Source organism: Streptomyces sp. NBC_01261, from assembly GCF_036226385.1.
In the GTDB taxonomy this organism is placed as follows: domain Bacteria; phylum Actinomycetota; class Actinomycetes; order Streptomycetales; family Streptomycetaceae; genus Streptomyces.
Window position 1 is genome coordinate 10385520 of record NZ_CP108463.1, and the last position, 57671, is coordinate 10443190.

A 57671-nucleotide genomic window follows, 5' to 3' on the forward strand; every position below is an offset into this window, starting at 1 on the left:
GCCAGGCGACACTGTCCCGGCCGTCGCGGTAGTAGCAGAGCCCGGAGGTGGTGAAGGGTTCGCCCAACTCCCGTGCGTAGTACGTCGAGAGCGCGTCCCGGGCCTCGGCCAGCACCGGATGGGGGAGCGTGTCGGCCGCGCCGTAGTAGGCGAGCAGCCGCGGTACGGCGACGGCCTGGTCGTACATCTGGCGCCGCTCGGCGCGCCACGGCACCTCGGTGGCCAGCTCCTCGAACAGGGCGTCGGCGCCGCCGAGCCACCCGGGCAGCACGTCGATCCAGGCGCCGAGCCCCAGTGTCGTACGGCGTGTCCCGTCGAGGGGGCCGAGGCGGAGCTGGTCGGTCTGGTCGAAGAGGGAGCCCTGGAGGTGGTGCGCGGTCATGGGACCAGCGTACCTCTTATTCGAATATCTGTTCCTATTTGAACTCCGCTCTTTCGATACATCGGTGTATCGGATACATTCGCGTATCGAATGGAGGTCCGGGCATGGTGACTGAGGTGACGCCCAAGCGTGTGACCAGGCGCCGTGTCCGCACCCGGGCGAACCTCCTGGCCGCCGCGTTCGCGGTGTTCGCCGCCAAGGGATACGGCCGGGTGTCCATCGAGGAGGTCTGCGAAGCCGCCGGCTACAGCAGAGGCGCCTTCTACTCGAACTTCGACAGCCTGGACGAGCTGTTCTTCGCCCTCTACCAGGAGCGGGCCGAGCTGATCGCGGACCAGGTCTCCGAGGCCTTCGCCCTCGACGGACCGGACCTCGACGTACCGGCCGCTGTGGACCGCGTCACCGACGTGCTCCTCCTCGACCTGGACTGGCTCCTGGTCAAGACGGACTTCCTGGTGCACGCGGCCCGGGACCCGGCCGTCGCGCAGAGCCTGCTCGACCACCGGGCGCGACTGCGCGCGGTGATCGCCGATCGGCTCGCCCTGGCGGCCGGCCGGTTCGAACTGCCCACTGTGCTCAACCATGTGGACAGCGCCGCCCACGCGGTGATCGCCGCGTACGACGGAGTTACCACTCAACTGCTGCTCGACAAGGACGTGGAGCACGCCCGTGTCTGGCTCAAGCAACTGCTCACCGCGCTGCTGACGGACGGCAGCAACACCGTTGAATGACAACCCACTTGTGAATGACCCCACTTGAGAAGGGCAACCTCGCCATGGATGCGGACGTCATCGTCGTCGGAGCCGGGCTGGCCGGTCTGGTCGCGGCCCATGAACTGACCAGCCGGGGACGCCGGGTGGCGCTCGTCGACCAGGAGAACGCCAACAACCTCGGCGGGCAGGCCTTCTGGTCCTTCGGCGGACTGTTCCTCGTCGACTCCCCGGAACAGCGCCGCCTCGGCATCAAGGACTCCTTCGACCTGGCCTGGAACGACTGGCAGGGCAGCGCCGGCTTCGACCGCGTCGACGACGAGGACTCGTGGGCGGTGCGCTGGGCGCGCGCCTACGTCGAGTTCGCGGCCGGCGAGAAGCGGACCTGGCTCGACGGGCACGGCATCAAGCTGCTGCCCACGGTCGGCTGGGCGGAACGCGGTGACCTGCGCGCCCACGGCCACGGCAACTCCGTCCCGCGCTTCCACGTCACCTGGGGCACCGGCACCGGAGTCGTCGAACCCTTCGTCGACTACGCCAGGCAGGCCGCCCGCGACGGACTGCTCACCTTCTACTACCGCCACCAGGTCGACGAGCTGGTGGTCGAGGAGGGCGAGGCGCGCGGCGTCCGCGGCACGGTCCTCGCCGAGGACAACGCGGCCCGGGGCGTCACCTCCAGCCGCGAGACGATCGGCGCGTTCGAACTCACCGCGCAGGCCGTCGTCGTCACCACCGGCGGCATCGGCGCCAACCACGACATCGTCCGCGCGTACTGGCCCGAGCGCCTGGGCACCCCACCCGCCGAGATGGTCACCGGCGTCCCGGCCTACGTCGACGGCCGGATGCTCGACATCAGCGCCGAGGCCGGCGTACGACTGGTCAACCGCGACCGCATGTGGCACTACACCGAGGGCCTGCAGAACTGGGACCCGGTCTGGCCCGGCCACGGCATCCGCATCCTGCCCGGCCCGTCCTCCCTGTGGTTCGACGCCCTCGGCCGCCGTCTGCCCGACCCGTGCCTGCCGGGCTACGACACCCTCAACACCCTCAAGTACCTGCGCACCACCGAGGACTTGGCCGAGCACGACCACTCCTGGTTCATCCTCACCCAGAAGATCATCGAGAAGGAGTTCGCGCTGTCGGGCTCCGAGCAGAACCCCGACATCACCGCCAAGGACAAGAAGGCGGTCCTGCGCGACCGGCTCCTCGGCAAGGGCGCCCCGGGGCCGGTGGACGCCTTCCTGCGCAAGGGCGCGGACTTCGTGACCGCCGGGAACCTGGAGCAACTGGTCGAGAAGATGAACCAGTTGACCGACAAGCCCCTCCTGGACGCGGCCGTGGTACGGCGCCAGATCGAGGCCCGCGACCTCCAGATGGCCAACCCCTACAGCAAGGACTCCCAGGTCCAGGGCATCCGCAACGCCCGCCGCTACATCGGCGACCGCCTGGGCCGCGTGGCCACCCCGCACCGCATCCTGGACCCGGCGGCCGGGCCGCTGATCGGCGTCAAGCTGCACGTCCTGACCCGCAAGACGCTCGGCGGCATCCAGACGGACCTGGACTCACGCGCGCTGGCCGCCGACGGCAAGCCGATCGGCGGGTTGTACGCGGCGGGTGAGGTCGCCGGCTTCGGCGGCGGGGGCGTCCACGGATACAACGCGCTCGAAGGCACGTTCCTGGGCGGCTGCCTCTTCTCGGGCCGGGCGGCGGGACGCGCGGCGGCGAAGCAGACGGCCTAGCGGTAGGCGGTCGACCCCGCGGCCCGTCTCCTCACCCCTCCAGGAGGCGGGCCAGCACCGAGGCGTGACTCCGCTCCGGCGACCTGACCGCCGTCACCAGCGTCACCGGTCCCATACGGACCAAGTTCCGCAAGGTGTGCAGGAGTTGAGCCGCCTCGGGCTCGGCGAGCTCGGCCTCGTAGCGGCTGCTGAACTCGTCGAAGTCGCCCTCGCCCGCGTGGTACCAGCGGCGCAGCTCGGTCGACGGGGTGATCCCCTTGGGCCACTCGTCGACCCGGGCCGCGTCCTTGGACAGGCCACGCGGCCACAGCCGGTCGACCATGACGCGCACACCGTCCTCCGGCTCGGGCGGATCGTAGACACGACGCACACGGACGGTCACGGGCGGGCTCCCTCGGGTGGCGGTGGTGCGGTGAGCCTACGGTGTGCGTCCTGAAGCCGCGCCCGCCGCTACATCGTCCGGCGGAACCGCCGTGCCGACGGCCGGCGCCCACGCGCCGTCGTCGACATGGCGGACGTCGCCCGATGGGCCAGGGGCCGCCCGGTTCAGAAGGCGTGGGCCATCAGTTCCGCGAACAGGGCGTGCTCGTCGGCATCGAGACCCCGTGAGCGGAACCAGCCGCAGATGTTGGCGCAGTCGCGCTGGAGGTAGGTCATCCCGTTGAGGTTGCCGACCAGGTCGACGATCTGTGGCAGGTCGATGATGACCAGCCGGTCGCCCGCCGCCAGGATGTTGTACGCCGAGAGGTCGCCGTGCACGAGGCCGTTCTGCACCATCACCGCGAGCGCGTCGGTGAGTTGCTCGAAGTACGCCGCCAGCAGTTCGGGTGAGGGGCGGGTCTGGGCGAGCCGGGGCGCGGTCTGGACGGTGCCGTCCTCGTCGACGACGCTGATCCACTCCATCAGGATCTCCGTGCCGTCGATCTGGACCGGGTAGGGGACCGGCAGCCCGAGGTTCCAGAGCCGTACCAGCGCGGCCCATTCGGACACCGCCCACTCGCCGGCCGCGACCTGCCGGCCGAAGGTGCTCTTCCGTTTCAGGGCACGCTCGTCGCGTGAGCGCTTCACCGAGCGGCCCTCGGTGTAGGACGCGGTGCGGTGGAAGGTCCGGTGCTCGGGGGAGCGGTACCGCTTGGCCGCCATGACGACCCCGCGGGCGGGTTCGCGCGGGTCGGCCCGCTCGACGAGGTGGACGTCGGCCTCCTTGCCGGTCTTGAGGACGCCGAGCTCGGTGTCGATCGCGCCCTGTGAGGTCACCACCCAGTCCGGGAGCGGCTCGGGGCCCCGGCTGAGAGGTTCGACGCGGAGCCAGGTCGACCAGCGCTGGCCGTCGGCGAGTTCGTCGTAGGGACGGAAGTCGAAGACGAACCGGTCGTCGATGTCGTCCGGTACCGCGTTGCCCGGCGGCGGGACGTGGCGGTAGGGGGCGGTGCTGAAGTCGTCAGGAAACGCGGGGAGTTGAGACTGCTGAGGGTGCTGCGGGACATCGTTGCGAGACATCGCTGGGGGTGCTCCATGAGGTGAGAGGGAGGTGGTCGGCGGGCAGGCCGAGGACAGTCGTGTTCACGGTCGCGCCTCCTCTCGTGGAGCACCGGGCGGCTCCCGGTCGCCCGCCCATGGTGAGGGACGGGTACGGGGAGCGGCAACCGAATTGGGTTCCGGAGTGATCCTCCGTGCCGGGCCCGTCCCGGCTCTGTGGGCCGGCGGAGGTCGGGTAGGTGATGGCCGGACCCAGGTGCTCGTCGCCGTCCGGCGGCCAGGCCGTCATCGCCGGGTCGACACGCGCCGCCCATCCGGCGTCAACCCGCGCACACAGCAACGGAGTTCCGCTAGCGGCCCTTGCGTACGAGGTCGGTGATGCGCTCGCCCTCACCGATCGTGAGGGGGCCGGTTCCCTCCGTGGGGTCGCCGACTCCCAGGGCGACCGCCAGCGTGCGGCCGTGCAGGTCGAGGGTGGCCTCGGTCAGCGTGGTGAGATCGGCTACGGCGGAGCGGGCGCGGGCCCATCCGGTCAGGCCGATGCCCGCGGCGATCAGGCCGGCGGGCCACCACACCACGGTGAGTACGAGGTAGGGCAGCGCCCAGGTTCCGGTGGCGACCGCGGCGGCGAACGCCGAGTGCGCGGCGGTGAGTTCGGTGCGTGCGGCGTCGGGGAGGACCAGCCAGAGCCGGGACCAGCCGTAGGTCAGGTCGAGTCCGTAGCGGTGGTGGGCGATCGACTCCACGGCGTGGATCCGGTCGCCCATCCAGGTCGGCCTGCCCGGTTCGGCCATGGCCAGCCGGGTGACGCGGTCGGCCGCGGTGTCGATCCGGTCCTGCTGATGGTGGGTGGGTGTGCCCGGACTCGCGGCTTCGAATGCCCGGCGTTCCTCGACGAGTTGGTGCCACCGGGCACGCCGACGCGCCGTCCGTGCCGCCGCGACCGTGACGAACGGGCGGGGCCACGGCCCAAGCCAGACGCGCCGGGTGACTCCGGCCAGCGCCTGCACGACGAAGCCCACACCGGAAGAGGCCGCCAGTACGGCCACGACGAGCAGCGCCTGTGCCCCGCTCGGCAGGTCCCTGACCGTGTCGGCGGTGTTCTCGACCCGCCGGGCGGCCAACGCGACGTTCCACGCGTCGGCATGGCCGAGGTTGACGGCCAGCCACACCGCGCCGAGGAAGAACGCGCCGGGCAGCACCAGCAGGCTGATCCACCGGTCGGCGAGCGTCTTGGCCAACTGCTCGAAGAAACCGCCCACTTGCGCTACCGCCGTTCCAGGGGCCGGCCCAGCACGGCGCAGCGCGGGATCGCGCCCGCCGGGAGCGGTACCGCCGTCCGGTCGCAGGCGCCGTCCGGGCAGCGGAAGGTCTCCTGACGGGCGAAGCCCGGCCCGGATCCCGGCAGCCCCGTCGAGAGCGTGCGCAGGGTGGTCTCACGGTCGGTGTTCAGCAACTGGCCCAGCAGGGCGAGCACCGGGCGCCGGGCCCGTGCCTCGGCCACGATCCGTCGCAGCAGTTCCTGACGTTCCGCGGAGTGGAGTCCGGTCTCGCCGATCAGCGCCTCGAACTCCTGGCACAGCGTGGTCAGGGCCGATCGTTCGGCGTCCACCGGGGCTCCTCCTTCCGCCAGTCGGCCGATAGTCTCATGGGCGATGTCCTCCTTCCACCAGCCCGATCCGGAGCTGCTGAACCAGCAGGCGGTCGACCTGCTGAACCGGGCCACCAGGGCCGGTGACACGGCACAACTGGGCACCTGCGTCTCGTTGTTCCAGGGCGTCGTCGCCCTCACACCGCTCCACCATCCACGCCGCGCCACCCGCCTGTACAACCTCGCCGAGTCCCATCGGGCGCTGTACGCCCTGGCGGGGCAGGAGTTCGACGCCGACCGGTCGATCGGCATCGGGCGAGAGGCCGTGGCCGCCCTCCACCCCGGCGACCCGAACGCCGCACTGATCCTGGGCAACCTCAGCGCCACCCATCTCCTGCGGTTCCAGCGGATCGGGCAACCGCACGACCTGGACGGGGTCGTCGCGTTCGGGGAACGGACGGTTGGCGTGCCCGGCGCCGACCCGAACATCGCGTTCCACCTGACCACCCTCGGCACGGGATACCTGCTGCGGTTCCAGAGAACAGGGCAGCTCTCGGATCTGGACCGTTCCATCGACATCGGCGAGCGGGTGATGGCTGTCGCCCCCGCCGATTCGCCTCACCGGACGACAGCCTTGTCCGATCTCGCCTCGGGTTACCTGCTGCGCTTCGAACGGACGGGGCAGCTCTCGGATCTGGACCGCTCCCTCTACAGAGGCGAGCAGGTGATCGTTGTCGCCTCCGCCGATTTTCCCCACCCGACGACGACCCTGACCAATCTCGCCACGGGCTACTTGCTGCGGTTCGCGCGGACCGGGAACACCCCAGACCTGGACCGTTCCATCGGCAGTGGTGAGCAGCTGATGGCTGTCGCCCCCGTTGATTCCCCGCATCGCGCGACGACCATGACCAACCTCGGCAACGCCTACTTGCTGCGGTTCGAGCAGACCCGGCAGGTCTCGGATCTGGACCGTTCCATCGGCAACGGTGAGCGGGCGATGGCTGTCACTCCCGCCGACTCCCCTCACCGGCCGACGATCCTGACCAACCTGGCCATGGGCTACCTGCGGCGGTTCGAGGGAACAGGGCAGCTCGCGGATCTGGACCGTTCCATCGACAGTGGCGAGCAGGCGATGGCCGTCACCCCGGTCGACTCCCCGCACCGGGGGACGACCCTGACCAACCTCGCCACCTCCTACTGGGCACGGTTCGGGCGGGCGGGCCGTCCGGCGGATCTGGAGCGTTCCATCGGCTTCGGGGAACAGGCCACCGCCAACCCCGGCAACCCGCACCGGGCGACCGCCCTGTCCAACCTCGCCGCCGCCTACGCCGACCGCTTCGAGCGGACCGGGAACCTGGCCGACCTGGACCGGGGGATCGGCCACTACGAACAGGCGGTGGCCGCCGCTCCCGGCAAGGCCCCCGACGGCGCCACCTACGTGTCCAACCTCGGCATGGCGTACCACGCGCGGTTCGAACGGCTCGGGCAGGAGGCCGACTTGGACCGGGCCATCGGCCACCTCGACCGTGCCGCCGCCGCGGCGCCCCGCGGGCACCGCGAGTTCGCGACGATCCTGTCCAACCTCGGCATCGTGTACCGGGCGCGGTTCGACCGGCGGGGGGACGTGACCGACCTGGACCGGACCGTCGTACACCACGAACAGGCTGTGGCCGCGACGCCCGAGGGCCATTCGGATCTGGCCCGCCGTCTGTCCAACCTGGGCACCGCGTACGACGCGCGGTCCGACCGGAAGGGGGACCTCGCGGACGTGCACCGGGCCGTAGAGAGCCTGGAACGCGCCGTCGCCGCCACACCGGCCGATCACCCCTTCCGCGCGATGGCCCGGTCCAACCTGGCGGCTACCCTGCGCGGGCGGTTCGAGCGGCTGGGGGACGTGGCCGATCTGGACCGGGCGATCGCGCTTCACGAAGAGGCGGTGGCCGCCACGCCCGACGACCACCCCAACTTGGCGATCCACCTGTCCAACCTCAGCGTCGCCCTCTGGTCCCGGCTCACCCGCACCGGAGACCTGTCCGACCTGGACGCGGGCATCGACGCCGGCAGACGCGCGGTGGCCGCCACGCCGGACGACCACCCGGACCGTGCGATGCGCCTGTCCAACCTCGCCACCGCCCTCCATCAACGGTTCGAGCACAGCGGCAGCATTCACGACCTGGACCGTGCCGTCGCGCATCACCAACAGGCCGTGGCAGCCACGCCCGACGACCACCCGAACAGGGCGATGCACCTGTCCAACCTCGGAACCGCCTACCAGTCGCGGTCCAGCCGGACCGCCGGCAGCGCCGATCTCGACAACGCTCTCGACCGCACGCTCCTGGCGCTCGCGGCCACCCCCGCCGACCACCCGGACCGACTGCTGCGCCTGTACAACCTCGGACGGTCCTATCAGGCGCGGTACGAACGCTCGGGCGATCCGGCCGACCTGGACCGCGCGGTCGACCTGGCGCGGGAGGCGGCCGACGCCGTCCCCGCGGACGATCCGGTCCGCGCGCAGCATCTGTTCAACCTCGGCAACACCCACCGGCTGCGGTTCCAGCGGACCGGCGACCCGTCCGACCTCGACCGCGCCGTCGACGCCGCGGAACGGACCATCACGGCCACCCCCGTCGACCATCCCCGGCGGGCCTCACGCATCTACCTCCTCGCGATCTGTCACACCAGGAGGTGGGACAGCGGCAGCGCCGTCGACAGGCCGCGAATCATCCGGCTCGCCGAGGAGGCGCTCGCGGCCACGACATCGCCCCCGCTCGAACGGCTCCGCGCCTGCTGGGCGGTCGGCCGGCTCGCCTACGTACTGGACGAACCGCACACCGCCCGGCTGCTGCTCGACACGGCGGTGGAACTACTGCCGTTGGTCGCGGCACGGGAGACCTCGGCGGCGGACCACGAGTACCGCCTCGGTGCGAACCACGGACTGGTCGGCGAGACGATCGCCGTGCACTGCGCCCTCGACGATCCGAGCGGCGCGGTCCAGGCCGCCGAGCTGGGCCGGTCGATCCTGCTGACGTCCCGGCTGGCGCTGCGGACACCCCTCGGCGACCTCGAAGCCGAACACCCTGCGCTGGCCGCCCGGTTGAGCCGGGTCCGCGATGCCCTCAACATGCCGGATCCACCGGCCATGGCCACGCCCGACGTCCAGGACGTCGACCACATCGACCGCCGTAAACGCCTGTGGGCCGAGCACGACGCCGTACTGGCGGAGATCCGCGGGCTGCCGGGCCTGGACCGGTTCCTGCTCCAGCAGAGGTGGACCCGGCTGCGGCCGACCGGCGCCGATGAGGCGGTCGTGCTGCTCAACGCAGGCCTGCAGCGGTGCGACGCCGTCGTCGTCACCGCCGACGGGCCGCTGCTGCCGGTGCCGCTGCCTGAACTGCGCTTGTCGGACGTCGAGTTGTGGGCCGCCGCGCTGACGGAGGCGACGCACAACGCCGGCTCGTTCACCGGCGAGCTGCGCTGCCAGCGGGTGCTGACGGAGCTGCTCGGCCGGCTGTGGGACACGACGGTCGAGCCGGTCCTCGACGCGATCCAGGACCGGCTCCGTCTCGACGACGGAGCATTGCCCCGCGTGTGGTGGATGCCGACCGGGCCGCTCGCGCTGCTGCCGTTGCACGCGGCCGGACACCCCGGTGCCGCCGGGGCGCTGGACCGGGTGATCTCGTCGTACACGCCCACCATGCGCACCCTGGCCCGTGCGCGAGGACGCCCCGTCGCGACGGCCCGGCGCCGTCTCACGGTCGCCCTCGACCGGACTCCGGGTCTGCCGGACCTGCCGGCGACCGCCGCCGAGGCGGCGAACCTGCACGCCGCCCACCCCGACATGCCGCTCCTCACCAACGAGCAGGCAACGGCCCCCCGGGTGACCGGGGCGCTCCCCAGGGCGAGTTGGGCCCACTTCGCCTGCCACGCGGGCACCGACCCCGACGCGCCGTCCGAGGGCGGGCTCCACCTCCACGACGGTGTGCTGTCCATCGCGGAGATCGGCCGCCTCGACCTCCACGAGGCCGAACTGGCCTACCTGTCCGCGTGCTCCACCGGCCATGTCGGCCGACGGCACGCGGACGAGTCCATCCACCTCGCCTCCGCCTTCCAACTGGCCGGCTTCCGGCACGTCGTAGCGAGCCTCTGGCCACTGGCCGACCACGTGGCGGCCGCCGCGGCCGACCACTTCTACCGACTGATGTCGGACACAGCGTCCGCCGACGACGCGGCGATCGCGCTCCACCGCGTCCTCCGACAGCTGCGCAGCGAACACTCCGGCCGACCACACCTGTGGGCGTCCCTGATCCACAGCGGGCCGTAGCCTGAGCCGAGCCTGAACTCGGCGTCCCCTACGGGGAATTCGTCCTTGGCGGACAGCCCGTTCTGTTGGCAAACCAGCGGCACGCCGCATTCGTTGTCCTCGGGATCGGCCATGACCGCCCGGTCCCGGTCCGAACCCTGGCCCACATCAGCGTTGGTGGCGCCGAGTCCGAGCAGCCTGGTCACCTCGTTCTCCGTGCTGGCGTCGATCGGGCTGACGTCGAGGCGGAGGCGGTTCTTGACGGAATATCAGTTCGTGAACTCTCCTTGGCGGCGCGGCATTTGGCGCGTGCCGTGCCGTAGGGGGAGGTTGCATGGATGCCGACGTGATCGTCGTGGGAGCCGGGCCGACCGGGCTGATGCTGGCGTGCGAACTGCGCCTGGCCGGGGTACGCCCGCTGGTGCTGGAGCGCCAGTCGCACCGCCGGGACACCGCGAGGGCCGGTGGCCTCGGCGGACGGATCCTGGAACTGCTGCGCCACCGAGGCCTGTTGGAGCGATGCGAAGCTGCCTGCACCGGTCCCGTCCCGGCGCCCCGGTTCCCGTTCGGCGGCATCCATCTCGATCTGACCCGGCTCGCCGATCCTCCGCTGCACGCCCTGCCCCTTCCGCAACAGCGGCTCGAAGACGTGCTCGCCGAACGTGCCGGTGAACTCGGTGTCGAGATCCGCCGCGGACACCAGGTGTCCGAGGTCGGCCAGGACCCGGCGGCGGTGACCGCGGAGGTGCTCGGTCCGGACGGGCCGTACCGGGTGACCGCCCGGTACCTGGCGGGCTGCGACGGCGCCCGCAGCCGGATCCGCGTCGGAGCGGGAATCGCCTTCCCCGGCACCACCTGTCCGGAGGTCAACCGGCTGGCCCAGGTCGCCTTTCCCGACACGGTGACCGTCCTCGGCAACGGGGATCTCGACGTCGCCGGACACGGCACGGTCCCCGGCGGCTTCACGCGAACGGACCGCGGTCTCCTGGGCGTTGGCGCATCGCCCGACTCACCCGTGGTCTCCCTCTTCACCACCGAGGACGAGACCGACGAGTACGACGACGACATCCCGATGTCCCTGACCGAGTTCCAGGACAGCCTCCGTCGGGTCCTGGGCACGGATCTTCCCGTGCGCGAGGTGATCCGGCTGTCGCGGTTCACCTTCAAGGCCCGGCAGGCCGAGCAGTACCGAAAAGGGCGGATCCTGCTCGCCGGTGACGCGGCGCACCTGTTCCCGGCGACCGGCGTGGCGATCAACGCCGGCATGCTCGACGCGGTCAACCTGGCCTGGAAGCTGGCCGCCGACATCCACGGCCGGGCCCCCGACGGTCTGCTGGACACCTACCACGACGAACGGCACCCCGCCGGCGCGCGCACCATGCTGCACACCCAGGCCCAGGTGGCGCTGCGGCGCGGCACCGACCCGGCCGCCGAGGCACTCCGCGAGGTCTTCCAGGAGCTGCTCGCCGACGAGCAGCCGCAGCGTCGCCTGGGGGCGTTCCTCGCGGGCACCGACATCCGCTACCCGATGCCCGGACCTCCCGGCCACCACCCGCTGGCCGGAGCGTTCGTCCCCGACCTCACCCTGCACAGCGACCGGGGAACGATCGGCGTCGGAGACCTCCTGCACACCGCACGCCCCCTCCTCCTGGACCTCGCCGACCGCGAGGATCTCCGCCGGGCGGCCGGAAGTTGGCGTTCCCGCGTCGACGTCCACACCGCCAAGACCGACGACCGCCCCGCCGACGCCATCCTGATCCGGCCCGACGCGCACATCGCCTGGGCCGCGGCCGTCGACGAGTCCCCCGACGACTCCGTACCGGCGCTGCGCGACGCGCTCACCCGCTGGTTCGGCGCCCCCGAGGGTGACGTCTGACGCCCCGTCGGCCTTGGAAAGCCCCCGCATCGGTCACGGAGCGGCCATCGTCTCAGCCGCACCTCACTGAACATCTCCGCACGGTCATGTCCGGCATGGTCGACGACCCGGAAGCCGTAACACCCGGCCCCTCGCCGCGCTGAGAATCGAGCCGTCCGCTTGACCCGTTCGTCCCCGGCCGCCCGTTCACCGACTGGCTTCGCGCACACGCCGTCCCGCTCACCCACCTCGACCCCGAGGCGCCGCTCGACGATCTGACACCGCTGCGCGGCATCGTCGGAGCCGTCCGCGACGTCGCTCACCCTCGGCAAGTACTGGGCGTCAGACCGGTGGCCGGGTGAGTTTGGCGGCGACGGCGTCGAGGACCCAGTCCAGGCCGGTGGTGAAGGATGTCTCGGCGTCCACGTCCGTGCCGTCGTGCACCGCTTTGGCCAGCGCCGGGAAGCGGCCCGTGGCCAGCATGCTCGTCACATGCGGGCCGTGGGCGCGCTGCCAGTCGCGCTTGGACAGGCCGGTGGCGTGCTCGGCCCGCAGGTTCGCGATCTCGCGCCTGATCGCGCCGGTGGAGTAGGCGCTGACGGTCTCCACGGCACGCATGACGGTGTCGGTGTCGGCGAGGCCGTCGAGGGCGGCCAGCGTCGCCTCGGTCACGGCGAGGCCGTTCGGGCCCAGGGTCGGACGGCCGCCGAGCAGGTCGGCCAGCCATGCGTGACGGAGCGCGGTCCGCCTGGTGCGGTGCGCGAGGACGCGCAGCGCCTCCCGCCAGTCACCGGGCTGCTCCTCGGGGAGGATCTCGCCCTGGACCTCGTCGACCATGAGGTCGAACAGCTCCTCCTTGGTGGCGATGTAGCCGTACAGCCGCATCGGGCCGGCTTCCAGCCGGGCGGCGACCTTGCGCAACGACACCGCGTCCAGCCCGCCCTCGTCGGCCAGCGAGATCGCGGCGGCGACGATCCGCTCCCGGTCCAGCGGCACGGGGCGAGTCGGCGGCTCCGGCCTGTCCCACACAGTCATGACCACATCGTACTGTTGCGATGCGCCGTATCGAGTCAATACAGTGTATCGACATGAGACATCGCATCACTGTCGTCGGGGGTGGCCCCGCCGGCCTCACCTTCGCCCGTGTCCTGTACCGCCATGGCCACCCTGTCGCCGTCCTCGAAGGCGATCCCGGCCCCGACGCCCGCCCTCCTGGCGGCACGCTGGACCTGCACGAAGGCCTGGGTCAGCTCGCGCTCGACAAGGCGGGGCTGCTGACGGAGTTCGGAGCGCTGTCCCGTCCCGAGGGGCAGGCCATGCGCATCCTGGACACGGACGGGACCGTGCTGCGCGACTGGCGACCCGGTCCGGACGACCGGGCCAATCCCGAGATCGACCGCGGGCAACTCCGTGACCTGCTGCTCGGGCCGCTCGACGTCCAGTGGGGTCGGAGCGTGACGCGGGTGGTGCCGGGGGCCCGGGACGGCTTACAGGTCCATTTCGCGGACGGACGACAGGAGACGTACGACCTCGTGGTCGGCGCGGACGGCGCCTGGTCCCGGGTCCGCCCGGCCGTCTCGTCGGCGACGCCGCACTACACCGGCGTCACCTCGATCGAGACCTCCCTCGACGACGTCGACACCCGCCACCCCGACCTCGCCCGGTTGATCGGCGACGGTTCCGTGGCTGTGTACGGCGTGAACCGAAGCCTCGTCGCCCAGCGCAACAGCGGCGGCCATGTGAAGGTGTACACGAAATTCCGCGCGCCGCTGGACTGGCACACGGACCTGGACCTGGCCGACGCCGAGGCCGTGCGATCGCGCCTGCTGGCTCTGTTCGACGGCTGGGCCGCTCCCGTCCTCGACCTTCTGCGCCACGGCACCGCGTTCGTCCACCGCCCCTTCCATGTCCTGCCCGTGTCCCACACCTGGACCCACGTCCCCGGGGTCACGCTGCTCGGCGACGCCGCCCACCTGATGCCCCCCTTGGGCGCGGGCGCGAACCTCGCGATGCTGGAAGGCGCCGAACTCGCCGAGTCCATCGCCGCGGGCCCCGAAGATCTGGACGAGGCCGTCCGCGCCTTCGAAGTGGGGATGTGGGCACGGGCCGGCAGGTGGGCGAAGATCACGACAGCCGGTCTGGAACGCCTCGTGAGCCCGGACCCCGCCGAAGCCCTCGCCGTCTTCGACCAGGTCCAGCCGTCCTGACCGTCGAGCGTGCGCGAGCACCGGCGCACAGCACTTCCTCGTCCGTGACGCGACACGGTCCGAGGTGAAGTGGTGGGCGCCTGCGGGCGATTGCGCCGGCGCATGGGTAGTGTCCGCCCCGATGCACCGGGCCTGCGGCATCGCGGTCCGCCAGAGGGAGGATCACCATGGCCGAGCGTGGGCACGGGGCCGTAGCGGACGAGGGGTCCGCGGCGGGGCCGCCGGAGGCTCGCCGGGCGAGTGCGCGGGAGACCGTGCGCCTCGCGGTGGTGATCGGGGCGCTCGGGGTGGTCTTCGGTGACATCGGGACCAGCCCGATCTACACCCTCCAGACCGTGTTCAGCCCGAGCGACCCGCACCCGGTCCCGGTCAGCACGCAGAACGTCTACGGGGTGGTGTCGCTGGTCTTCTGGTCGGTGATGGTCATCGTCACGGTCACCTATGTGCTGCTGGCGATGCGCGCCGACAACGAGGGTGAGGGCGGCATCATGGCGCTCATCACGCTGGTGCGGCAGTGGAGTTCGCAGCGGGGGCGGCGAGCCGCCGTAGTGCTGACCGGACTTGGCATCTTCGGCGCGTCGCTGTTCTTCGGAGACAGCATGATCACCCCGGCGATCTCGGTGCTGTCCGCGGTCGAGGGACTCAAGGTCGTCGAACCGTCGCTGGACGACGCGGTCGTGCCCATCACCGCGGTGATCATCGTGATGCTGTTCCTGGTGCAGCGGCGGGGGACCGCGGCGGTGGGGCGGGTGTTCGGGCCGGTCATGATCCTCTGGTTCGTGGCCATCGGCGCGTGCGGCGTCGTGGCCATCGTCGATCACCCGGCCATCCTCCGTGCCCTGTGGCCGAGTTACGCCCTGGGCTTCCTCTTCGGCCACTTCGGCACCGCCTTCTTCGCGCTCGCCGCGGTCGTGCTCGCGGTCACCGGCGCGGAGGCCCTCTACGCGGACATGGGGCACTTCGGCCGCCGGGCCATCACCCGCGCCTGGATGTTCCTCGTCTTCCCCGCCTGCATCCTGAGCTACCTCGGCCAGGGCGCGCTGATCCTCGACGACCCGGCCAACATCAGCAGCCCGTTCTTCCTGCTCGTGCCGCACTGGGGACGCTGGCCGATGGTCCTGCTCGCCACGGCGGCCACGGTGATCGCCTCCCAGGCCGTGATCACCGGCGCGTACTCGGTCGCCTCCCAGGCGGCCCAACTCGGTTACCTCCCGAGGCTGCGGATCGCGCACACCTCCGAATCCACCATCGGCCAGATCTACGTCCCCTGGATCAACTGGCTGCTCATGGTCTCGGTCCTCACCCTCGTCTTCGCGTTCCGCAGTTCCGCCGCCCTGGCCTTCGCGTTCGGCATGGCGGTCACCGGCACCATCACCATCACGACCTTGTTGTTCTTCTACGTCGCCCGCGCGAAGTGGGCCACGCCTCTCTGGCTCATCGCGACCGGCGCGACCCTGCTGCTCTCCGTGGACCTGCTGTTCGTGGCGGCCAACCTGACCAAGTTCGTGCACGGCGCGTGGCTGCCGCTGCTGATCGGCATCACCGCGTTCACCGTCATGACGACCTGGCAGCGTGGCCGCGAGGTCGTCACCGCGGAACGCGCGGAACACGAGGGCTCGTTGCGTGAGTTCGTCGACCAACTCCGCAGCGGGGAACGGCCGGTGCTCCAGGTCCCCGGTACGGCGGTGTTCCTCAACCGGGGCAAGCGGACGGCGCCCCTGGCCATGCGCGCCAACGTGGAACACAACCACGTACGGCACGAGCAGGTCGTCATCCTCTCCATCGAGACCGAACCCGTGCCCCGCGTCCCGGCCGACCGGCGGATCGTCGTCGACGGCCTCGGCTACGCCGACGACGGGATCGTCCACGTCACCGCCCGGTTCGGCTACATGGAGACACCGGACGTGCCGGCCACGCTGGCGATGCTCGACCCGGCCGACACCGAGGGGCCGTTGCTGCTCGACCAGGCGTCCTACTTCCTGTCGACGATCGACCTCCGGCGCGGCCCGGCCCCGACGATGGCCCCCTGGCGCAAACGGCTGTTCATCGCCACGTCCCACATCACGGCCGACGCCGCCGAACACTTCGGCCTGCCCCGCGACCGGACGATCATCATGGGCTGGCACATCGAGGTGTAGCCATGCCTGTGGTCCACGGCCCGTCGCACCGCGGGAGTTGAGCGCGGGCGACGCCATTCGTGGCCGCGACGCACGCGCGCCGCGGCCATGAACGGCTCATGGTTCCCGGTGGCCGGTGGTTCCGTCAGCCGGGTCCTAGAACGGTGCGCAGAGGCCTGCCTGGCTGGCGCAGGCGCGGAGGTTCGGGTCCCAGCTGGTGTTGGAGCTGGAGAAGTACACCTCCGGTACCCAGCCCCAGTTGCCGTTGTCCGCCTCGGTGAAGGCCCAGGCGTCGTTGCAGTAGCCGCCGGAACAGAAGTTGGAACTCAGGGTGTCCCCGCGGAACCAGTTGATGTTGGCGCTGTTGACGGTGCCCACGAGGGAGCTGGACCCGGGTGCGGAGCGCACCCCGATGCTGCCGCCCCACAGACTGCAGTAGTTCACCTCGCCGGCGCCGTGGTGGGAACCGCCCGAGATGTAGGAGTAGGTGACGTTGCAGGCCGTGTCGTACTGCGCGCTGGAAGGCGCGGCGGAGGCCGGCGCGGCGGTGACGCCGAGGGCCGTGACGACGGCCGCCGCCATGACGGCGAACGTCGCGGCCAGTGATGTCGCGGTGTTTCTCACTGTTGTCTCCTCGTGGTGGTGGTCGTGAGCCTGTTCGGTTCGGTGGCCGGTGGTGCGGGGTGACCTCTCAGCCGCGCAGGGCGAACGTTCCCGGGCCCTGCCCGAGCGCGAGATCGCGGCGTCCTATCCGGTCGGCGAGCCGCGCGAGGCGGTCGTCGGACGGCGGGACGTCGATCTGGAAGTGGGCCTCATAGGGGGTGCTGAAGGTGCCGCCCCACCGCACGACGCCCGCGCAGTCGGCGACGATGTCGGCGATCGCGGCGCGTTGCGCGGGGAAGAGGGTGCCGGTCGCGCCCGGCGGATGGGCGCCCGGGCGGAGGGCGACGGCGGTGCCGGAGGCGTAGTTGGTCCGGAAACCCGTCAGGCCCCGCGGTGCCCGGAAGCCCTGGACGTCGTCCGGTTCGAGCGCCTCGATCTCGTAGTGGTAGCGGCTGATCACATGGACGAGCACGGCGGAGGCCGCGCCGAGCCGCAGCGCGACGGTGGCGCCGGTGCCCGGTACGGCCCTGGTCCATACGGCGCCCCCGATGTCGGCGCCCTTCTCCATGGGCCAGCCGTTCGCGCTGGTGTCGCCCGTGCGCGGATCGACTCGGGAGGACGGGCCAACTGCGCGGCCCGGTGCGTCCGTTGCCGCTACGGCGGCGGTTGCGAGTCCGGGTACCGCCACGGCGGCGGCGAGTCCGGTGGCCGTGCGCAGCAGCACGCGCCGGGTCGGGGCAGGGCTGGGTAGGGACATGGCGTGGCTCCGGGGAGAGAGGGGGAAGTACGTGAGTGGGGGCGCGGTCAGTCGCGCATGAGGCTGTTGTACTTCTCGAAGACGGCGTAGAGGCCGATCATCGCGGTTCCGTACTGCCGCGCCCCTTCGCCGGTCCCGTTGTACCGGCCCATGATCCCTTGGCTGTCGGCGTCGCTGCTGGTCACCGAGGGGCGTGCGACGCCGATGAGGCCCGCTCCCTGGACGAGGACGGCCGGCATGGTGCTGATGTTGTAGACGTCGTCGTCATGGAGGCTGTGCCACATGGTGCTGAGGTCGTCCGCGTTGTCGGCGCTCATGATGCGGCCGGTGATGATGCCCGCGTCCACGCAGTAGTTGCGGGCGTCGATGCCGGTGTGCGCCCGGATCTGGCCGAGGCCGGTGCTGCTGTCGTCCACGACGCCGGCCTCCACGGCGTCGTCCGCGACCTTGTCGGCGAGGTTGAGGGCCCTGAGCTCCCACAGCAGCGGGCACTGGATCAGCGCCTTGCGCATGCCGTACGTGCGGGACAGCGAGGTGATCAGCCAGTCCAGGTCCATCACCATCTGGAACGACTGGGTGGTGGTGCGGATGCTGTAGGCCCGGGAGCCCTCGCCGCCCTGCTCGGGCACCCCCATGGAGTTGACGAAGTAGTTCTGCACGTCGGCGAGCAGGACGTCCCGGAAGAACGTGTCGAACCGGCCGTCCAGGTGGCTGTCGTCGTTCTCCTCCAGGAAGCTGCTCTGCCCCTCGTCACGGCCCGACGCGATGTCGTTGTCGATGGAGATCGCGCCGGAGCCGCTGCCCGCGGAGATCGTGGCGATCTGGTCGAACGACCAGTCGGCGGGGTGCGGGTAACCGAGGTTTCCCGAGAAGCCCGTCGACATGTCGGACAGGAAGCTGGCCGAGGTCAGCCCCTCCGCCCCGACCCTGCTGCACACGTTGCGCGGGGCGTAGATGCCGATGCGGTACTCGGGAGCGTACTCGTCGATGACGGCCTTGATGCCGCGGAAGTGCGGCAGGACGCTGTCGGTCACCTCGTAGTCGAGGGCGTCGAAGTCGACGGCGAAATAGATGCGGGTGCCGGCCTTGAAGCCGTAGTGGCGGGCGCGCTCGATCGCGGCGTGGGCGTCGGCGATGCCCTGCGCACGACGGAAGTACGCCGCCTCGCCGCCGTAGGTCTGATAGATCGGGAAGACGTTGAGGCCGTGCGCGGCGATGACCGTCAACTCCCCGGGCTGGAGCTGCTTGTTGAGGGTGGAACCCGGGACGTTGGAGAGGTAGCGGCCGACATACCGGTAGCCGGCCGAGTAAAGGGCCGTGGCGCGGGCGGCGGTGAGTTCGGTGACGGTGTCGCAGGCGGTGCCGGCGCGGGTGTTGTCGCCCGTGGACACCAACAGGGAGGCCCAGGTGGGGAAGTCGCCCTGGCCGTTCACGGTGATCCGTACGAAACTCTGGAAGTCCCGCACCCTGGAGGCGAGTCCGGCGTCGAAGGTGGTGGTGAAGGAGCTTCCGGGCCGCCGGTTGAAGAGCATCGCCGCGCTGAACAGGGCGACCCAGACGCCGGTGGAGCCCTGGGCCACGGGGTGGTCGCGCAGCCCTTGTTTCGTGGCGGGGCCGAGCGAACCCGTGGCCACGTCGTCGCTCATGCCGATCTCGTACTGGATGGCGTAGATCAGCGCCTTCTGCACGTCCCTGGAGAAGTTGCCGTCGCAGGGGATCACGAAGAATTCCCGGCGGCCGACGTAACGGCTGTTGAGCCACTGCTCGACGGAGCGGATGGCGTCCGTGCCGCCCTCGACGAGCACGTACGCGTCCATGGTCAGCAGGGCCTTGAAGACCTTGGGGGTCAGGCTGTCCCCGGGGTAGGCGGCGTCGACGCCCATGTTCCGCTTGAGGCTGCTGACGGACGCCGAGACGCGTTCCGTGTAGTCGCCGTTGATCTGGTCGCCGTCGTACCCCTTGCAGTACAGGGCGGACTGCACGATCCGGTAGATGTTGCCGTTGCGGGTGTTGCCGTCGATCACCGGGAAATGGGCCTGCAGGGCAGCCAGCGTGGCCGGTCCGAAACTGTCGGCCAGAGTGGTCATGCCCAACTCGTGCTGGAGCGCCCGCGTGAGCGCGAACATCACCGTCCAGCTGGTCCTGCCGTCGACCTCCACCTTCGGGATGCCGTCGACGTCATAGCTGTTGATGAATCTCTGAGCCTGTTCCACCATCGCGTCGGCCACGACCGGCTCTCCCCCTGCACCGTGCTCGGTCGGCTGACGGTGCACCGACAGACTTCGCGACGGGCGGTGGACTCGCAATGAATTCGAACACGCTCTAATACTCCAGTCGTACGTGTACGCCGCTCGCCCTGCGCGACCGGCGGCGCCGACCTGCGCCGACCTGCGCCGACCTGCTCCGACGGGCCCGCGGAGGCGTCGGCCCGAGCTGAATCACGGGTGGGTGGATGGACGAACGCAAGGTCAAGCTCAACGAGTTGGCGCAGGGACTGCGTCCGCTCGCAGAGGGGATCGAGTGGTTCGAAGGCCTTGCCGCCGACGAGCGGTTCGAGGTCCTGCGCGACCTCGGCGGGTTCTGCGTTCAGGCCCGCGCGACGCTGGAGGACGGCCCCGAGAGCGTGCGTCTGGCCGGCATCCGGCCGACGCACACTCCGGCGGTCCTGATCACACGCGGGCAACAGTTGTCCGCGCAGCTGACAAAGATCATCAATCTGCCGCAGGACGAGCGCGTGAAGGCATTCCGGCTTCTGGTGGCGCTGCTCGGGGTGGCCGACGGGCGCCGCCGGGAGCAGCTGTGCGCTGCCGGGTGCACCCATGCCTGGCACCAGCTGGTCCGGGAGGCGGGGCCGGTGGATTCGGGCTGAGCGGTGGGGTGTCGAGCCGTGGGGTTCGGTGGTGGACGCCGATGACGCGCGTGGGCGTTGTGGGTGATGCGGAGGGCGGCGGCGCACTGTCCCGAGGCTGTCGGCCGGTATGTCGCCGAGCGCGCCCCGGCCCCCAGCCCTCAGCCGCCGTAGGGGTCAAAGCTGTACGGCCGTGCGGATCAGCCCCGCGAGGGCGAGCGAGTGACTGTGGGCGGGCCAGGCGATGTGGGTGACGACCGGGGGCGCGTCGGTCAGGGGGACGGCGGTGTGCCCGGCCCACAGCCAGGAGCGGGCGGAGTCCGGGAAGACGGCCATGGTGCGTCCGAGGGCGATCAGTTGGGCCAGCTGTGTCTGGTCGTGGATCTCGGGGCCCGGGCCGGGCGGGTACGTGCCGTGGTGGGGCCAGCGGGCGGGCGGAAGATCGGGGATGTCGTCGATGTCGGCCATGGTCAACGCCTTGCGCGTGGCGAGGGGGTGCCCGGCGGGCAGGACGGCGATCTGCCCCTCCGTCATCAGCGCCTCGGTGTCGAACCCGGCGAGGGAGTTGTACGGCGCGTGCATGAGCGCCACATCGGCGCGGCCGTCGCGCAGCAGCTCCGGCTGCTCGCACATGCCGCACGGCAGCACCTCGATCTCGGCGGCGCCGGGCTCGGAGACGTAGGCGGCGAGGAGCTTCCGCAGCAGGTCGTGGGACGCGGCGGCCTTCACCGCCAGCACCAGACGGTCGCGGGAACCGCCCGGACGGTCGGCGCCACCCGCACGACGGGTGCGGCGAGCGGCGGCGGTGCTCGCGTCGAGGGCGGCGCGGCCCTCGTGCAGCAGGACCTCTCCGGCACCGGTCAGGGCGACGCCACGCCGGTTGCGCTCCAACAGGCGGACGCCGAGGCGCCGTTCGAGCTGCTGGATGGCCCGGGACAGTGGCGGCTGGGCCATCCCGAGGCGCTCGGCGGCGCGGCCGAAGTGCAGTTCCTCGGCGACCGCCAGGAAGTACCTCAACTCGCGGGTCTCCAGGGTGTCCATGGCCACAGCGTAACTCCCGGGTGATACCCACCGGGTATGACAGGACACCGAATCGGTGTTGGCCGCACCGCTCGCCCGCGAGTGACGATCAACGGCATGAGCGAAACGAAGACCGCGAAGACCGCGCTGGTGACCGGCGCGAACAAGGGAATCGGCTACGAGATCGCGGCCGGGCTGGGTGCCCTCGGGTACCGGGTGGGCGTGGGAGCCCGCGACGAGGCCCGGCGCGAGAGTGCCGTGGAAAAGCTGCGCGCCGGCGGAGTGGACGCGTTCGGGGTGCCGCTGGACGTGACCGGCGACGAGAGCGTCACCGCTGCCGCGGAACTGGTCGAACGGCGGGCCGGGCGTCTGGACGTCCTGGTCAACAACGCCGGCATCTCAGGAGACATGGGACCGGGATGGATCCAGGACCCGACCACGCTCGACGTCGACCTGGTCCGCACGGTCGTGGAGACCAACGTCCTCGGCGTCATCCGCGTGACCAACGCGATGCTGCCGCTGCTGCGCCGCTCGACCGCGCCCCGCATCGTCAACATCTCCAGCGCCGTCGCCTCCCTGACCCGCCAGGCGGACCCGGACATCGACATCGGCCCCGTCATGGCGGCCTACTCCCCGTCGAAGACGTTCCTCAACGCCGTCACCGTCCAGTACGCCCGCCAACTGGCCGACACGAACATCCTCATCAACGCCGCCTGCCCGGGCCTGGTCGCAACCGACTTCACCGGCTTCCACGGACCCCGCACCCCCGAGCAGGGCGCGGCCACCCCGATCCGTCTCGCCACCCTGCCCGACGACGGCCCGACCGGGTCGTTCTTCGAGGACGACGGGGTCGTTCCCTGGTAGCCCGTCACCTGTCGGCGACATCACCCGTACGGCCCCGCCCTGCTGCGAGCGACCACCCCGCACCCGACCCTGGGAAAGCCGACCGCACGCCGGTGAAGTGCCCGTGCCTCCGCCCGGGCCGCCCGTGGTCGCGGCATGAAGGCGTCAAGGCGTCAAGGCATCAAGGAGGGACGGCGTTCATGGCGAAGGCTTACCTGGTGGGAAGCGGTGTCGCGGCCTTGTCGGCGGCGGCGTTCCTGATCCGTGAGGGTGGGTTCGTGGGGGCGGACGTCGTGCTGCTTGAGGAACAGGACCGGGAGGGCGGCAGCCTGGACGCGGCCGGGTCGCCCGCGGCCGGGTACACGATGCGTGGTGGCCGGATGTTCGAGATCCACTTCGACTGCACGTACGACCTGCTGGGGTCGATCCCGTCGCTGGACGACCCGTCGAAGTCGGTGACCGAGGACACCTTCGCCTTCCACGAGGACTTCGCCTGGGACGACCACGCCCGGCTCGTCGACGCGGCGGGCAAGGTCGTCGACACGCACTCCATGGGCTTCTCCGAGCGCGACCGGCTGGAGCTGGTGAAGTGCGTGGGCACCCCGGAGAAGCTGCTGGACGGCAAGCGCATCACGGACTGCTTCAGCGAGGGCTTCTTCCGCACGAACTTCTGGTGGATGTGGTGCACCACGTTCGCCTTCGAGCCGTGGCACAGCGCGATCGAGTTCCGCCGCTACCTCAACCGCTTCGTGCACCTCTTCAAGACCTTCGACTCCATGTCGGGGATCTACCGGACCCGTTTCAACCAGTACGACTCCATCGTGCGGCCCCTGTCCAAGTGGCTGACCGAGCAGGGGGTGACCGTCCAACTCGGCACCCGCGTAACCGACTTGCGTCTCGCCGACGGGGACGCTCTCACCGTCGAGGCCCTCACCTGGACGCGGGAGGGCCGTAGCGAGGAGACGGAACTCGGCCCCGGCGACCTGGTGTTGGTCACCAACGGCTCGATGACCGCCGACTCCACGCTCGGCTCCACCGACACCGCACCCGTGCTGAACACCTCCGGCGACGCGGGATCCTGGCGGCTGTGGGAGACGCTCGCGGCGAAGCGACCGGGTCGGCCGGACCGGTCGGACCGGGCGGGTCTGCTGGGGGACCCGTCGGTCTTCAACTCCTCCGTCACCGACTCCACTTGGGTGTCCTTCACGGTGACGACGAAGGATCCGACCTTCTTCGAGTTGATGGAGAAGTTCAGCGGCAGCGAGGCCGGCAAGGGCGGGCTGATCACGTTCAAGGACTCCAACTGGCTGCTGACCATCGTCCTCAACCACCAGCCGCACTTCCGCGAGCAGCCCGAGGACACCTTCGTGTGGTGGGGCTACGGCCTCTTCCCGGACAGGGAGGGCGACTTCGTCCGCAAGCCGATGCGCGCGTGCACGGGCCGGGAGATCCTGGACGAGGTCCTGCAACATCTGCGCTTCGAGGAGGGCCCGCAGATCCTCGACCACTCGATCGTCGTCCCGGCGCTGATGCCGTACATCACCAGTCAGTTCCTGGTGCGCAGTTCGGGAGACCGACCACAGGTCGTCCCGGAGGGCTCCACCAACCTGGCCTTCATCGGCCAGTACGCCGAGGTCCCCGACGACGTCGTCTTCACCGTCGAGTACTCGGTACGCACCGCCTGGACCGCCGTAGCCCAACTCCTGGGCCTGGAGCGGCAACCACCGCCCGTCTACAAGGGCGGCCACGACCCGAAGGTGCTGGTCGAGGCCCTGCAGACGATGCACCGCCGCTGACCTGCCGAACGAGCGGACGAGAACACCCCCTGGCATCGGCAGGCCAAACGGCCCTAAGATGCCGGGGTTTGACCACCTGCATCTCCATCTGCACCTGTACCTGCACCAGCAAGGCGACAACCGCACCACCTACGCGTGCGACCGGGGGAAGCCGGTGGGAATCCGGCGCTGACCTGCAACCGTGTGCGGCCCGGCAGGGTCGCGAGTCGGAGCACCCGGCGTGCGTCGTGTTCCGAACCGCTTCCCACTGTCATGGTCCGCAGCGCGAAGCCGAGAGCCTGGTCCGCCGACGGGTGCGTCGCGCGGGCCGCTCGGTGCCGTCCCGCGGGCCCGACCACGCCAGGAAGGCAACCCCTTGCGCCGGACGACCGCACACCGTGCCCTGCTCGCCACCACCGCCCTCGGCCTCGCCCTCACCTCAGCGCCGGCCGTCGCCGCGACTCAGCCGGCGGCCGGTACGAACGCCCCGATCGGAGTGACCCTGACCGTGCAGGGGCCGGACGGGCTCCTCTACAGGGGGAGGATCAGGACCAAGGGGCACGAGGTGACGACCGCCACCGGCGGCACCCACACCTGCGACGGCACGAACGGCGGCGCCAACCCCGGCGCCGTCCCGACCCCGACCGCCGCCCTCGACGACGCGGCCCGCAAGCGTCACTTCACCTGGGACGGCACCTGGTACGCCTCGTTCGACGACTACTCGGTCGACACGATCAAGAACGTCTCCGGGGGCGGGACCGCCTACTGGAACATCTCCGTCAACGGCACCCCGACGCCGGTCGGCGGCTGCCAGTTCAAACTGAACCCCGGCGACAGGGTGGCCTTCACCTGGACCACGTTCTGAGCGGAGGGGCTCACAGCGTGCGGGCCTCGGCGGCGGTGACCGGCCGCCCGGCCCGCACCCCGTGCAGGACATGGGCCAGCACCTCCGCACCGCGCACCACTCGCGGCCCCGGACGGTTGAAGTAGGACGGTCCGTCCACCACCCAGACCCGGCCGTCGCGTACGGCCGGCAGCTCCGCCCAGCCCGGCAGCCCGGTCAGCAACTCGGCCTCGCGCAGGGTCCGTTCGGGTGGGAAGCCGCACGGCAGGACCAGCATCACGTCCGGTCGTGCGGCCCGCACCGCCTCCCAGGTCATGGGCTTGGTGTGTTCGCCCGGCGAGGCGAGCAGCGGAACACCCCCGGCCGCCGTGATCTGCTCGGGCACCCAGTGCCCGGCGGGCCACAACGGGTCGAGCCACTCGACGGCCACCACGCGAGGCCGCTCGCGTCCGGCGACCGAGGCGCGCACCTGGTCCAGCCGCGCTCGCAACCCGGCCCGGCGCCGCTCCGCGTGCTCCCGTACGCCGAGCAGCTCGCCGACCGTGACCAGGCAGTCCAGCACGTCGCCCAGCGTGCGCGGCTCCAGACTCAGCACACGGGTGTCCGCGTCCAGCAGCCGTACCGTCCGGCTCACGCTCTCGTACGACACCGCGCACACATCGCACAGGTCCTGCGTGAGCACCACGTCGGGGCGCAGGCTCGCCAGTGCCCCGGTGTCCAGCGTGTAGAGCGAGGAACCGGAGTGCGCCGAGCCGCCCACCGCGTCGGAGATCTCCCGGCTGGTGAGCCGGTCCTGGTCCAGGTCCGCACCGGTCACCACCGGCACCGAGGCCATCTCGCGCGGCGGCCAGTCGCACTCGTGCGTACGTCCGACCAGCCGCGCGGACAGCCCCAGTTCGGCGACGATGTCGGTCGCGGCGGGCAGCAGGGAGACGATGCGCATGCCGCGACCCTACGACCCCGGCTCCGGCGTCAGGCGCCCCAGCGCACCGCGATCGTGTCGCCGACGCTGATCATCTGCTGGCGGGTCGCGCCGGTGAAGGCGGCGCCGTCGACGCTCACCTTCCATGTCCCGGAACCGCTGTTGGCCTTGCTGTTGAGCGTGGTGATCGTGCCCGTGCCGGACGACGGGGTCACGCCGGTCACACAGCCCGAGGGGGTGGCGGCGCTGGTCGCCGCGTCGAGGACGGCGCCGAGTGTCGTCGTGGTGCCGGTCGGGGTGAGCGCCACCGAGCACACGCCGAGGCCGCCCGCGCCGTCGTCAACGGTCAGCGCCAGCCTCGTCGCCGTACCCGAAGTGAACGCGGTCTGACCCACCCACTGCGCAGCCCCGCTGGTGACCGGGGCCGGCGGGGCGGCGGTGAAGCCACCGCCAACCACCGCGCGCAGCCCGTCGATTGACGCGTAGGCAGACGGACTCGTGTCGCTCGGCAGGTACTTGAAGCCGCCGCCCGGGTTGAACTGCTGGGCGATCAGGAAGTCGACCGGCGTCTTGCCCATGGAGGTGAGGAAGTCACCGGTCTGCGGGTTGATGCCGCAGGCGTTGAGACCGGAGACGGCCCAGCCGTTGGAGTCGGTGTTGACGCCGAACAGGGCGTTGAACGCGCCGCTGGCCGCGACCAGTTTGCTCTTCAGGAACGCCTTCGCCTGCACGATGTCGGTGTCCGTGTTGGGTACGCCGGACACGCACAGGGCCGCCATCGCCGCCCCGGTCATGTCGATGTCGCTGGTCGCGGCGAGCTGCGTCGCGTTGCCCTCGGCCTTGCTGTAGTTCCAGCCGCCGTCGTTGTGCTGGTTGGCCCGGAGCCGCGTGATGATCGTGTCCCGCAGCGCCTGCGGGACACGCTGCACACCGGACTGCGTCTTCGCGCCGTTCAGGGCCAGCGCGGCGAACACGGTGCCGTTGAAGTTGGCGGACGGACCGAAGTAACCGGCCTCCGCCGTCTGCCAGTAGCCGTAGATGTCCGCGACGAGATTGCGCCCCGCCGACACCCGGGCCGGATCGATCCCGGCGGCGTACGCGTTCAGCGTCGCCCGCTCGTAGTCGGTGACCACGGGGGAGGCCGAGGGCCAACTCGCCGTCGACAGCAGGGTCCGGTAGACCGTTCTGGCGTTCTTGCTCGCGTCGCCGCCCGGCGTCACGTCCGCCGCAGCGGTGCCCGCCGCGGCGAGCGCGCTGAACGCCCACTCGTTGGACAGCCCCGACCCGGCGTACGAACCGTCCGCCGCCTGAAGGGACTTGAGATACGCCACACCGTTGGTCCTCGCGGTCGCGATCTGCGCCGGGGTGGCGGTCGCCGCCGCCGGCGAGGTGGTGAGCGTGAACGCGCCGAGGGCTGCCGCCGTGGTGAGGACGCCGTGGCGGAGGGCAAGGGTTCGGGACATGGCCTGCTCCTGGGATGAGGGACGCCGACCGGCCCGTGCCGGGCCATGACGGCCTGCGGAGCAGCGGGCGTGGCCGGTGTCCGAAACGCGTGGACCGGCTACCAAAAGTGCTTCGCCGCTTGGGCATTCGGGCTCGGGACGACCCCCTGTCGTCCCACACCGCTGCGCGTCAGCCCCGGACTCCCACCGGGTTCCCCCACTCGGCAGAGCGGGACGGTACTCGACGAACCTCGCCGTCGCCAGCGCTGCTCCGGACAACCCACGGGGCGACCTGTGACCCGGCTTGACGCTTCCTGTGAACCATGTTCAAATCCGGCTGATACGCAAAGAGTTCCAGGGAAAGCCGGTCGAAACCCGGCGCTGACCCGCAACCGTAGGCCCGGCACCGCCGGGCGAGCCGGAACGCCTGGAGCGTGTTCATCAGCAACAGACGCCGTCGCGGACTACGGCGTGGTGCGACCGCCTTCCGTGCGCGGGGATCTCCCCGTGCGCCGGGGGCTCTCAGCCACGTTCCCACCCGCGCCGGACCGGCGGGACGAGGGGGACGCGGTGGGAACCGTAGAGCGAAGAGACGGCCGGATCGGCACACGACCCGGGCCGCTCGCGGCACTTGTGTCGGCGCTGCTCGTCCTGCTGGCCGCCTGCATGACATTCCTCACGACGACACCCGCGGTCGCCGATCCGATCGGCGACTGCACGGCCACCAGGGGTGCCGTCGTCGCCGTCGACTTCGGACCGTTCGCCGGAAAGGTCGAGCGCGGCTGCGACACCACCCCGACCACCGGCTACGACCTCCTCCACGAGGCCGGCTTCAGCACGACCGGCACCCAGCACGACGGCCCGGCGTTCATCTGCCGCATCGGCTACGGCGCCTTCAACTCCGGTACGCAGTACCCCACTCCGGACAAGGAGTCCTGCGTCCTGACCCCGCCCGCGACGGCGTACTGGTCCTACTGGACCGCCGCGCCCGGCCAGGACACCTGGTCCTACAGCCAGTACGGCGCGATGGACCGCAAGCTCAAGGACGGCGACGTGGACGCCTGGGTGTACGGCGGCACCGACATCGGCGGCAGCACGGGGAAGCCCACCTTCAGCCCGGACGACGTACGCGCCGGCGGCACCGGCACCCCCCACCCGGGCGGCACACCCACCGGCGCCCCCGGCGACATCGACGTGACCGCCGCCGCGAGCTGGCTCACCTCCCAACTGACCGACGGGGAACGGGTAGGTGACGACGGTGCCGATACCCCCAACTACCTGCTGACGACCGAGACCGCCTACGCGCTGGCCGCCGCGAACGGCAGTAGCGCGGCCCTCGACAAGATCACCGCCTTCCTGGCCGCGCACACCGACGACTACGCCTACCCGGCGGGCGGGACCGAGGCTCCCGACGCAACTGCCGCCGCCCGTCTGGCACTTCTCGCCGAGGTCACCGAGAGCGATCCGACGAAGTTCGGCGGCCACGATCTGATCGGCGACCTCGCGGCCAACGTCTGCGCGGCCGGCCCGGAGTCCGGTGAACCCACCCCCGGCTGCACCGCCAAGGGTGACTTCCGCAACGCGACCTACACCGACGGCCAAGCCCTGTCCGTACTGGCCCTGTTGAGGGCCGGGACCACACCTCCGGCCGACACGGTCGCCCGGCTCACGCAGGTCCAGTGCGCGGACGGCGGTGTCACCAGCATCCTGATCCGCACCGGCGAGTTCTGCGACGGCGACCCGGCCACGACCGGGCTCGTGGCCCTCGTCCTGCACACGGCCGGCGGCCACGAGGACGCGGTCGCGAAGGCCCGTGCGTACCTCGGCAAGGTCCAGCGCGCGGACGGCGCCTTCCCCGGCTACACCGGTTCGACGACCGGCAGCGTCGCCGCGACCGCGTACGCCGCCGAGGCCCTGCGCGCGCTGGGCGACACCGGGCGCGCCGACTCGGCGGTCGGCTGGCTGTCGAGGCAGCAACTCGACGGCGGGGGCTTCGGGTTCGAGGAGGGCGCCACCGACCCGGCGTTGTACCCGACCCCGCCGGCCGTCCTCGCCGGAGCGGGCACCAGCCTGGTCACCCTGACCACGAAACCGGCCGACCCCACCGACCCGCCGACCAGCGAGCCGCCCACGACACAGCCCAGCACCACCCCGTCACCGGACGACGGCCCCGACCTCAAGAAGGGCGTGGCCTACCTCACCAGCGCAGCCAACCTCCAGCAGGGCCAGTACTATTCGGCCGGACCCGGCACCTCCCGCGCCGACTTCGGCCTCACCATCGACGGCGCCTACGCACTCGCCGCCACCGGCCTGAACAACGCCGAACTGCGCGGCATCGTCGACTTCCTGGACCAGGGCGGCAAGGACGGCGAGGGCCGTACCGTGAACGACTGGACAGGCACCGGCACCGCGTACGCGGCCGGCGGCTCCATCGGCAAGACCGCCCTGCTCGCCGAAGTGGTCGGCCGCGATCCACGCGACTTCGGCGGCAAGGACCTCATCGCCGCGCTCGACAAGGCGGTCTGCGCCAAGCCGAGCACCGCACCCGACCGCTCCTGCGCGGCCAAGGGCGCCTACACCTACGCGCCGTCCGTCTTCGCCCAATCCCTCGCCCTCATGGCGCAGTTGAGAGCCGACGACAAGACGGCAGCCGAGCGGCCGATCGCCTATCTGGAGAGCCTCCAACAGGACAACGGCGCCTGGCCGAGCCTGATCCCGTCCACCAAGGACTCCGACGTCGACTCCACCGCCATCGCCGTCATGGCGCTGGACCTGGCAGGCGGCGACAAGGCGGAGCGGGCCGTGGCCAAGGCGCTCGGCTGGCTCGCCTCCAGGCAACTGTCCGACGGCGGCTTCCCGGGCGCCGCGGGGGACTCCGTCAACTCGGCCGCGCTCGCCGTACAGGGGCTGTCCCTCGACGCCGGAAAATACGCCCAACAGATCACGCGGGCACGGAAGTTCCTCGCCGGACAGCAGAACTCCGACGGCGGCTTCAACGTGGCCAAGGGGGGCCAGCGGGGCTCCGATCTACGAGCCTCGACGCAGGCCGTGGGCGGTAGCACCGGCATCTCCTTCGGCACACTGATCCGCGACTTGAGCGGCACGTCGCCCCAGCCCACCCCGAGCGTGAGCGCGAGTGCACCCGACATCGTGACCCCCGGCGGGGACACGGGTGGCACGGGAGGATCAACAGCAGGCTCCGGCGGGGGAGTTCTCGCCTCCACCGGTGTACAGGTCGGCACCCTCACCGGGATCGCCGCGCTGCTGGTCCTCGTCGGCTGGCGCACGGTCGTAGGTGCTCGTCGGCGGACCGGTGTCAGGGGTCCGCGATGATACCAACACGCCTTGTCCGCACGGTCGTTCGTGCCGTGGCCGCGCTCGGACTGACGGCCGCCGCCTTCGGTGCGAGCATCGCCCCGGCCGTAGCCGACCCGCAGTCCATGGGCCGTTGCACCACCACCTCCGGAGTGGTCCTCGCCGTCGACTTCAGTCACTGGGGCGGTCCGATCCTGCGCTCGTGCGGGACGACCCCCACGACCGGCTACGAGCTGCTGAACCAAGGCGGTTGGGGCACCACCGGTACCGGCCACGACGGTCCCGCCTTCATCTGCCGGATCGGTTACAGCGGCTTCAAGAGCGGCAGGCAGTACCCGACGGCCGCCCAGGACGACTGCGTCCTGACCCCGCCCGCGTCCGCCTACTGGTCGTACTGGCACGCCGACCCGGGCGCGACGACCTGGCAGTACAGCCAACTCGGCGCCATGCTCTACAAACCGAAGCCTGGCAGCGTCGACCTGTGGATCTTCGGCGGCACGAACATCGAGGGTACGGAGGGCCGTCCCACGGTCACCCCCGACCAACTCCGCGCCCACAACACCCAACCGCGGGGCGACGCGGCCAAGCCCGCCTCCACCGCCAAGGCACCCACGCTCACACCGGGCGTCGACACGGGCCCCGCCCCCGACCGGCCCCAGCCGACGAAGTCCGCCGCGGCGAAGCCCAAGCCCACACCCGCGCGGTCCAACAGCCCATCCCCGAGCCCGAGTTCGAGTCCGACCCCCACACCTGAGGCGGCCACCCCGAGTCCGAGCACCAAGGTCGTCGACGCGGCACCCGCCGCCGACGTACGACACGACTCCGGCTCGGTCCTCCCCATGGTCACCGGCGTCTCGCTGATCGTGCTGGTCGGCGGTACGGCGGTGTTCGTCGCGCGCCGACGCCGTCGTACGGAATGACCGCCGTGGCCCGTACGGGAGTTGAGGCGGCCCTGCCCGGGTCCGGTGCCGCGCCGGACCCGGGCGGCCGTCGCCTTCCGCGCACGCTGCACCCCGTGGCCTGGTGGATCTGGGCCCTCGCCCTCGCCACCGCCGTCAGCCGCACCGCCAACCCGCTCCTGCTGCTCCTCGTCCTGGCCGTCCTCGGCTACGTCGTGACGGCCCGCCGTACCGAGGCGCCCTGGGCGCGGGGCTTCAAGTACTACCTGTACCTGGCCCTCACGGTCGTCGCGATCCGGGTCGTCTTCCGGGCCGTGTTCGCCACCGGCATCACACCCCGCGACCACTTCCTCTTCTCGCTGCCGCACATCCCCACCCCCGACTGGTACGCGGGCATCCAGATCGGTGGCCCGGTCTCCCTGGAAGCCGTCCTGTCCGCCGCCACCGACGGACTGCGGCTGGCCTGCATGCTGTGCTGCATCGGCGCCGCGAACACCCTTGCCAACCCCAAACGCGCCCTGCGCGTCCTCCCCGGCGCCCTCCACGAACTCGGGGTCGCCGTCACCGTCGCCATCAGCGTGGCACCCCAACTCGTGCAGAGCGTCCAACGCGTCGCGCGCGCCCGCAAATTGAGAGCCGGACGCGCCAACGGCCTGAAGGCGCTGCGTGGCATCGTGGTCCCCGTCCTGGAGGACGCCCTCGAACGCTCGCTGCGCCTGGCCGCAGCCATGGACTCCCGCGGCTACGGCCGGGCCGGCACCGCCACCCGCAACTCCCGCCGGGCCACAGGGGCGTTGATGCTGCTCGGCATGTGCGGCCTCTGCGCCGGCGCCTACGGCCTGCTCGACGCGACCGCCCCGCGTTTCCTGGGCCTGCCCGCCATGGCGTCGGGCGCCGTGCTGTGCCTGGCGGGACTGCGGCTCGGCGGGCGCCGGGTCGCCCGGACCGCCTACCGGCCCGACCCGTGGCGGCTGCCCGAGTGGGCCGTCGCCGGGAGCGGTGTCCTGTCCGCCGTGCTGCTGTTCAGCAATCTCGGCTACAACGCGGCGGAGCTCAACCCCTCCATCTATCCGCTGAGTTGGCCCACCCTGCCCCTGGTGCCGACCGCCGCGATCCTCCTCGCCGGAACGGCCGGATTCCTCGCACCCCCGCCCAGCCCCGCGCAGAGAGGCCGCGCCTCGTGATCACCTTCGACCAGGTCACCGTCCAGTACGAGGACACGGCCGAACCAGCCCTGCGCGAGGTCGACCTGACCGTCGAGGAAGGCGAACTCTGCCTCGTCGTCGGCCACACGGGAGTCGGCAAGTCCACGCTCCTCGGCGCCGTCAACGGACTCGTCCCGCACTTCACCGGCGGCACCCTCTACGGCCGCGTCACCGTGGACGGCCGCGACACCGCACACCATCCGCCGCGCGAACTCGCCGACGTCGTAGGGGTGGTGGGCCAGGACCCCCCGGACGGTTTCGTCACCGACACCGTCGAGGAGGAACTCGCCTACGCCATGGAGCAGTTGGCGATCCCGCCCGCCACCATGCGCAAACGCGTCGAGGAGACCCTGGACCTGCTCGGCCTCGCCGACCTGCGCCACCGCGCCCTGCACGAACTCTCCGGCGGCCAGCAACAACGCGTCGCCATCGGCTCCGTCCTCACCGCCCACCCCCGGGTCCTCGTCCTCGACGAACCCACCTCCGCCCTCGACCCCACGGCCGCCGAGGAGGTCCTCGCCGCCGTCACCCGCCTCGTCCACGACCTCGGCGTCACCGTCCTCATGGCCGAGCACCGCCTCGAACGGGTCGTCCAGTACGCCGACCGGATCATCCACCTCCCCGGCGACGGCCGCGCGGTGATCGGCACACCGGCCGACATCCTGCGTACGTCCACCATCGCGCCACCGATCGTGGAACTCGGCCGGGCCGCCGACTGGTCCCCGCTGCCGCTGTCCATCCGCGACGCCCGGCGCGCCGCCGCGCCCCTGCGCACCCGGCTGACCGGACGCACGCCCGGCCCCGTGCGCCCCGCCCAAGTCGCTGTCGGCCCACGGCTGTTGACCGCGCGCGGAGTGACAGTGACCTACCACGGCGTACCGGCCGTCCGAGAAGTCGACCTCGACCTGCACGGCGGCCAGGTCACCGCGCTCATGGGCCGCAACGGCTCCGGCAAGTCCTCCCTGCTGTGGGCCCTCCAGGGCTCCGGCCCGCGCCGCGCCGGAACCGTCGAGGTCGCCGACGCCCCGGGCGACCAGCGCGACCTGTCCGCCGCCGACGCGCGAAAGGCCGTAGGCCTGGTTCCGCAGACCCCTGCAGACCTGCTCTACCTCGAAAGCGTCAAACAGGAACTCGGCCAGGCCGACAGCGAGTCGGCCTCCGGAGAATCCGCCCGCGCCATCCTGGACAGGCTCGCGCCCGGTGTCCCCGACGACACGCATCCACGCGACCTGTCCGAGGGACAGCGGCTGGCGCTCGTCCTGGCCATCCAACTCTCGGCCGCACCACGGGTGTTGCTCCTCGACGAACCGACACGCGGCCTCGACTACCGCGCCAAGACGGAACTCGTCCGGATCGTCGACGCGCTCGCCGCCGAAGGGCGTGCCGTCGTCATCGCCACGCACGACGTCGAGTTCGTCGCCTGCGCCGCCGACCGGGTCGTCGTCATGGCCGAGGGAGACATCGTCGCCGACGGACCCACCACCGAAGTCATCGTCGCCTCACCGGTGTTCGCCCCGCAGACGGCGAAGATCCTTGCTCCACTGCCCTTCCTGACGGTCAATCAGGTACGGCAGTTGCTGGGTGGGGAGCCCCGGTCATGACCGCCCCGGCCATCCGGCTCACCCCGCGCGTCGGCATCGTGATGGTGCTCGCCGCGTTCCTCGGACTGGTCGCGTTCTTCTGGCCGTTCGTCGTCGCACCGGGCACGTTCGGCTCCAACTACGCGCCCCCGCTCATCTTCGGCGTGCTCCTGGTGCTCGTGCTGTGCGTCGTCCTGTCCGAGATCGCCGAGGGCGGCATCGACTCCAAGGCCCTCGCGATGCTCGGCGTCCTGTCCGCCGTCAACGCGGCACTGCGTCCGCTGGGCGCCGGTACCGCGGGCATCGAGACCGTCTTCTTCGTCCTCGTCCTCGCCGGCCGCGTCTACGGCCCCGGCTTCGGCTTCGTCCTCGGCTGCACCTCGCTGTTCGCCTCCGCGCTCATCACGGGCGGGGTCGGGCCCTGGATGCCGTACCAGATGTTCGGCTGCGCCTTCGTCGGCATGCTCGCCGGGTTCCTGCCCCGGGCGCGGGGCCGGTACGAGGTGCTGATGCTGGCCGTCTACGGGTCGCTCTCCGGCTACCTGTTCGGCTTCCTGCTCAACCTCTCCTTCTGGCCGTTCTCCCTCGACCCGAACAGCTCCATCGCCTATCTGCCCGGCCTGCCGTTCACCGAGCAGTGGCACCGCTATCTCGCCTTCGACCTGGCCACGTCCCTGGGCTGGGACACCGGCCGCGCGGTCACCAACTTCATCTGCGTCCTACTGGCCGGGCCCGCGGTCCTCACCACCTTCCGCCGGGCTGCCCGCAAGGCCCGCTTCCGGGCACCCGTGCGCTTCGCGGCACCCGCACCGGTTGCTGATCCGGACGGTTCCCGAGCGCCCGGTCGACCCTCCAAGTCCCCTTGGACCGCGTCCGGTTGACCGCCGACCGCCGACCGCCGACCGCCGACCGCCGACCGCCGACCGCCGACCGCCGACCGGCTGCTCGGCCCCGAGGGCGAGGGGTTCCGTATCGCTACGAACGCGCTCCACGGCGGCTACGGCCAGCCGAGCGCATACGGTAGCGAGAAGATCGTCCGCGACCAGCGGGTCCACCAGATCCTGGAAGGAACCAACGAGATCATGCGCGTCACCGTGGCCCGAGGCCTGACGGAGGTGTTCGGATGAACGGCACCGACGACTCCGTACTCGTACGTGTCGAGGGGCGCGCCGCGTACCTCACCCTCAACCGGCCCAAGGCCCTCAACGCCCTGACCCACACCATGGTCCGCCGTATCGACGAGGCGCTGACGACCTGGGAACGCGACCCCGCCGTGGAGACCGTCGTCCTCACCGGCGCGGGGGAGCGGGGCCTGTGCGCGGGTGGCGACATCCGCGCCATCCACAACGACGCGCGGGACGGGGACGGTTCGGCGTCGGCCGCGTTCTGGCGTGACGAGTACCGGCTCAACGCCCGTATCGCCCGCTACCCGAAGCCGTACGTCGCCGTCATGGACGGCATCGTCATGGGCGGCGGCGTCGGCGTCTCCGCGCACGGCGGCTTCCGGATCGTCACCGAGCGGTCGCGGGTCGCCATGCCGGAGACGGGCATCGGCTTCGTACCGGACGTGGGCGGTACCTATCTCCTCGCCCGCGTGCCCGGCGAACTCGGCACCCATCTGGCGCTGACCGGAGTCGCGGTGGACGCGTCCGACGCCCAGCACTGCGACCTCGCCGACCACTGCATCCCCTCCGAGTCCCTGCCGCAGCTCCTCGACGACCTCGCGCACGCGCCGGTGGGCGAGGTCCTGGGCCGGTACACGCGTGAGGCGCCTCCCGGTGAACTGGCGGAGGCGCGGGCCTGGATCGACGCCTGCTACGCGGCCGACACCGTCGAGGAGATCATCGAGCGCCTGCTCGACCACGGCGACAGCGCGGCGAAGCAGGCCGCCGAAACCCTGCTCACCAGGTCGCCCACCGCACTGAAGGTCACCCTTGTCGCACTCCGCCGGGCCCGCCGACTCGGTGTGCTGGAGAACGTGTTGAACCAGGAGTACCGCGTCTCCTGCGCGGCCCTGGCCACCCCCGACCTGGTGGAGGGCATCCGCGCCCAGGTCATCGACAAGGACCGCACCCCGCACTGGTCACCGCCCACGCTCGCCGAGGTCACTGTCGCGGACGTCGAGCGCTTCTTCGCACCCCTCGGCGAGCGCGAACTCGGCCTCGCCGTACCGGACATCGCTCGGGGCAGCTTCTGGGGATAGCCCCACGAGCGCCGACGGCGAGGCCGAAGCCGAGGAGTCGGGCAGTCCCGTCCTCAGCTCGACCCAGCTCGCCAGGAGTCTGGACACGAACCGGAGCCTGGTCCGCAAGCTGATGGTGCCGTTGGTGCGGGACGGTCTCGTCGCGTCCATCAGGGGCCGCAGCGGAGGGAGTGTCTGCTCCGCACATTGGCAGGCCGCACCCTCGCCGACAGTCTCGACGAACTGCGCGCAGCCACTGGCCGCTCGCCAAGTGGGGAACAAGTTTGCTTTAAGAAGAGGGATCGGGAGGGAGTCGGCGGCCTAGTCTCTGAGGCGGATGATCAACCCCCCTCACCCGCTAGGAGCGCATGTGACGCAACTCCGGCAGCAGTCCACAAGACGCACCGCTGTCCTCCGCCGCAGCGCAGTCGTGGCCACCGTCCCCGTCGCCCTCACCGCCCTGCTCGCGGCCGCCGCACCCGCGGGCGCCACGACGATCGGTTCGGCCGGCGCGGGCGACCCGTACTTCCCGCTCTCCGGCAACGGCGGCTACCACGTCGCCCACTACGGCCTGACGCTCCGCTACGACCCGACGAGCCGCCGGCTCGAAGGCAAGGCGGTGCTCACCGCCCGCGCCACCGAGAAGCTCACCCGTTTCGACCTCGACTTCAAAGGCCTCAAGGTCACCGGTCTCACCGTCGACCGAGCCAAGGCGGACTTCCGCCGCGACGGACAGGAACTCGTCGTCACCCCGCGCCGAGCCGTGCGCAAGGGGCAGCGGTTCCAGGTCACCGTCACCTACAACGGCGTCCCCCAGCAGGTCACCGACCCCGACGGCTCGGCCGACGGCTGGATCGCCACCGACGACGGCGCCTTCGTGGCCGGCGAGCCGCAGGGCGCGATGACGTGGTTCCCGGCGAACAGCCACCCCAAGGACAAGTCGTCGTACGACTTCACGATCACGGTCCCGCAGGGGCGCACCGCGGTCGCCAACGGCGTGCTCCTCGGGCAGAGGACCGCCCACGGGAAGACCACGTTCCGCTGGCACGCGCCGGAGCCGATGGCCGCCTACCTCGCCACCGCGACGGTCGGGAAGTTCAAGGTCGAGCAGTACACCACCCGAGACGGCGTCAAGGTGTACAACGCCGTCGACCCGCGTGAAGTCGCCGCCGCCGAGCCCGTGTTGAAGAAACTGCCCTCCGTCCTGGAGTGGGAGGCCAAGCTGTTCGGGCCGTATCCGTTCCGCTCGGCCGGGTCGATCGTCGACCACGCGCCGGACGTCGGGTACGCGCTGGAGACGCAGGGGCGGCCGATCTACGACTCGGCGCCGGACCTCAGCACCCTCGTGCACGAGAACGCCCACCAGTGGTTCGGCGACTCCGTGTCGCTGACCTCCTGGAAGGACATCTGGCTCAACGAGGGCTTCGCGACCTACGCGGAGTGGCTCTACAGCGAGCAGCACGGCGGCAAGACCGCCCAGCAGACCTTCGACGCGCTGTACGCCCGCAAGGCGACCGACGACCTGTGGTCGTTCCCGCCCGGTGACCCGGGCAGCGGCGCGAACATCTTCGGCACGCCGGTCTACGACCGCGGCGCCATGGCCCTGCACCAACTGCGCCTGGCCGTCGGCGACAAGACCTTCTTCACGATCCTGCGGGCCTGGGCGAGCGCCCACCGGTACGGCCACGGAACCACCGCGCAGTTCGTCAGCCTGGCGGAACAGAAATCGGGCACACGACTGGATGCCCTCTTCCACACCTGGCTCTACACGAAAGGCAAGCCGACCCAGCCGTAGGAACTGACGAGTTCCTCACATGTGTCGGTCATCGTCGACTCATGATCACTCGTATTCCCTCGGTCGCACTGGTCGCCGCATCCGTTCTCCTCACGGGATGCGGCGGCGGTGCGCTGGCGGCGACGGACCACACGTCCGCCCCCACTCCCGCCTCCTCGTCCGCGCCGTCGCCCTCCTCGGAGATATCCGCCGAGGCGGCACCCCGCCAACTCCCGGGCGTGGGGCCGAAGATGCTGGCGCGCATACCGGCGGCCACCGAACAGGTCGTCCTGGTGACGGGCCGGGGCGAGAACTCGCCCCTCTCCACCCTCGCCCTGTACGAGCGCACCGACGACGGCTGGCAGCAGACCGCCGGCTGGGCCGGGCACAACGCGCTCAAGGGCTGGTCCGACCACCACATGGCCGGAGACCTGCGCTCGCCGATCGGCGTCTTTTCGCTCACCGACGCGGGCGGACTGCTCAAGGACCCCGGCACCAAGCTGTCGTACGACCACGGCAGGGGCTTCGTCTCGCCCGGCACCGGCTTCGAGGGCGAACCCCTCGCAGGGTCCTTCGACTACGTGATCGCCATCAACTACAACCGGCAGCCCGGCACTTCACCCCTCGACTGGACCCGCCCCCTCGGCGCCTCGCGCGGTGGCGGCATCTGGATCCACGTCGACCACGGCGGCCCCACCCACGGCTGCGTCAGCATCGCCGAGGACCACATGAAGGAACTCCTGCGCACCCTGGACCCGGCCCGGCATCCCGTCGTCGTCATGGGCGACGCAGCCGCCCTCGACCACTGACCGCTTAGGATCCGCCACGTGTGCGCACATGTGCTGGTCGCCGAGGACGACGAGATGCAGGCCGAGCTGATACGACGCTCCCTGCTGACGGAAGGACACACCGCGACCGTGGTCCACGACGGGGCCGCCGCCATCGAGGCGGCCCGGAAGCTGAGACCCGACCTCGTGGTGCTCGACCTCATGCTGCCGGTGATCGACGGCTTCGGGGTGTGCCGGGTGCTGCGTGGCGAGGACGACATCCCCGTCCTGATGCTCACCGCCCGCTCCACCGAGGACGACATCCTGCTCGGTCTGGAACTCGGCGCCGACGACTACATGACCAAGCCGTACAGCCCGCGCGAGCTGATGGCCCGCATCCGCACGGTCCTGCGGCGCAGCGGCCGGGTCACCGAGGTCCGGCAGGAGGACGCCGTCGTACGGGCGGCGGGGCTGTCCGTCGACGCGGTACGGCACGAGGTGCGCTGCGACGGGGTGCCCGTCGACTGCACACCGGCCGAGTTCGAGATCCTCCTCGCGATGACCGCCGAACCCGAACGGGTCTTCTCCCGGCGGCAGTTGCTCCAGTTCACCCGGGGGCTCGACCGGGCGTCCACGGAACGGGCCGTCGACGTCCACATCATGAACCTGCGCAAGAAGATCGAGGCCGACCCGCGACGGCCGGTCCGGCTGCTGACCGTGTTCGGCGTCGGCTACAAACTGCGCGGCGGTCGCGCGTGAGGCCCCGGATACCACTGCGCAAGCGGCTGTTGGTCCGGCTGCTCGTCGCCACCGTGCTCATCGCCCTCTGCTCCGTCGGGGCGACGGCCTGGCTCGCGGTGGAGACCACCACCCGCGCCATCCAGGAGGAACAGGGCCAGGACCTCGCGGACGACATGCGCATCGTCGCGCAGCTCAGCGGATACGCCGCGACCCACCCCGAGTGGAAGGGCGTCGAACCCTCCCTCCGCGCGCTGTCGAAGAAGATGGGCCGCCGCATCGCCCTCACGACCACCGACCGCGCCCTCATCGCCGACTCCGCACCGCACGGCACCTCCCTGCCGCCCCGTGCCGCCGCGAACGTCGACCCGCTGCACACCGACACCTACACGGAACCCGGCGCACAGCTCAGCGGCCTCGACCCCCGGGTCGTCGGACCGTACCGGCTGACCGCGAACGAACGGGCCCGGCTGGCGAAGCTGGCCAAGGCCCGCCAGGCGTGCTTCAGACAGAGCGGAATCGACACGACCATCACGAAGACGCCGAGCGGCCGTCCCGTCCTCACCGACGCGAACGGCAACAACGCCAATGACTCGGTGCCGGAGCCGTGCGCCGACGGGAAGCTCAACACCCCGACCGCCACCGAGAACAAGGCGTTGAAGAACCTGATAGTGAGCGCTCAGCCCTGCCTGGTGCGGGGCGGCCTGACCTTCAAGGTCCCGTACTTCGGGGTCGACATCTCCGACAAGAGCCTCGGCTCCCGCTACGTCACGGGCGAGTACAACAAGCTGGGCTCCGCGGCCGACATACGCAAGGCGGAGGCCTGTACCGACAGCGCCCGCCGCGCCCAACTCGACCCCTACGTAGCCCCGGTGGCCGAACTCTTCCTGGGTGGCGGGGACATCACCGCACCCCGCTTCGCCGTCTCGCCGGCGAACAAGGCCAAGGTCGTCGGCGCGGCGGCGGCCGTACTGGCGCTCACGGTCCTGGTGACGGCGGTCGTCGCCACGCGACTCGTACGACCCCTGCGCGCACTGACCGAAGCGGCCCAGCAGCCACCGGAGTTGCACGTCCGGGTGCCGGTGAGGACGAGGGACGAGACCGGCATCCTGGCCGAGGCGTTCAACGACCTCACCGAACGCCGGGAACGCATGGAGGCCCAGCGCAAGGCCATGGTCAGCGACATCGCCCATGAACTCCGCAGCCCGCTCACCAACATCCGCGGCTGGCTGGAGGTCACCCGCGACGGCTTCGTCGAACCCGACCAGGCCCTGCTCGGCTCCCTGCACGAGGAGGCGATGGTCCTCCAGCGGGTCATCGACGACCTCCAGGACCTCGCCGCCGCCGATGCCGGCACCCTGCGCCTGCACCGCGAACCCGTGCGCGTCGAGGACCTCGTCGACCAGGTCGTCGCCGCGTACCGGGTCTCCGCGGACACGGCCGGGGTCGCCCTCACCGGCAAGGCGGACAACTCCCTCTGGCTGGAGGCGGATCCGGTCCGTATGCGCCAGGTCCTCGGCAACCTCGTGTCCAACGCGCTGCGTCACACCCCGGCCGCCGGCACCGTCACCGTGACCGCGTGGCGCGACGGCGACGACATCGTCCTGACGGTCACCGACACCGGCATCGGCATCGCGCCCGAGAACCTCCCGCACGTCTTCGAACGCTTCTGGCGCGCCGACCAGTCCCGCAGCCGCCGCACCGGAGGCAGCGGCCTGGGCCTGTCCATCGTCCGCGACCTGGTCGCCGCCCACGACGGCACGGTCGAGGCGACGAGTGAACCCGGCGCGGGGTCCGTGTTCGCGCTGCGGTTGCCCAACTCCACCGCGCCAGAGGGGGATTGACGCCAGATCAACTCGCTTTCATCGGCCTTGAGTTGACGTCCGTCACTGCTCCCGCAGCCCCCACGGCGCTCCGTACGCCGTCAGCAGCTCCAGGAACGGACCGGCCGGAAACGCCTCCGGACCCAGCACGCCCGAGCCGCTCCACGCCCCCGTGGCCAGCAACTCCAGTGCGATCACCGGGTTGATCGCCGTCTGCCAGACCACCGCCTGGGAGCCGTACTCCGCCATCGACCACTGGTTGTCGACCACGTGGTAGAGGTACACCTCGCGCGGCGCCCCGTCCTTCGTGCCGCGCACCCACGTGCCCGCACACGTCTTGCCGTGCATACGGTCGCCCAGCGTCGCCGGGTCGGGCAGGCAGGCGGCGACAACATCCCTCGGCGATACGGCGGTTGGGCCCGACGCGCTCGGCACGGTGACCGGGTCGGTACGGTCCAGGCCGAGCAGGTGCAGGGTCTTCAGGGTCTCGATGAACTCATTGCCGAGCCCGTACTTGAAGGTGACCCGCTTCGCGTCGACCCAGCGCGGGACCAGCAGCACCTCCTCGTGCTCCACGTTCACGCACTCCACCGGCCCGATGCCCTCAGGGAAGTCGAACACCTCGGGCTCGCTGAACGGTTCGGTGGTGAACCAGCCCCGGTCGGCCTCGTAGACGACCGGCGGGTTCAGGCACTCCTCGATCGTCGTCCAGATGCTGAAGGAGGGCGCGAAGTCGTAGCCGTCGACGGTGAGGTTCGCCCCGTCGCGGATGCCGATCTCCTCGATCTCGTCGAAGAGTTCGTCGGCCGCGTACCGCGCGAACACGTCCGAGAGCCCCGGCTCCACACCCATCCCGACGAGCGCCAGCGCACCCGCCTTCTCCCAGCCGTCCGCGTCGGCGAACTGCGCGTCCCCGAGTTTGACCCCGCACTCCTCGTACGGTCGCTCCGGGTGCGGCCGGGACAACGACATGGCCATGTCGAGGTAGTCGGCCCCGGCGGCACGCGCCGCACGGAACAGGGGCAGGACGAAGCGTGGGTCGGTCGCGTTCAGCAGCACGTCGCACTCGTGCGCACGCAGCGCGGTCACGACGGCCTCCTCGTCGCTCGCGTCCAGCCGCTCGGCGCGGAACCGGGCGCCGTCCGCCCCGAGCGCCGCGACCGCGGCCTCCGCCCGGGACAGGTCGTAGTCGGCGACCACCATCGCGTCGAAGAACGGACGCCGGGCCGCGATCCGGGTGACCGCGGTCCCCACACCACCGGCTCCCACGAGCAGTACACGCATGACGAGAACTCCTTCACTGCCGATGTCTCAGCCGAATCACGAAAGTCAGTGGGCCCCTGCCGGAGATACAACGCCGGGGGCGCGGATAAGGTCAATGGTGTTGGCATAAGGAGCACCAGGGAGCGCAGGGAGGCCGCGATGCCGAAACCGGTGGTGTCGGAGGAGAAGCGGCGACGGCGCCGGCCCACCAAGAGCGGCACCGTCCTCTCCGAGCAACTGATCGTCGACACGGCCCTGCGTATGCTGCGCGAACACGGCAGCGCGGGCCTGACCGCCCGCCGCCTGGGCCTGGCCCTGGACGCCGACCCCAGCACGCTCTACCGGTACTTCCGCGGCATGGACGAACTGACCCTGGCCATCGGCGACGCCCTCGTCGGGCAGGCGCTGCGCGGGTGGGAGCCGACGGGGGAGTGGCGGGCCGACCTGCGCGCGATCGGCCTGCGCATCCACGCCGCGTACGTCGCCCACCCGCAGGCCGCCCAACTGACGGCGAGTCGTGTCACCGGCCGCCCCAATGAACTGGCCGCGGACGAGGCCGTGTTGGACGTCCTGCGCACGGCCGGCTTCCCCCTGCGGGACACCGTACGGATCTACCACGCGTTCATCGACCAGACCCTGGCCTTCGCCGCGCTGGACGCCGCGTCCCTGGCCCTCCCGAGCGCGGCCCTCCACGCCGACGAGGCCATATGGCGCTCGACCTACGCCCGCCTGCCCCGAACCACCCACCCCCGCATCGCCGAGGCGGCCCCACTCCTGGCGGCCCGCATGGTCGACAGCGCGTATCCGACGGCCTTGGAGATGCTGCTGGACAGCGCAGCCGCCCAACTGAACTCCGCCCGCCCCTGAGCGGCCCGAGCGAGGTCCACCGCGATGCGGCAGCGTCCCAAAGAGCCGCGGGACTGTATCGATATGCGGCTCCGCCGCGCGTGCGCGACCAGCCACGACGGCGCCGCACCGGACCGCGCATCCCCTGAGCAACCCGCACGGATCAACCGCGAAACGACAGTGCCGTAAAGAAGCGCGGGGCTGTGCCGAGATGCGGCTCCGCCGCGCGTGCGCGACCAGCCACGACGGCGCCGCACCGGACCGCGCATTCCCTGAGCAACCCGCACGGATCAACCGCGAAACGACAGTGCCGTAAAGAAGCGCGGGGCTGTGCCGATACGCGGTTCCGCCGCGCGGGCGCGACCAGCCATGACGGCAGCGCAGCGGATCGGAGTCTCCTGACCAGCCCGCGCGAGGTCAACCGTGATGAGACAGCGTCCTATAGGGTCGCGGGGCTGTGCCGAGATGCGGCTCCGCCGCGCGTGCGCGACCAGCCACGACGGCGCCGCACCGGACCGCGCATCCCCTGAGCAACCCGCACGGATCAACCGCGAAACGACAGTGCCGTAAAGAAGCGCGGGGCTGTGCCGATACGCGGCTCCGCCGCGTGGGCGCGATCAGTCGCAATGGCGTCGCAGCACAAAACCCGCACACAGCGCCCCGCGGCGGAGCCGCACATCGACACGGCCCGATGGCCGCTCAGCCCCGCAGTGCCCCCTCCGCCGCCCCCACGACCGCCCCGGCCACCGCCGCCAGCGCAGGCGAGTCCAACTTCCACTGCTGCCAGTACAGCGGAACGTCGACCGACCGCGACGGCGCGAAGTTCACCAGCCGCCCGGCACCCAGCAGCGGAGCGGCCTGCATCTCCGGCACCATGCCCCACCCCAGCCCCGCGGCGACGGCCTCGACGAACCCCTCCGAGGTCGGCACGAGATGCCGTACCGCACTCGCACCGCCCTGCCCCCGCCGCAGCCTCCGGACGAAGGAGTCCTGGAAGTCGTCCCGCCGGTCGAAGGTGATCACCGGAGCCTCGGTCAGGGCGTCCCGCAGGGTGCCGTCCAGATACGTCCCCCTGAACTCCGGGCTTGCCACCGGGAGATAGCGCATCCGTCCCAGCGCCCGCACCGAGCAGCCCGGTACCGCGTCCGGCGACGAAGTCACCGCCGCCATGACCAGGCCCTCGCGGAGCAGGGCCGCCGTATGGTCCTCGTCCTCGCGGCGGAGTTCGAAGCAGACCCGGAGTTCGCGCGGGACGCGGGTGAGGGCGGGCAGGAACCAGGTGGCCAGGGAGTCGGCGTTCACGGCGACCGAGACCCGGGTCGGCTCGCCGGCGTCGCTCATGCCCAACTCGGCGCGCGCGTCCCGTTCCAGGCGGGCCAGTTGGCGGGCGAAGCGGACGACCACCTCGCCGGACTCGGTCGTCCGTACCGGTTTGGTGCGGAGCAGGAGGACCCTGCCCGTGCGCTGCTCCAGGGCCTTCACGCGCTGGCTGACCGCCGAGGGCGTCACATGCAGCGCGGAGGCCGCCGCGTCGAACGTGCCCTCGTCCACCACCGCGAGCAGCGTCCGCACCTGATCGAGGGGAAGCTCCGAAACCATCACGAGCGCTAATGTTACGTAAGAATCTTTAGCTGTACTCCAGTCGCCGGTATCCCTAGCGTCGAGGGCGTGACCAACGTTCTCTCCGCGGCGGCCGCCGGCTTCGGCACCGGCCTCTCGCTCATCGTCGCCATCGGCGCCCAGAACGCCTTCGTCCTGCGCCAGGGCATCCGCCGCGACGCGGTCCTCGCCGTGGTCGGCATCTGCGCCCTGTCCGACGCCCTCCTCATCGCACTCGGCGTCGGCGGCGTGGGCGCGATCGTGGTCGCCTGGCCGGGCGCGCTGACGGCGGTCGGCCTCGTCGGCGGCACCTTCCTGCTCTGCTACGGCGTCCTCGCCGCCCGCCGGGTCTTCCGCCCCGCCGCCCTCCAGGCCGAGGGCGAGTCGACCGGCTCGCGCCGCCGGGCCGTCCTCACCTGCCTGGCGATGACCTGGCTCAACCCGCACGTCTATCTGGACACCGTGTTCCTGCTCGGCTCCATCGCCGCCGCCCGCGGCCCGCTGCGCTGGACCTTCGGACTCGGCGCCGTCTGCGCCAGCCTGTGCTGGTTCACCGCGCTCGGCTTCGGCGCCCGCCTGCTCAGCCGCTTCCTCGCCAGGCCCTCGGCCTGGCGGGTGCTGGACGGCCTGGTCGCCGCGACGATGATCGGTCTCGGCGCGATGCTCGTCGCCGGGGCGTGAGACGGCGGATTCGGCTGCCGCGGCCGGTGCTGGGATAGTGAACCCCGGCCGATTAGATGTAGCGAGCAACCAGGAAGCCAGTGGACACGAGCGAGAGCACCGACAGCGGCACGGAACCCGAGTCGGAGAAGGACCGGGAACCGGCGGCAGGCCCCCGGCGCGGCTGGCGCCGCTGGGCGATGGACACCCGCCCCCTGCGGATCCCCGCCTACCGCCGCCTGTGGTCCTCGACCATTGTCACGGCCGTCGGCAGCCAGCTCACCGCCGTCGCCGTACCCAAGCAGATCTACGACATCACCGGCTCCTCCGCCTGGGTCGGCGCCGCCAGCATGGCCGGCCTGCTGCCGCTCATCGTGTTCGCGCTCTGGGGCGGCTCGCTCGCCGACAGCATGGACCGCCGCAAACTGCTGCTGATCACCAACAGCGGCATAGCCGTGACCTCGGTGCTGTTCTGGGTCCAAGCCGCCATCGGGCTCGACTCGGTGACCGCGCTGATGGTGCTGCTCGCCATGCAGCAGGCCTTCTGGGGCCTCAACGCGCCCGCCCGCAACGCCTCCATCGCCCGCCTGGTCCCCGCCGAACAGCTGCCCGCGGCCAACGCCCTCGGCTCGACCGTCATGCAGACCGGGCAGGTCCTCGGACCGCTCCTCGCGGGCGCCCTCATCCCGGTCATCGGCCTGCCCGAGCTGTATCTCATCGACGCGCTGGCGCTGTGCGTCACGCTCTGGGCGGTCGTCCGGCTGCCCGCGCTGCCGCCCCTGGAATCCGCGACACCGCGCCGCGCGGGCTGGCGGGAGATCGTCGCGGGCTTCCGCTACATCTCGCTGCACAAGGTGCTGCTGCTGTCCTTCCTCGCCGACATCATCGCGATGGTCTTCGGCATGCCCCGCGCCCTGTTCCCCCAGCTCGCCGCCCAGACGTACGCGCCCTACGGCGAGGGCCTCGCCCTCGGCATGCTGTTCGCGGCGATCCCGATCGGGGCGGTGGTCGGCGGGCTGTTCTCCGGCACGTTCTCGCGGGCCCGGCGGCACGGCTGGATGGTGATCGGCGCGGTCGTCGCCTGGGGCGCGGCCATCACCGGGTTCGGGCTGAGCGGCAATCTGTGGATCGGCGTGGTGTTCCTGGCCGCCGCCGGAGTCGCCGACATGGTCTCCATGGTGTTCCGCGGGGCGATCCTGCTGTCCGCCGCCACCGACGAGATGCGCGGCCGTATGCAGGGCGTCTTCACCGTCGTGGTGGCCGGCGGCCCGCGCCTCGCCGACGTCCTGCACGGCACGGCCGGTTCGGCCCTCGGCCCGCGTACGGCGGTCGCCGGGGGCGGCATCCTGGTCATCGTCATCATGCTGGCCCTGGCCGCCGCGGTCCCGGCGCTGCGCCGCTACCGCATCTGACCTCAGACCGGCCGATGGATCGCGTAGTGCTCCATCAGCTTGCTCCGGGTCATCGCCAGCCGGTGTGCGAGGATCTCCGCGACGATCCGGACCAGGGACAGCCCGAGCAGCGGGTCCTCCACGCTCAGGGCGAGGACGGCCGCCGCGTCGAACTCGTAGGCCCGCACGGCGCTGAACGCCTCCGCGCCGAAGTCCCACTCGTACGGCGGGAACAGCCACGACCAGCCGAGCAGGTCGCCCGCGCCGAGCGTGGCCACGGTGACCCGCTGCTGCGCGGTGACCCGCTGGTCGAGCGAGACGGCACCGGAGCGGACGACCCAGAAGCGGTCGGCCGTGCCGCCCGCCTCGAAGATCCTGGAGTCCTCGGCGAACGAGACCTCCTGCGCGACCTCCATCAGCCGTTCGCGCTGGGCCTGGGGCAGTGCGGTCAGCAGTTTTATCGCTTTGGTCATGGCACAGGGCTCCTCGCCGGCAGCGGATCCGGAATTCTCCCTACGCCCATTTCAGCCTCTGCCGACGTCCCGGGCACCTCGGGGGACGGAATCGGGCATGAAAAAGCCCTGGCTGGACGGGGGAGACCAGCCAGGGCCGTTAAGCGGTGGCGCCGGAGGACGGTACGGTCGACTCCGGGACCACGTATGAGTGAACCGTAAACCATCCACGGGCATTTCGTACCCACTTCAACCGGTCGCGTGACCGGTTTCACTTCGTCGCATGCTGTCCGGGGGCCACGATCTCGTCCAGCACGCGCAGCACGACCTCGTAGGCCACTTCCCTTACGGCGTCGCCCTGTTGGGACCACGTCTGCACCTCCTGGGCGGCGAAGGCCCGGGCCCGCCGGATGCGCCGCAACAGTTCGTCCGAATCCACGACATCAGTCATGGCCGTCGCCTACCCAGGCGCGCGGAGTTCACTTCACCGGTGCGGCGATCGGCACGTCGAGCGGCCGGGCCAGGCCGGTCACGGCCTCGTCGAGACGCTGCAGATGCCGCAGCACACGGTCGGTGACCCGGCCGTAGCGCGGGGTCCCCGGTGTTCCGGGCCGCAGCAGGGAGGCGATGCTCGGCCCGGTCTCGATCTCGCCGACGGCGTCCCCGTCGGAGACATGGGCGCCGATCACCCCGATGTTGTGCACGATCCGGCGCCCCGCCTCACGCAGCCGGGGATCGGCCGCTATCGACGGATGCGTGGGCAACAGCTCGGCGGTCGCCGCCAGATACCGCGCGTGATACGCGCAGGTCTCCAGCAGCGCGACGACGTACCGCGCCGTGTCCCGCCGCGCCCGCAACGGCGTGATCGGGTGCGTCAACGGCTGCGTGGACGCGCTCAGATCGGCCAGCGCCTGGTCCAAGTCCCGTGCCTTGTCGAGCAGTTCGGCCGGGGCCCCGCCGCTGAGCTGGTCGACGGCGGCCTCGGTGACGTCCGTGAGCCGCGCCAGCACGGTGCCGAGCAGCTCGTTCGTACGGCGGTCCGTGTGCACCGGCAGCACCAGCGCCGCCGCGACGACCCCGCAGGCCGCGCCGAGCGCCGTCTCCTCGATCCGCAGCAGCAGCACCGACGCGCTGTAGGTGTGCAGCAGCGTGTAGAGCAGGCCCAGCATCGCGGTGACGAAGAAGGACATCAGGGTGTACGACAGCGGTGCCGTGTAGAACATCGCGAAGATGAACAGCAGCACCAGCGCGAACGCCGTCCAGGTGTGATGCCCGACCAGGCCCGCGAGACCGATACCGGCCACGACACCCAGGACCGTGCCCAGCAGCCGCCGGTAGCCCTTGACGAGGATCTCGCCCGTGGACGAGGTGTTGAGGAACACGATCCAGCAGGTCAGCACCGCCCAGTACCAGCGCTGGCTGGACAGGAACTCGCCGCCGACGATGGCCAGGGAGGATCCGACGGCGACCTGCACGGCCGCCCGCGTCGTCGGCCGCCGTAGCCCCGTGCGCTCCGCGTCCTCCTGTTCGGCCTCCTCGCTGCCCGCGATGGCGGCGTCCTCAGCGTCCAGCTCCTCGCGGGAGCGGGTCGTCGCGGGCGTGTCCTCCGACTCGTCCTGCGGCCCGTCCACGGCGATCCGCAGCCCCAGCACCGCACGCCCGGCCTCACCGATGCCCCGGAACACGTCCTGCACGGCGTCCGAGGCGGGCGGCAGGTTCTCCTCCTCGCGGTAGCCAAGCAGCCGGTTGCGCACATGCGCCAGCCCGGTACCCGAGTCCGTGCCCGCCGGCCGCAGGACGAGCAGGCGCAGTGCCTCCAGGTCGCGGCGCAGCGTGTCGGTCGTCTCGTCCCGCTGGGGCAGCAGGTCGCCGGCGGGTACGGGCGCGCCCGGCAGATGCAGGGTCAGCGTGTGGCCGCGCTCGGCACTGCGGGCGGTGAGCAGCAGGAGCCCGAGCCGTTCGGCGGCCACCTCGGCGTCGGCGATACGCCGCTGCACGAGCCGTGCCACCGTCTCGTCGGAGGTGCCGTCCTCCAGCCGGCCCTGGATCAGCAGCGCCGTCTCGTGCAGGCGCGCGGTGCCCTCGCGTACGTCGACGAGGGCCTTCTCCATGTCGTCGGGGCCTGCGTCGAGCAGCGCGAGCTGCGCGGTGACGAGCTGGGCGAACCGCGCCCGGAACGCCCGCCGCAGCCGGTCCAGCGTCCCCGTGGGCGTCTCCGGCACCAGCGCGAACCGCACCAGCGCGCTGCACGCGAAGGCGACGCCGAGCACGCCGTACAGCCGTGGCAGTGCGGAGACGGTCGCGCCGACGAACAGGGACAGGAAGTAGATCTGGAAGCCGATCAGACCGAGGGCCGTGCCGCGGTCGCCGAACCGGCGGCTGTAGACGGCGCCGAAGATCAGCAGGACGAAGAAGACGTCACCGGCGACCACCCGCGAGTTCAGCAGCGCGCTCAGCGACACCGAGGCCAGCGCCACCGGCAGTCCCAGCGCGAGCGTCACCGCCTGCTGGGCGCGCTGCTTCTCGCGGATGGCGAACGTGGAGACCATCGCCGCCATCGCCCCGGCGACCAGATGCGGCACCGAGGCCTGTGCCAGGGAGAGCACGGTCAGCGTGAGGGCGATCGAGGCCACCGTCCGCAGCCCGGCCGTCAGCCGCAGCAGTCCGGGATCGGACGCCGCGACGCGATACCGCACCCGTGCCCACGCCGTCCGTCCCACTGCCCTCACGCCGCCGTACTCTCCCCAGGTTCACATCAAGATCCGTGCCACCGATGCTACGGCTCCTGGGTCCCGGCCCCCTCGACGCGGTCCCGTACCTGCTCCGGCGACAGATACGAGTCGGTGTACTCGAAGTCCTTCAGCGTGGCCGGTTTGCGGGCCTGGAAGCCGGTGCGCACGAAGTCGTCACCGGCCAGCGCGTTGAGCGTCCAGTTCGTCGCGACCCGGACCTTGGCGACGTTCGTGCGCAGCGCCGACCAGTGATAGCCGCGGGCCACGACCTGGGCGGGAAAACCGCGCAGTTCGATGCCCAGCGGCTTGGACACCGCGTCCTTGCCGCCGAGGTCCACGACCAGCCCGAGGTCCTTGTGGACGTACTGCTTCAGGGGCTGGTTGCGCAGCGTCGCGATCACGTTCTCGGCGACCACCTTGCCCTGCCGCATGGCGTGCTGCGCGGTCGGCGGGCAGATCGCGCCGTCCCCGCCCTTGGCCTCGTCCGGCACCGCACCGGCGTCACCGAGCGCGAACACGCCGTCGTGTCCGGGCAGGTTCATGTCGGCGGTGACCGCGAGCCGACCCCGCACCGTCTCCGCGCCCAGCGTCGCGATGAGCGGGCTGGCGACCACACCGGCCGTCCAGATCAGCGTGCGGGTCGGCACCACCCGGCCGTCGGTGAAGGTGACCTCCTCCGGCCCCGCCTTGGCGATGGAGACGCCCAGGGAGATGTCGATACCGCGCTTGGTCAGGATCTCCTGCGCGCTCCTTCCGAGCTTGTCGCCCAGCTCGGGCATCAGCTTCGGCGCGATGTCGATGAGGTGCCACTTGATCAGACCCGGGTCGATCCGGGGGTAGCGCTTGACCGCGGCGTGCGTCAGCTTCTGCAGACAGGCCGCCGTCTCCGTACCGGCGTAACCACCGCCGACGACCACGAACTGGAGCCGGGACGCCTTCTCCGCCGGGTCGTCGCTCGCGTCCGCGAGGTCCAGCTGCGTGATCACGTGGTCGCGGATGTAGGCGGCCTCCGCCAGGGTCTTCATCCCGAAGGCGTGATCCGTCAGCCCCGGGATGTCGAAGGTACGGGTGATGCTGCCTGGGGAGAGCACGATGTAGTCGTAGGGCTCGTTCACGATCTCGTCGTTGATCGTGCGGATCACGCAGACCTTGGACTTGATGTCCACACCGATCGCGCCGCCCGGAATGATCCGCGTGCGGTACTTCTTGCTGCGGCGCAGCGAGACGGCGATCGACTGCGGGGTCAGGACGCCGGAGGCGACCTGGGGCAGCAGGGGCAGATAGAGCTGGTAGGAGAACGGCGTCACCAGCGTGACGTCGGCTTCCTCCGGGGTCAGTTTCCTCTCCAGGCGGCGAACGCACTCCACTCCTGCGAAGCCTGCGCCAACCACCAGGATCCTCGGTCGTGTCACGGTGTTCATCCCTTCTGCGGCTCCAGGCGGTCTGCCTCGACGCCGTACGCCTGCCCCTGGATCGCTGCCTCGCACCACATCGATCCCACCGTGCCGGGAGCCGTTCCGCCAGCTGAGCGCGGCAGGCAGACGAACGCGTGGGCACCAGCATGCCCCGCCGAGGCCCGCCGTACGCCGCGGACACATGAACAAATGCCGTCCCTGAATGACCTTTGACCCGCCTGTGGACGATCACTTCGGACCGTAGAGTGCACGCCATGTCGCACACTCAGCCCGATCCGGGGTCAGGCTTCCGCACCCAGAACATCGACGCCGGCAACGTGACGCGGCTGGTGGCCGCGCTCGACATCCAGGAAGCCAATCCAGGCGTACGACGACTGCGCGCATGGGCCCACGAGGCCCTCGCCCCGGGCAACGGGGAACGGGTTCTCGACGTCGGAGCCGGCACCGGCTCGACCACCCGTGAACTGGCCGCGGCCGTCGGCCCGGACGGGTCGGCGCTCGGCGTCGAGCCCAATCCCGGGCTGCGCGCGGTCGCCGAGGAACGGGCCGCGTCGGACGGGAACCCGGCCCGCTTCACGGACGGCGACGCGCTGTCCCTGCCCGTGCCCGACGCCTCCGTGGACGTCGTCTGGTGCGAACGGGTGCTCCAGCACCTCGCGGAACCGGACAAGGCCGTCGCCGAGATGGCCCGCGTCCTGCGCCCCGGCGGGCGCGTGGCCCTGCTCGACACCGACTGGGCGACCACGATCCTGCACCCGGGCGACCCCGAGGTCACGGCCGCGCTCACCTCCGGCGCCCTCACCGGAGCGGTCAACCCCTACTCGGGACGCCGGCTCGTCGGCCAGCTCAGCGCCGCCGGACTCGTCGTCGACGACCGCGGCTCGCAGGCGCTGCTCCAGGACCACCGGTCGGTGGCCTGGCCGCTGATCCGCATGCTCGGCGAGTCCGCGGTCCGCCGCGGCGCCCTGAGCGAGGCCCAGCGCGACCGCGCCTACGCCGACCTCACCGAGGCCGCGGAGCGCGGCGCGCTGCACATGTCCGTCACGATGTTCGCGGTCGTCGCCCACCGCCCGGAATGACCGTCGGTGGGGGTGACCCCTTCCGGGGTGACCCCCGTCCGGTGACCTAGCGGAACACGTTGTCCGCGTCGTCCCAGCCCGCGAGCTGTTCCTCCGCCGACTGCTGCGGGGCACGGGCGCGTGCCTGGTACATCGCGTCGATCTCGAACGCGTAGTGCCGCACGATCGCGTCCCTGCGCAGCTTCATCGACGGCGTCAGGAGCCCGCCCGCGACGTCGAACGGATGCGGGAGCACCCGGAACACCCGGATCGACTCGGCGCGCCCCACAGGGCTGTTGGCAGCCGCCACGGCCCGCGTGATCTCCTCCCGCAGCGCGTTCTCCTCCCGCGCCTCCCGGCCCCGCGCGTCGCTCTGCAGCGCGAGACCGGCCCGCCAGTGCGCCACGAACTCCGGGTCCAGGGTCAGCAGCGCCCCCACACAGGGACGGTCGTCACCCACGACCACCGCCTGATGGATCAGCGGATGCATCCGCAGCCGGTTCTCCAGCGCGGCCGGCGCGACGCTCTTGCCGCTGCTGGTGATGATGATGTCCTTCTTGCGGCCGGTGATCGTCAGATAGCCCTCGGTGTCCAGCCGCCCGATGTCCCCGGTGGCCAGCCAGCCCGCCTGCATCACGGCCCGGGTCGCCCGCTCGTCGTTGATGTAGCCCTGGAACACCGAGGGCCCGTGCACCAGGATCTCCCCGTCCTCCGCGACCCGGATCTCCGTGCCCGGCAACGCCTGCCCCACCGTGCCGATCTTCTCCCGGCCCAGCGGCTGCATCGTGATCCCACCGGCGGTCTCCGTGAGGCCGTAGCCGTCGTGCACGAGGATGCCGATACCCGAGTAGAACAAGGACAGTTCACGGTTCAGGGGAGAACCGCCCGACGTCGCGCGGACCACCCGGCCGCCCAGCGCCGAGCGCAGCTTGCGGTACACCGTCCGCTCGAACACGGCGTGTTGGAGCCGGAGATCGAAACCGGGGCCCGAACCCCGGCCGAGTCTCTGCCGCTCCTCGGCCGCCGCGAAGTCCCGCGCGGTCGCGGCGGCACGCTCGAACAGGGCGCCGCGGCCCGTCTGTTGGGCCGTACGGAGAAAGTTCTTGTAGATCTTCTCGAAGATCGACGGCACCGCGTACAGGTAGGTCGGCCGGAAGGTGCGCAGCGCCGACACCAGCGCCGCCTCGGTCATCTCCGGCTCGTGCGCCATCAGCCAGCCGCCGCGCATGCACAGCCCCTGGATCATCAGCCCGTACACGTGCGAGAAGGGCAGGAAGGCCAGCACGGCCGGCTGCTCACCGGGCGGCGCCGCCGTGTGCGACCAGCCCGCGAGCAGCGTGTCGCAGGGGCTGGCCAGACTGCGGTGGCTCAGCGCGCAGCCCATGGGGCGGCCCGAGGTGCCCGAGGTGTAGGCGATGACCGCGGTCGAGTCCGGCATCACGATCCGGCGCAGCGAGTCCACCGTGGTCTGCGGGATGTACGTGCCCCGCTCCATGATCTGGGCCAGCGCCCCGGAGTCCAGCTGCCAGACGTGCCGCAACAGCGGCAGCGCGGCACACACCGTGCCGACGGTCATGATGCCCTGCTCGTCCTCCACCACCACGGCCACACAGTTGGCGTCCCGCAGTATCCACTCGACCTGCTCGCGCGAGGACGTCGGATGCACCGGCACGACCTCGGCGCCCACCGCCCACAGGGCGTGGCTGAGCACGGTCCACTCGTAACGGGTACGGGCCATGATCGCGACCCGGCTGCCCGGCGATATCCCGGAGGCGATCAACCCCTTGGCCAGATCGACGACTTCGTCCCGCAGCTCCACGGCCGTCACCTCCTCCCATTCGGTGGAGGACGGGTCCTGCTTGCGTGCGATCAGGGGGAGGGTGGGATGGAGGACCGCGGTCTCGAAGATGCTGTCGGCGAGGCCGCCGTTGAGGGTGGAGGTGGGGGGTGGAGCGACGGCGAAGTCGCGCATGCGCTGCTCCTGGGTTGTACGGGGCGTGACTCTGCCGATCATTGCTGTTATCGACGGTGCTCGAATGTAGCCCAGGTGTGAGCGTTTGGTGAGGGGAACCGTGAAGTGCCCCTGCGGAGTTCGACGGTTCAGTGGGACCGACCTGACAAAGCGGGGGGTACGAGGACATGAACGCGGTGGATCTCGGCGAGTTGAGGGCGCGGGACTTCGGTTACCTGGACGCCGAAGGGCACACCTGTCTCGACCACACGGGCGCCGGACTCGCCCCGGCCTCCCTGGTCCGGGCCGGCGCCGAGCGCATCACCGGAGGCGTCTTCGGCAACCCCTACTCGGAGAGCCCCGCCTCCCGCGCCTCGGGCGACCTGCTCGCCCGGACCCGCGCCGCGGTGCTCCGGCACTTCCACGCGGACCCGGCCGAGTACACGGTCGTGTTCACCGCGAACGCGACGGCCGCGCTGCGCCTGGTCGGCGAGTCGTACCCGTTCGCCGCCCCCGAGGCCGGGGCCTGGAGTCCCGCGAGGGTCTGCAGCAGCACCGTCTTGCCCGCGCCGCTGCTCCCCGCGATGATCACCAGCCGCCGGGCCTCGACCTCGAACGACACGTCGTCCAACACCCCCCGGCGCCCCGCACTTCCTGCGTGACGTCCCGCAACTCCAGGCGCAGGCCGGTCGAGTGGGTGGCATCAGGGTTGATCGGCGTCGGCATGGGAGCAAGATGTCACCCGGGTGTCAGCCACACCGTCGCGAGAGGCGGGAGCGTGAGCCGGATGTGGCCGTCCTCCGGTTTGATCGGGTCGGGGTTCCTCACATCGCTGCCGCCGTAGAGCGCGGAGTCCGTGTTGAGGGTCTCCTGCCAGGCCGGGATCTCGTCGGAGACAGCCAGACGGTAGTCATGGCGTACGACGGGGGAGAAGTTGCTGACGGCGAGGAGCGGGGAGCCCCCCGCGTCGAACCTCAGGAACGCGAAGACGTTGTCCTCCGCGGCGTCGCCCATCACCCATCGGAAGCCGCCGGGGTCGGTGTCGCGCTGCCAGAGGGCGGGGGTCGCGCGGTAGGCCGTGTTGAGGTCGCGGACGAGGTCCTGGACACCCCGGTGATCGGGCGCGGCCTCGTAAGCGGGGTCGAGAAGCCCCCAGTCGGGGCCGTGGGACTCGGACCACTCCGCGCCCTGGGCGAACTCCTGGCCCATGAAGAGGAGTTGCTTGCCGGGGTGGGCCCACATGAATCCCAGATACGCGCGGTGGTTGGCGCGTTGCTGCCACCAGTCGCCGGGCATCTTCGACACCAACGAGCGCTTGCCGTGGACCACTTCGTCGTGGGAGATGGGGAGGACGTAGTTCTCGCTGTACGCGTACACCATGGAGAAGGTCATCTCGTGGTGGTGGTGCTTGCGGTGGACGGGCTCGTGCGACATGTAGTCGAGCGAGTCGTGCATCCAGCCCATGTTCCACTTGAACCCGAAGCCAAGACCGCCGGTGTCGGTCGGCCGGGTCACCCCGTCCCAGGCGGTGGACTCCTCGGCGATGGTCACGACTCCGGGCACCCTGCGGTACACGGTCGCGTTCATCTCCTGGAGGAAGGCCATCGCGTCCAGGTCCTCGCGCCCGCCATGGACGTTCGGGGTCCACTGACCCGAGTCGCGTGAGTAGTCGAGGTAGAGCATCGAGGCGACCGCGTCCACGCGCAGGCCGTCGATGTGGAACTCCTGGCACCAGTAAACGGCGTTCGCCACAAGGAAGTTGCGCACCTCGGTCCGCCCGAGGTCGAACTCGTACGTCCCCCAGTCCGGATGCTCGGCCCGCCGCGCGTCCCCGGGTTCGTACAGCGGCTCCCCGTCGAACCGGGCCAACGCCCAGTCGTCCTTGGGGAAGTGCGCCGGAACCCAGTCCATGATCACGCCGACACCGGCCCGGTGGCACGCGTCGACCAGGAACTTGAAGTCGTCCGGGGTGCCCATACGGGAGGTCGGCGCGTAGAAGCCGGTGACCTGGTAGCCCCAGGAGCCGCCGAAGGGGTGCTCGGTCACCGGCATGAACTCGACGTGGGTGAAGCCCAGTTCGTTCACATAGGCGGGCAGTTCGACGGCGAGCTGACGGTACGTCAAGCCCTGGCGCCAGGAGGCGAGATGGACTTCGTAGACCGAGAAGGGTGCCTCGTGGACCGGGGTTTCCGTCCGCCGCGCGAGCCAGTCCTCGTCGCCCCACTCGTAGTGCGAGGCCGTCACGATGGACGCCGTGGCGGGCGGCACCTCCGTGCGGCGGGCCATCGGGTCGGCCTTGAGGAAGCGCTCGCCGCTCCGGGAGGTGATCTCGAACTTGTAGCGGGCGTCCTCGCCCACACCCGGCAGGAACAGCTCCCACACGCCCGACGAACCGAGCGACCGCATCGGGAAGGCCGTACCGTCCCAGGAGCTGAACTCCCCGGCGACACGCACCCCTTGGGCGTTCGGCGCCCACACGGTGAAGCGGGTACCGGCCACCCCGCCGTGCGTCATCGGCTCCGCGCCGAGCGCCTTCCACAGCTCCTCGTGCCGCCCCTCCTCGATGAGGTGCAGGTCGAGGTCACCG

46 protein-coding genes, 2 pseudogenes and 1 riboswitch (2 of these 49 cut by a window edge) are annotated in these 57671 nt (G+C 71.0%); of the genes and pseudogenes, 26 read left to right on the forward strand and 22 right to left on the reverse strand.

Annotated elements, in window-relative coordinates:
- Nucleotides 1–382, reverse strand: partial view of an alpha-ketoglutarate-dependent dioxygenase AlkB gene (locus OG226_RS46085; RefSeq protein WP_328685478.1) — the 5' portion only. The gene continues 248 nt to the left of window position 1, outside the view; the window shows 382 of its 630 coding nt (coding positions 1–382); its start codon is at nucleotides 380–382; the stop codon falls past the left edge of the window.
- Between the two features lie 104 nt (nucleotides 383–486).
- Between OG226_RS46085 and OG226_RS46090 the strand changes: the two genes are divergently transcribed.
- Both OG226_RS46090 and OG226_RS46095 read left to right on the forward strand, forming a co-directional pair.
- Nucleotides 487–1113 carry a TetR/AcrR family transcriptional regulator gene (locus tag OG226_RS46090; protein ID WP_328685479.1) on the forward strand — a complete coding sequence of 209 codons (627 nt, stop codon included), beginning with the start codon at nucleotides 487–489 and terminating at the stop codon, nucleotides 1111–1113.
- Nucleotides 1114–1157: 44 nt separating this feature from the next.
- A complete protein-coding gene (locus tag OG226_RS46095) occupies nucleotides 1158–2831 on the forward strand; it encodes an FAD-binding dehydrogenase (RefSeq protein WP_329353712.1) in 1674 nt (557 codons plus the stop codon).
- Nucleotides 2832–2862: 31 nt separating this feature from the next.
- Here OG226_RS46095 and OG226_RS46100 read toward each other — a convergent pair whose 3' ends face one another.
- From OG226_RS46100 to OG226_RS46115, 4 genes are all read right to left on the reverse strand, one after another.
- On the reverse strand, nucleotides 2863–3213 hold the full coding sequence (locus OG226_RS46100) for a DUF488 domain-containing protein (RefSeq protein ID WP_328685480.1): 351 nt from the start codon (nucleotides 3211–3213) through the stop codon (nucleotides 2863–2865).
- A gap of 164 nt (nucleotides 3214–3377) precedes the next feature.
- A complete protein-coding gene (locus OG226_RS46105) occupies nucleotides 3378–4331 on the reverse strand; it encodes a serine protein kinase RIO (RefSeq protein WP_329352512.1) in 954 nt (317 codons plus the stop codon).
- 329 nt (nucleotides 4332–4660) lie between these two features.
- Nucleotides 4661–5572, reverse strand: a complete 912-nt coding sequence (locus OG226_RS46110) for a hypothetical protein (RefSeq protein WP_329352514.1) — start codon at nucleotides 5570–5572, stop codon at nucleotides 4661–4663.
- Between the two features lie 5 nt (nucleotides 5573–5577).
- Nucleotides 5578–5922 carry a hypothetical protein gene (locus OG226_RS46115; RefSeq protein WP_328685483.1) on the reverse strand — a complete coding sequence of 115 codons (345 nt, stop codon included), beginning with the start codon at nucleotides 5920–5922 and terminating at the stop codon, nucleotides 5578–5580.
- Nucleotides 5923–5965: 43 nt separating this feature from the next.
- On the opposite strand from OG226_RS46115, the gene OG226_RS46120 reads away from it, so the two are divergent.
- A complete protein-coding gene (locus OG226_RS46120; protein WP_329352516.1) occupies nucleotides 5966–10222 on the forward strand; it encodes a CHAT domain-containing protein in 4257 nt (1418 codons plus the stop codon).
- An 80-nt stretch (nucleotides 10223–10302) separates the two neighbouring features.
- Here OG226_RS46120 and OG226_RS46125 read toward each other — a convergent pair.
- Nucleotides 10303–10467: pseudogene (locus OG226_RS46125) on the reverse strand (VOC family protein); the annotation flags it as partial.
- 68 nt (nucleotides 10468–10535) lie between these two features.
- Here OG226_RS46125 and OG226_RS46130 point away from each other — a divergent pair.
- Nucleotides 10536–12077: an FAD-dependent monooxygenase gene (locus tag OG226_RS46130; protein WP_329352517.1), complete on the forward strand. Its 1542-nt coding sequence runs from the start codon at nucleotides 10536–10538 to the stop codon at nucleotides 12075–12077.
- A gap of 321 nt (nucleotides 12078–12398) precedes the next feature.
- Here the strand turns inward: OG226_RS46130 and OG226_RS46135 are convergent, their stop codons facing one another.
- A complete protein-coding gene (locus OG226_RS46135; RefSeq protein WP_328685486.1) occupies nucleotides 12399–13091 on the reverse strand; it encodes a TetR/AcrR family transcriptional regulator in 693 nt (230 codons plus the stop codon).
- A 53-nt stretch (nucleotides 13092–13144) separates the two neighbouring features.
- On the opposite strand from OG226_RS46135, the gene OG226_RS46140 reads away from it, so the two are divergent.
- Both OG226_RS46140 and OG226_RS46145 read left to right on the forward strand, forming a co-directional pair.
- Entirely contained in the window at nucleotides 13145–14263 is a 1119-nt protein-coding gene (locus OG226_RS46140) for an FAD-dependent oxidoreductase (RefSeq protein WP_329352520.1), read from the forward strand.
- Nucleotides 14264–14430: 167 nt separating this feature from the next.
- Nucleotides 14431–16401 (forward strand): potassium transporter Kup, encoded by a 1971-nt coding sequence (locus OG226_RS46145; RefSeq protein WP_329352521.1) that lies wholly within the window; start codon nucleotides 14431–14433, stop codon nucleotides 16399–16401.
- A gap of 135 nt (nucleotides 16402–16536) precedes the next feature.
- On the opposite strand, the gene OG226_RS46150 is transcribed toward OG226_RS46145, so the two are convergent.
- The 3 genes from OG226_RS46150 to OG226_RS46160 form a co-directional block, all read right to left on the reverse strand.
- On the reverse strand, nucleotides 16537–17004 hold the full coding sequence (locus tag OG226_RS46150; protein WP_328685489.1) for a hypothetical protein: 468 nt from the start codon (nucleotides 17002–17004) through the stop codon (nucleotides 16537–16539).
- A gap of 67 nt (nucleotides 17005–17071) precedes the next feature.
- Complete coding sequence (locus OG226_RS46155) at nucleotides 17072–17740, reverse strand: hypothetical protein (RefSeq protein WP_328685490.1); 669 nt, start codon at nucleotides 17738–17740, stop codon at nucleotides 17072–17074.
- A 47-nt stretch (nucleotides 17741–17787) separates the two neighbouring features.
- Nucleotides 17788–19968, reverse strand: a complete 2181-nt coding sequence (locus tag OG226_RS46160) for a glycoside hydrolase domain-containing protein (protein ID WP_329352522.1) — start codon at nucleotides 19966–19968, stop codon at nucleotides 17788–17790.
- A gap of 224 nt (nucleotides 19969–20192) precedes the next feature.
- Here OG226_RS46160 and OG226_RS46165 point away from each other — a divergent pair, with 224 nt between their 5' ends.
- Complete coding sequence (locus OG226_RS46165) at nucleotides 20193–20609, forward strand: DUF5958 family protein (protein WP_329352523.1); 417 nt, start codon at nucleotides 20193–20195, stop codon at nucleotides 20607–20609.
- A gap of 156 nt (nucleotides 20610–20765) precedes the next feature.
- Here the strand turns inward: OG226_RS46165 and OG226_RS46170 are convergent, their stop codons facing one another.
- Nucleotides 20766–21629: a LysR family transcriptional regulator gene (locus OG226_RS46170; protein WP_328685493.1), complete on the reverse strand. Its 864-nt coding sequence runs from the start codon at nucleotides 21627–21629 to the stop codon at nucleotides 20766–20768.
- Nucleotides 21630–21725: 96 nt separating this feature from the next.
- Here OG226_RS46170 and OG226_RS46175 point away from each other — a divergent pair, with 96 nt between their 5' ends.
- The 3 genes from OG226_RS46175 to OG226_RS46185 all read left to right on the forward strand — a co-directional run bounded on the left by OG226_RS46175 (nucleotide 21726) and on the right by OG226_RS46185 (nucleotide 25091).
- Nucleotides 21726–22472, forward strand: coding sequence for an SDR family oxidoreductase (locus OG226_RS46175; RefSeq protein ID WP_329352524.1), 747 nt, complete (start codon nucleotides 21726–21728; stop codon nucleotides 22470–22472).
- A gap of 179 nt (nucleotides 22473–22651) precedes the next feature.
- The gene (locus OG226_RS46180) at nucleotides 22652–24247 is read left to right on the forward strand and encodes an oleate hydratase (protein WP_329352526.1); all 1596 of its coding nucleotides are present in this window, start codon (nucleotides 22652–22654) and stop codon (nucleotides 24245–24247) included.
- Between the two features lie 355 nt (nucleotides 24248–24602).
- Nucleotides 24603–25091, forward strand: coding sequence for a DUF4430 domain-containing protein (locus OG226_RS46185; protein WP_329352528.1), 489 nt, complete (start codon nucleotides 24603–24605; stop codon nucleotides 25089–25091).
- 10 nt (nucleotides 25092–25101) lie between these two features.
- On the opposite strand, the gene OG226_RS46190 is transcribed toward OG226_RS46185, so the two are convergent.
- On the reverse strand, nucleotides 25102–26013 hold the full coding sequence (locus OG226_RS46190) for a cobalamin-binding protein (protein WP_329352530.1): 912 nt from the start codon (nucleotides 26011–26013) through the stop codon (nucleotides 25102–25104).
- A 29-nt stretch (nucleotides 26014–26042) separates the two neighbouring features.
- Nucleotides 26043–27455 (reverse strand): hypothetical protein, encoded by a 1413-nt coding sequence (locus OG226_RS46195; RefSeq protein WP_329352531.1) that lies wholly within the window; start codon nucleotides 27453–27455, stop codon nucleotides 26043–26045.
- A 121-nt stretch (nucleotides 27456–27576) separates the two neighbouring features.
- Nucleotides 27577–27652: riboswitch (cobalamin riboswitch) on the reverse strand.
- Between the two features lie 352 nt (nucleotides 27653–28004).
- Here OG226_RS46195 and OG226_RS46200 point away from each other — a divergent pair.
- The 12 genes and pseudogenes from OG226_RS46200 to OG226_RS46255 all read left to right on the forward strand — a co-directional run bounded on the left by OG226_RS46200 (nucleotide 28005) and on the right by OG226_RS46255 (nucleotide 41738).
- Nucleotides 28005–30767, forward strand: a complete 2763-nt coding sequence (locus tag OG226_RS46200; protein WP_443066962.1) for a prenyltransferase/squalene oxidase repeat-containing protein — start codon at nucleotides 28005–28007, stop codon at nucleotides 30765–30767.
- A complete protein-coding gene (locus OG226_RS46205) occupies nucleotides 30764–31669 on the forward strand; it encodes a hypothetical protein (protein WP_329352533.1) in 906 nt (301 codons plus the stop codon). Before OG226_RS46200 ends, OG226_RS46205 begins: the two co-directional genes overlap by 4 nt.
- Nucleotides 31666–32832 carry an energy-coupling factor transporter transmembrane component T gene (locus OG226_RS46210; RefSeq protein ID WP_329352535.1) on the forward strand — a complete coding sequence of 389 codons (1167 nt, stop codon included), beginning with the start codon at nucleotides 31666–31668 and terminating at the stop codon, nucleotides 32830–32832. The genes OG226_RS46205 and OG226_RS46210 overlap by 4 nt, the downstream gene beginning before the upstream one ends.
- Nucleotides 32829–34454 (forward strand): ABC transporter ATP-binding protein, encoded by a 1626-nt coding sequence (locus OG226_RS46215; protein ID WP_329352537.1) that lies wholly within the window; start codon nucleotides 32829–32831, stop codon nucleotides 34452–34454. The genes OG226_RS46210 and OG226_RS46215 overlap by 4 nt, the downstream gene beginning before the upstream one ends.
- Nucleotides 34451–35314 carry an ECF transporter S component gene (locus tag OG226_RS46220; protein ID WP_329352539.1) on the forward strand — a complete coding sequence of 288 codons (864 nt, stop codon included), beginning with the start codon at nucleotides 34451–34453 and terminating at the stop codon, nucleotides 35312–35314. The genes OG226_RS46215 and OG226_RS46220 overlap by 4 nt, the downstream gene beginning before the upstream one ends.
- 102 nt (nucleotides 35315–35416) lie before the next feature.
- A pseudogene (locus OG226_RS46225) lies at nucleotides 35417–35560 on the forward strand (acyl-CoA dehydrogenase family protein); the annotation flags it as partial.
- Nucleotides 35557–36636 carry an enoyl-CoA hydratase/isomerase family protein gene (locus tag OG226_RS46230; RefSeq protein WP_329352540.1) on the forward strand — a complete coding sequence of 360 codons (1080 nt, stop codon included), beginning with the start codon at nucleotides 35557–35559 and terminating at the stop codon, nucleotides 36634–36636. The pseudogene OG226_RS46225 and the gene OG226_RS46230, both read left to right, overlap by 4 nt.
- Nucleotides 36542–36940, forward strand: a complete 399-nt coding sequence (locus OG226_RS51765) for an Rrf2 family transcriptional regulator (RefSeq protein ID WP_443067028.1) — start codon at nucleotides 36542–36544, stop codon at nucleotides 36938–36940. The genes OG226_RS46230 and OG226_RS51765 overlap by 95 nt, the downstream gene beginning before the upstream one ends.
- Before the next feature lie 45 nt (nucleotides 36941–36985).
- Nucleotides 36986–38410, forward strand: a complete 1425-nt coding sequence (locus OG226_RS46240) for a M1 family metallopeptidase (protein ID WP_329352541.1) — start codon at nucleotides 36986–36988, stop codon at nucleotides 38408–38410.
- 41 nt (nucleotides 38411–38451) lie between these two features.
- The gene (locus OG226_RS46245) at nucleotides 38452–39198 is read left to right on the forward strand and encodes a L,D-transpeptidase family protein (RefSeq protein WP_328685505.1); all 747 of its coding nucleotides are present in this window, start codon (nucleotides 38452–38454) and stop codon (nucleotides 39196–39198) included.
- 18 nt (nucleotides 39199–39216) lie between these two features.
- Nucleotides 39217–39915, forward strand: a complete 699-nt coding sequence (locus OG226_RS46250) for a response regulator transcription factor (protein ID WP_328685506.1) — start codon at nucleotides 39217–39219, stop codon at nucleotides 39913–39915.
- Nucleotides 39912–41738 carry a sensor histidine kinase gene (locus tag OG226_RS46255; protein WP_329352542.1) on the forward strand — a complete coding sequence of 609 codons (1827 nt, stop codon included), beginning with the start codon at nucleotides 39912–39914 and terminating at the stop codon, nucleotides 41736–41738. The genes OG226_RS46250 and OG226_RS46255 overlap by 4 nt, the downstream gene beginning before the upstream one ends.
- A gap of 42 nt (nucleotides 41739–41780) precedes the next feature.
- Here OG226_RS46255 and OG226_RS46260 read toward each other — a convergent pair whose 3' ends face one another.
- Nucleotides 41781–43001: a saccharopine dehydrogenase family protein gene (locus OG226_RS46260; protein ID WP_328685508.1), complete on the reverse strand. Its 1221-nt coding sequence runs from the start codon at nucleotides 42999–43001 to the stop codon at nucleotides 41781–41783.
- A 138-nt stretch (nucleotides 43002–43139) separates the two neighbouring features.
- On the opposite strand from OG226_RS46260, the gene OG226_RS46265 reads away from it, so the two are divergent.
- Nucleotides 43140–43847: a TetR/AcrR family transcriptional regulator gene (locus OG226_RS46265; RefSeq protein WP_328685509.1), complete on the forward strand. Its 708-nt coding sequence runs from the start codon at nucleotides 43140–43142 to the stop codon at nucleotides 43845–43847.
- Between the two features lie 678 nt (nucleotides 43848–44525).
- Here the strand turns inward: OG226_RS46265 and OG226_RS46270 are convergent.
- Nucleotides 44526–45425, reverse strand: a complete 900-nt coding sequence (locus tag OG226_RS46270; protein ID WP_328686625.1) for a LysR family transcriptional regulator ArgP — start codon at nucleotides 45423–45425, stop codon at nucleotides 44526–44528.
- Nucleotides 45426–45494: 69 nt separating this feature from the next.
- Between OG226_RS46270 and OG226_RS46275 the strand changes: the two genes are divergently transcribed.
- Nucleotides 45495–46106, forward strand: a complete 612-nt coding sequence (locus OG226_RS46275; RefSeq protein WP_328685510.1) for a LysE/ArgO family amino acid transporter — start codon at nucleotides 45495–45497, stop codon at nucleotides 46104–46106.
- A gap of 80 nt (nucleotides 46107–46186) precedes the next feature.
- The gene (locus tag OG226_RS46280; RefSeq protein WP_328685511.1) at nucleotides 46187–47497 is read left to right on the forward strand and encodes an MFS transporter; all 1311 of its coding nucleotides are present in this window, start codon (nucleotides 46187–46189) and stop codon (nucleotides 47495–47497) included.
- 2 nt (nucleotides 47498–47499) lie between these two features.
- Here OG226_RS46280 and OG226_RS46285 read toward each other — a convergent pair whose 3' ends face one another.
- From OG226_RS46285 to OG226_RS46300, 4 genes are all read right to left on the reverse strand, one after another.
- The gene (locus OG226_RS46285) at nucleotides 47500–47949 is read right to left on the reverse strand and encodes a cyclic nucleotide-binding domain-containing protein (protein WP_327406446.1); all 450 of its coding nucleotides are present in this window, start codon (nucleotides 47947–47949) and stop codon (nucleotides 47500–47502) included.
- Nucleotides 47950–48199: 250 nt separating this feature from the next.
- A complete protein-coding gene (locus tag OG226_RS46290; RefSeq protein ID WP_328685512.1) occupies nucleotides 48200–48379 on the reverse strand; it encodes a hypothetical protein in 180 nt (59 codons plus the stop codon).
- A 28-nt stretch (nucleotides 48380–48407) separates the two neighbouring features.
- Nucleotides 48408–50657, reverse strand: coding sequence for an FUSC family protein (locus OG226_RS46295; protein ID WP_328685513.1), 2250 nt, complete (start codon nucleotides 50655–50657; stop codon nucleotides 48408–48410).
- Nucleotides 50658–50704: 47 nt separating this feature from the next.
- A complete protein-coding gene (locus tag OG226_RS46300) occupies nucleotides 50705–52081 on the reverse strand; it encodes an NAD(P)/FAD-dependent oxidoreductase (protein ID WP_328685514.1) in 1377 nt (458 codons plus the stop codon).
- A gap of 248 nt (nucleotides 52082–52329) precedes the next feature.
- On the opposite strand from OG226_RS46300, the gene OG226_RS46305 reads away from it, so the two are divergent.
- Nucleotides 52330–53154, forward strand: coding sequence for a methyltransferase domain-containing protein (locus OG226_RS46305; RefSeq protein WP_328685515.1), 825 nt, complete (start codon nucleotides 52330–52332; stop codon nucleotides 53152–53154).
- 46 nt (nucleotides 53155–53200) lie between these two features.
- On the opposite strand, the gene OG226_RS46310 is transcribed toward OG226_RS46305, so the two are convergent.
- From OG226_RS46310 to glgB, 3 genes are all read right to left on the reverse strand, one after another.
- Entirely contained in the window at nucleotides 53201–55105 is a 1905-nt protein-coding gene (locus OG226_RS46310; RefSeq protein ID WP_328685516.1) for an AMP-dependent synthetase/ligase, read from the reverse strand.
- A 325-nt stretch (nucleotides 55106–55430) separates the two neighbouring features.
- A complete protein-coding gene (locus OG226_RS46315; RefSeq protein ID WP_328685517.1) occupies nucleotides 55431–55718 on the reverse strand; it encodes an ATP-binding cassette domain-containing protein in 288 nt (95 codons plus the stop codon).
- Between the two features lie 104 nt (nucleotides 55719–55822).
- Nucleotides 55823–57671 carry the 3' portion of a 1,4-alpha-glucan branching enzyme gene (glgB, locus tag OG226_RS46320; RefSeq protein WP_329353715.1) on the reverse strand. The gene runs 338 nt beyond the window's last position, so 1849 of the gene's 2187 nt are visible here — the last part of the coding sequence; its start codon lies beyond the right edge, outside the window — the gene reads right to left on this strand; its stop codon occupies nucleotides 55823–55825.

Bases quoted from the DNA above. Each gene is read 5' to 3' on its own strand.
- OG226_RS46090 (WP_328685479.1), top strand. From the start codon at position 487: ATGGTGACTGAGGTGACGCCCAAGCGTGTGACCAGGCGCCGTGTCCGC.
- OG226_RS46095 (WP_329353712.1), top strand. From the start codon at position 1,158: ATGGATGCGGACGTCATCGTCGTCGGAGCCGGGCTGGCCGGTCTGGTC.
- OG226_RS46105 (WP_329352512.1), bottom strand. From the start codon at position 4,331: ATGTCTCGCAACGATGTCCCGCAGCACCCTCAGCAGTCTCAACTCCCC.
- OG226_RS46120 (WP_329352516.1), top strand. From the start codon at position 5,966: ATGTCCTCCTTCCACCAGCCCGATCCGGAGCTGCTGAACCAGCAGGCG.
- OG226_RS46130 (WP_329352517.1), top strand. From the start codon at position 10,536: ATGGATGCCGACGTGATCGTCGTGGGAGCCGGGCCGACCGGGCTGATG.
- OG226_RS46135 (WP_328685486.1), bottom strand. From the start codon at position 13,091: ATGACTGTGTGGGACAGGCCGGAGCCGCCGACTCGCCCCGTGCCGCTG.
- OG226_RS46140 (WP_329352520.1), top strand. From the start codon at position 13,145: ATGAGACATCGCATCACTGTCGTCGGGGGTGGCCCCGCCGGCCTCACC.
- OG226_RS46145 (WP_329352521.1), top strand. From the start codon at position 14,431: ATGGCCGAGCGTGGGCACGGGGCCGTAGCGGACGAGGGGTCCGCGGCG.
- OG226_RS46155 (WP_328685490.1), bottom strand. From the start codon at position 17,740: ATGTCCCTACCCAGCCCTGCCCCGACCCGGCGCGTGCTGCTGCGCACG.
- OG226_RS46165 (WP_329352523.1), top strand. From the start codon at position 20,193: ATGGACGAACGCAAGGTCAAGCTCAACGAGTTGGCGCAGGGACTGCGT.
- OG226_RS46170 (WP_328685493.1), bottom strand. From the start codon at position 21,629: ATGGACACCCTGGAGACCCGCGAGTTGAGGTACTTCCTGGCGGTCGCC.
- OG226_RS46175 (WP_329352524.1), top strand. From the start codon at position 21,726: ATGAGCGAAACGAAGACCGCGAAGACCGCGCTGGTGACCGGCGCGAAC.
- OG226_RS46180 (WP_329352526.1), top strand. From the start codon at position 22,652: ATGGCGAAGGCTTACCTGGTGGGAAGCGGTGTCGCGGCCTTGTCGGCG.
- OG226_RS46190 (WP_329352530.1), bottom strand. From the start codon at position 26,013: ATGCGCATCGTCTCCCTGCTGCCCGCCGCGACCGACATCGTCGCCGAA.
- OG226_RS46195 (WP_329352531.1), bottom strand. From the start codon at position 27,455: ATGTCCCGAACCCTTGCCCTCCGCCACGGCGTCCTCACCACGGCGGCA.
- OG226_RS46205 (WP_329352533.1), top strand. From the start codon at position 30,764: ATGATACCAACACGCCTTGTCCGCACGGTCGTTCGTGCCGTGGCCGCG.
- OG226_RS46210 (WP_329352535.1), top strand. From the start codon at position 31,666: ATGACCGCCGTGGCCCGTACGGGAGTTGAGGCGGCCCTGCCCGGGTCC.
- OG226_RS46220 (WP_329352539.1), top strand. From the start codon at position 34,451: ATGACCGCCCCGGCCATCCGGCTCACCCCGCGCGTCGGCATCGTGATG.
- OG226_RS46230 (WP_329352540.1), top strand. From the start codon at position 35,557: ATGAACGGCACCGACGACTCCGTACTCGTACGTGTCGAGGGGCGCGCC.
- OG226_RS46245 (WP_328685505.1), top strand. From the start codon at position 38,452: ATGATCACTCGTATTCCCTCGGTCGCACTGGTCGCCGCATCCGTTCTC.
- OG226_RS46260 (WP_328685508.1), bottom strand. From the start codon at position 43,001: ATGCGTGTACTGCTCGTGGGAGCCGGTGGTGTGGGGACCGCGGTCACC.
- OG226_RS46265 (WP_328685509.1), top strand. From the start codon at position 43,140: ATGCCGAAACCGGTGGTGTCGGAGGAGAAGCGGCGACGGCGCCGGCCC.
- OG226_RS46270 (WP_328686625.1), bottom strand. From the start codon at position 45,425: ATGGTTTCGGAGCTTCCCCTCGATCAGGTGCGGACGCTGCTCGCGGTG.
- OG226_RS46285 (WP_327406446.1), bottom strand. From the start codon at position 47,949: ATGACCAAAGCGATAAAACTGCTGACCGCACTGCCCCAGGCCCAGCGC.
- OG226_RS46290 (WP_328685512.1), bottom strand. From the start codon at position 48,379: ATGACTGATGTCGTGGATTCGGACGAACTGTTGCGGCGCATCCGGCGG.
- OG226_RS46300 (WP_328685514.1), bottom strand. From the start codon at position 52,081: ATGAACACCGTGACACGACCGAGGATCCTGGTGGTTGGCGCAGGCTTC.
- OG226_RS46305 (WP_328685515.1), top strand. From the start codon at position 52,330: ATGTCGCACACTCAGCCCGATCCGGGGTCAGGCTTCCGCACCCAGAAC.
- OG226_RS46310 (WP_328685516.1), bottom strand. From the start codon at position 55,105: ATGCGCGACTTCGCCGTCGCTCCACCCCCCACCTCCACCCTCAACGGC.